Annotated in this window: 57 protein-coding genes (1 of these 57 running past the window's edge); 30 read left to right on the top strand and 27 right to left on the bottom strand. The window is 65.4% G+C overall.

Going from position 1 to position 55433, the window contains the following annotated elements; all coding sequences use genetic code 11:
- The 8 genes from ACFFWD_RS13410 to ACFFWD_RS13375 all read right to left on the bottom strand — a co-directional run.
- Positions 1 to 652, bottom strand: partial view of an aspartate aminotransferase family protein gene (locus tag ACFFWD_RS13410; protein ID WP_376965738.1) — the 5' portion only. It extends 623 nt beyond the left edge of the window; only the first 652 of its 1275 coding nucleotides appear in the window; its start codon is at positions 650 to 652; the stop codon falls past the left edge of the window.
- A 4-nt stretch (positions 653 to 656) separates the two neighbouring features.
- A complete protein-coding gene (locus ACFFWD_RS13405; protein ID WP_376965736.1) occupies positions 657 to 1721 on the bottom strand; it encodes a phosphotransferase in 1065 nt (354 codons plus the stop codon).
- Positions 1722 to 1741: 20 nt separating this feature from the next.
- Positions 1742 to 2677 carry a 2-hydroxyacid dehydrogenase gene (locus tag ACFFWD_RS13400; protein ID WP_376965734.1) on the bottom strand — a complete coding sequence of 312 codons (936 nt, stop codon included), beginning with the start codon at positions 2675 to 2677 and terminating at the stop codon, positions 1742 to 1744.
- A gap of 3 nt (positions 2678 to 2680) precedes the next feature.
- Positions 2681 to 4300 (bottom strand): ABC transporter ATP-binding protein, encoded by a 1620-nt coding sequence (locus ACFFWD_RS13395; protein WP_376965732.1) that lies wholly within the window; start codon positions 4298 to 4300, stop codon positions 2681 to 2683.
- A gap of 3 nt (positions 4301 to 4303) precedes the next feature.
- Complete coding sequence (locus tag ACFFWD_RS13390; protein ID WP_376965731.1) at positions 4304 to 5143, bottom strand: ABC transporter permease; 840 nt, start codon at positions 5141 to 5143, stop codon at positions 4304 to 4306.
- The gene (locus ACFFWD_RS13385) at positions 5140 to 6111 is read right to left on the bottom strand and encodes an ABC transporter permease (protein ID WP_376965728.1); all 972 of its coding nucleotides are present in this window, start codon (positions 6109 to 6111) and stop codon (positions 5140 to 5142) included. The genes ACFFWD_RS13390 and ACFFWD_RS13385 overlap by 4 nt, the downstream gene beginning before the upstream one ends.
- 74 nt (positions 6112 to 6185) lie before the next feature.
- Positions 6186 to 7736 carry an ABC transporter substrate-binding protein gene (locus ACFFWD_RS13380; protein WP_376965727.1) on the bottom strand — a complete coding sequence of 517 codons (1551 nt, stop codon included), beginning with the start codon at positions 7734 to 7736 and terminating at the stop codon, positions 6186 to 6188.
- A 42-nt stretch (positions 7737 to 7778) separates the two neighbouring features.
- On the bottom strand, positions 7779 to 8552 hold the full coding sequence (locus ACFFWD_RS13375; RefSeq protein ID WP_376965725.1) for a class II aldolase/adducin family protein: 774 nt from the start codon (positions 8550 to 8552) through the stop codon (positions 7779 to 7781).
- Between the two features lie 147 nt (positions 8553 to 8699).
- Here ACFFWD_RS13375 and ACFFWD_RS13370 point away from each other — a divergent pair, with 147 nt between their 5' ends.
- Complete coding sequence (locus tag ACFFWD_RS13370) at positions 8700 to 9404, top strand: GntR family transcriptional regulator (RefSeq protein ID WP_376965723.1); 705 nt, start codon at positions 8700 to 8702, stop codon at positions 9402 to 9404.
- A 57-nt stretch (positions 9405 to 9461) separates the two neighbouring features.
- Positions 9462 to 10487 (top strand): histone deacetylase family protein, encoded by a 1026-nt coding sequence (locus ACFFWD_RS13365; RefSeq protein ID WP_376965721.1) that lies wholly within the window; start codon positions 9462 to 9464, stop codon positions 10485 to 10487.
- Positions 10488 to 10527: 40 nt separating this feature from the next.
- Here the strand turns inward: ACFFWD_RS13365 and ACFFWD_RS13360 are convergent, their stop codons facing one another.
- The gene (locus ACFFWD_RS13360) at positions 10528 to 11502 is read right to left on the bottom strand and encodes a tripartite tricarboxylate transporter substrate binding protein (protein WP_376965719.1); all 975 of its coding nucleotides are present in this window, start codon (positions 11500 to 11502) and stop codon (positions 10528 to 10530) included.
- Positions 11503 to 11606: 104 nt separating this feature from the next.
- Between ACFFWD_RS13360 and ACFFWD_RS13355 the strand changes: the two genes are divergently transcribed.
- The 5 genes from ACFFWD_RS13355 (at position 11607) to ACFFWD_RS13335 (ending at position 15834) form a co-directional block, all read left to right on the top strand.
- Positions 11607 to 12329 (top strand): TetR/AcrR family transcriptional regulator, encoded by a 723-nt coding sequence (locus ACFFWD_RS13355; RefSeq protein WP_376965717.1) that lies wholly within the window; start codon positions 11607 to 11609, stop codon positions 12327 to 12329.
- Positions 12330 to 12400: 71 nt separating this feature from the next.
- Positions 12401 to 13114, top strand: a complete 714-nt coding sequence (locus ACFFWD_RS13350) for a PIG-L deacetylase family protein (RefSeq protein ID WP_376965715.1) — start codon at positions 12401 to 12403, stop codon at positions 13112 to 13114.
- Positions 13115 to 13164: 50 nt separating this feature from the next.
- Positions 13165 to 14034, top strand: coding sequence for a substrate-binding domain-containing protein (locus ACFFWD_RS13345; RefSeq protein WP_376965713.1), 870 nt, complete (start codon positions 13165 to 13167; stop codon positions 14032 to 14034).
- 5 nt (positions 14035 to 14039) lie between these two features.
- On the top strand, positions 14040 to 14957 hold the full coding sequence (locus tag ACFFWD_RS13340; RefSeq protein ID WP_376965766.1) for a DUF1932 domain-containing protein: 918 nt from the start codon (positions 14040 to 14042) through the stop codon (positions 14955 to 14957).
- Positions 14958 to 15051: 94 nt separating this feature from the next.
- A complete protein-coding gene (locus ACFFWD_RS13335) occupies positions 15052 to 15834 on the top strand; it encodes an SDR family NAD(P)-dependent oxidoreductase (RefSeq protein ID WP_376965711.1) in 783 nt (260 codons plus the stop codon).
- A 17-nt stretch (positions 15835 to 15851) separates the two neighbouring features.
- On the opposite strand, the gene ACFFWD_RS13330 is transcribed toward ACFFWD_RS13335, so the two are convergent.
- Positions 15852 to 16664: an enoyl-CoA hydratase gene (locus ACFFWD_RS13330; protein WP_376965709.1), complete on the bottom strand. Its 813-nt coding sequence runs from the start codon at positions 16662 to 16664 to the stop codon at positions 15852 to 15854.
- Between the two features lie 483 nt (positions 16665 to 17147).
- On the opposite strand from ACFFWD_RS13330, the gene ACFFWD_RS13325 reads away from it, so the two are divergent.
- Positions 17148 to 17801: a PilZ domain-containing protein gene (locus ACFFWD_RS13325; protein ID WP_376965707.1), complete on the top strand. Its 654-nt coding sequence runs from the start codon at positions 17148 to 17150 to the stop codon at positions 17799 to 17801.
- Positions 17802 to 17814: 13 nt separating this feature from the next.
- Positions 17815 to 18123, top strand: a complete 309-nt coding sequence (locus tag ACFFWD_RS13320) for a PilZ domain-containing protein (RefSeq protein ID WP_376965705.1) — start codon at positions 17815 to 17817, stop codon at positions 18121 to 18123.
- A gap of 28 nt (positions 18124 to 18151) precedes the next feature.
- Here the strand turns inward: ACFFWD_RS13320 and ACFFWD_RS13315 are convergent, their stop codons facing one another.
- On the bottom strand, positions 18152 to 18868 hold the full coding sequence (locus ACFFWD_RS13315) for a hypothetical protein (protein WP_376965703.1): 717 nt from the start codon (positions 18866 to 18868) through the stop codon (positions 18152 to 18154).
- A gap of 191 nt (positions 18869 to 19059) precedes the next feature.
- Here ACFFWD_RS13315 and ACFFWD_RS13310 point away from each other — a divergent pair, with 191 nt between their 5' ends.
- Entirely contained in the window at positions 19060 to 19680 is a 621-nt protein-coding gene (locus ACFFWD_RS13310) for a class I SAM-dependent methyltransferase (RefSeq protein ID WP_376965701.1), read from the top strand.
- Here ACFFWD_RS13310 and ACFFWD_RS13305 read toward each other — a convergent pair.
- From ACFFWD_RS13305 to ACFFWD_RS13295, 3 genes are read right to left on the bottom strand one after another with little or no spacing between them, the layout of a single operon-like run.
- Positions 19658 to 20392, bottom strand: coding sequence for an aquaporin (locus tag ACFFWD_RS13305; RefSeq protein ID WP_376965699.1), 735 nt, complete (start codon positions 20390 to 20392; stop codon positions 19658 to 19660). The genes ACFFWD_RS13310 and ACFFWD_RS13305 overlap by 23 nt on opposite strands.
- Positions 20385 to 20876, bottom strand: a complete 492-nt coding sequence (locus ACFFWD_RS13300) for a DUF3237 domain-containing protein (protein WP_376965697.1) — start codon at positions 20874 to 20876, stop codon at positions 20385 to 20387. The genes ACFFWD_RS13305 and ACFFWD_RS13300 overlap by 8 nt, the downstream gene beginning before the upstream one ends.
- 32 nt (positions 20877 to 20908) lie before the next feature.
- On the bottom strand, positions 20909 to 21379 hold the full coding sequence (locus ACFFWD_RS13295) for an ester cyclase (protein WP_376965695.1): 471 nt from the start codon (positions 21377 to 21379) through the stop codon (positions 20909 to 20911).
- Between the two features lie 107 nt (positions 21380 to 21486).
- Here ACFFWD_RS13295 and ACFFWD_RS13290 point away from each other — a divergent pair, with 107 nt between their 5' ends.
- From ACFFWD_RS13290 to ACFFWD_RS13275, 4 genes are all read left to right on the top strand, one after another.
- Positions 21487 to 22110 (top strand): TetR/AcrR family transcriptional regulator, encoded by a 624-nt coding sequence (locus tag ACFFWD_RS13290; RefSeq protein ID WP_376965693.1) that lies wholly within the window; start codon positions 21487 to 21489, stop codon positions 22108 to 22110.
- Between the two features lie 32 nt (positions 22111 to 22142).
- Complete coding sequence (locus tag ACFFWD_RS13285) at positions 22143 to 22553, top strand: DOPA 4,5-dioxygenase family protein (protein ID WP_376965691.1); 411 nt, start codon at positions 22143 to 22145, stop codon at positions 22551 to 22553.
- 161 nt (positions 22554 to 22714) lie between these two features.
- Positions 22715 to 25096 carry a putative bifunctional diguanylate cyclase/phosphodiesterase gene (locus tag ACFFWD_RS13280; RefSeq protein ID WP_376965689.1) on the top strand — a complete coding sequence of 794 codons (2382 nt, stop codon included), beginning with the start codon at positions 22715 to 22717 and terminating at the stop codon, positions 25094 to 25096.
- Between the two features lie 251 nt (positions 25097 to 25347).
- Positions 25348 to 26301, top strand: coding sequence for a DUF2778 domain-containing protein (locus ACFFWD_RS13275; protein ID WP_376965687.1), 954 nt, complete (start codon positions 25348 to 25350; stop codon positions 26299 to 26301).
- Between the two features lie 39 nt (positions 26302 to 26340).
- Here the strand turns inward: ACFFWD_RS13275 and ACFFWD_RS13270 are convergent, their stop codons facing one another.
- Entirely contained in the window at positions 26341 to 27270 is a 930-nt protein-coding gene (locus tag ACFFWD_RS13270) for an AraC-like ligand-binding domain-containing protein (protein WP_376965685.1), read from the bottom strand.
- A gap of 182 nt (positions 27271 to 27452) precedes the next feature.
- Here ACFFWD_RS13270 and ACFFWD_RS13265 point away from each other — a divergent pair, with 182 nt between their 5' ends.
- From ACFFWD_RS13265 to ACFFWD_RS13245, 5 genes are all read left to right on the top strand, one after another.
- On the top strand, positions 27453 to 28709 hold the full coding sequence (locus ACFFWD_RS13265) for an acyl-CoA dehydrogenase family protein (protein WP_376965683.1): 1257 nt from the start codon (positions 27453 to 27455) through the stop codon (positions 28707 to 28709).
- 83 nt (positions 28710 to 28792) lie between these two features.
- Positions 28793 to 32023 carry a CHAT domain-containing tetratricopeptide repeat protein gene (locus ACFFWD_RS13260; protein WP_376965681.1) on the top strand — a complete coding sequence of 1077 codons (3231 nt, stop codon included), beginning with the start codon at positions 28793 to 28795 and terminating at the stop codon, positions 32021 to 32023.
- Between the two features lie 102 nt (positions 32024 to 32125).
- Positions 32126 to 33175, top strand: coding sequence for an aromatic ring-hydroxylating dioxygenase subunit alpha (locus ACFFWD_RS13255; protein ID WP_376965679.1), 1050 nt, complete (start codon positions 32126 to 32128; stop codon positions 33173 to 33175).
- A 3-nt stretch (positions 33176 to 33178) separates the two neighbouring features.
- Entirely contained in the window at positions 33179 to 33934 is a 756-nt protein-coding gene (locus ACFFWD_RS13250) for a GntR family transcriptional regulator (RefSeq protein WP_376965677.1), read from the top strand.
- A 12-nt stretch (positions 33935 to 33946) separates the two neighbouring features.
- Positions 33947 to 34927 carry a PDR/VanB family oxidoreductase gene (locus tag ACFFWD_RS13245; protein WP_376965675.1) on the top strand — a complete coding sequence of 327 codons (981 nt, stop codon included), beginning with the start codon at positions 33947 to 33949 and terminating at the stop codon, positions 34925 to 34927.
- 4 nt (positions 34928 to 34931) lie between these two features.
- On the opposite strand, the gene ACFFWD_RS13240 is transcribed toward ACFFWD_RS13245, so the two are convergent.
- Positions 34932 to 36893, bottom strand: a complete 1962-nt coding sequence (locus tag ACFFWD_RS13240; protein WP_376965673.1) for a putative bifunctional diguanylate cyclase/phosphodiesterase — start codon at positions 36891 to 36893, stop codon at positions 34932 to 34934.
- 311 nt (positions 36894 to 37204) lie between these two features.
- Positions 37205 to 37540 carry a hypothetical protein gene (locus tag ACFFWD_RS13235; RefSeq protein WP_376965671.1) on the bottom strand — a complete coding sequence of 112 codons (336 nt, stop codon included), beginning with the start codon at positions 37538 to 37540 and terminating at the stop codon, positions 37205 to 37207.
- A 47-nt stretch (positions 37541 to 37587) separates the two neighbouring features.
- Between ACFFWD_RS13235 and ACFFWD_RS13230 the strand changes: the two genes are divergently transcribed.
- Positions 37588 to 39201 carry a GMC family oxidoreductase gene (locus ACFFWD_RS13230; RefSeq protein WP_376965669.1) on the top strand — a complete coding sequence of 538 codons (1614 nt, stop codon included), beginning with the start codon at positions 37588 to 37590 and terminating at the stop codon, positions 39199 to 39201.
- Positions 39202 to 39332: 131 nt separating this feature from the next.
- Here the strand turns inward: ACFFWD_RS13230 and hemE are convergent, their stop codons facing one another.
- A complete protein-coding gene (gene hemE, locus ACFFWD_RS13225) occupies positions 39333 to 40379 on the bottom strand; it encodes a uroporphyrinogen decarboxylase (RefSeq protein WP_376965667.1) in 1047 nt (348 codons plus the stop codon).
- A 127-nt stretch (positions 40380 to 40506) separates the two neighbouring features.
- On the opposite strand from hemE, the gene ACFFWD_RS13220 reads away from it, so the two are divergent.
- Positions 40507 to 40728 (top strand): hypothetical protein, encoded by a 222-nt coding sequence (locus tag ACFFWD_RS13220; protein WP_376965665.1) that lies wholly within the window; start codon positions 40507 to 40509, stop codon positions 40726 to 40728.
- Here the strand turns inward: ACFFWD_RS13220 and ACFFWD_RS13215 are convergent.
- From ACFFWD_RS13215 to ACFFWD_RS13205, 3 genes are read right to left on the bottom strand one after another with little or no spacing between them, the layout of a single operon-like run.
- Positions 40725 to 41033 (bottom strand): hypothetical protein, encoded by a 309-nt coding sequence (locus tag ACFFWD_RS13215; protein WP_376965663.1) that lies wholly within the window; start codon positions 41031 to 41033, stop codon positions 40725 to 40727. The genes ACFFWD_RS13220 and ACFFWD_RS13215 overlap by 4 nt on opposite strands.
- A 41-nt stretch (positions 41034 to 41074) precedes the next feature.
- Positions 41075 to 42736 carry a pilus assembly protein TadG-related protein gene (locus ACFFWD_RS13210; RefSeq protein ID WP_376965764.1) on the bottom strand — a complete coding sequence of 554 codons (1662 nt, stop codon included), beginning with the start codon at positions 42734 to 42736 and terminating at the stop codon, positions 41075 to 41077.
- A 10-nt stretch (positions 42737 to 42746) separates the two neighbouring features.
- Positions 42747 to 43160: a TadE/TadG family type IV pilus assembly protein gene (locus ACFFWD_RS13205; RefSeq protein WP_376965661.1), complete on the bottom strand. Its 414-nt coding sequence runs from the start codon at positions 43158 to 43160 to the stop codon at positions 42747 to 42749.
- 375 nt (positions 43161 to 43535) lie between these two features.
- On the opposite strand from ACFFWD_RS13205, the gene ACFFWD_RS13200 reads away from it, so the two are divergent.
- Positions 43536 to 44423: a LysR family transcriptional regulator gene (locus ACFFWD_RS13200; protein WP_376965659.1), complete on the top strand. Its 888-nt coding sequence runs from the start codon at positions 43536 to 43538 to the stop codon at positions 44421 to 44423.
- A gap of 142 nt (positions 44424 to 44565) precedes the next feature.
- On the opposite strand, the gene ACFFWD_RS13195 is transcribed toward ACFFWD_RS13200, so the two are convergent.
- Entirely contained in the window at positions 44566 to 44781 is a 216-nt protein-coding gene (locus ACFFWD_RS13195; protein ID WP_376965650.1) for a SlyX family protein, read from the bottom strand.
- Complete coding sequence (trhO, locus tag ACFFWD_RS13190; protein ID WP_376965648.1) at positions 44774 to 45526, bottom strand: oxygen-dependent tRNA uridine(34) hydroxylase TrhO; 753 nt, start codon at positions 45524 to 45526, stop codon at positions 44774 to 44776. Before trhO ends, ACFFWD_RS13195 begins: the two co-directional genes overlap by 8 nt.
- A 171-nt stretch (positions 45527 to 45697) precedes the next feature.
- Here trhO and ggt point away from each other — a divergent pair, with 171 nt between their 5' ends.
- The 4 genes from ggt (at position 45698) to ACFFWD_RS13170 (ending at position 49259) form a co-directional block, all read left to right on the top strand.
- Complete coding sequence (gene ggt, locus ACFFWD_RS13185) at positions 45698 to 47284, top strand: gamma-glutamyltransferase (RefSeq protein ID WP_376965646.1); 1587 nt, start codon at positions 45698 to 45700, stop codon at positions 47282 to 47284.
- Between the two features lie 52 nt (positions 47285 to 47336).
- On the top strand, positions 47337 to 47777 hold the full coding sequence (locus ACFFWD_RS13180) for an FKBP-type peptidyl-prolyl cis-trans isomerase (RefSeq protein WP_376965762.1): 441 nt from the start codon (positions 47337 to 47339) through the stop codon (positions 47775 to 47777).
- Positions 47778 to 47947: 170 nt separating this feature from the next.
- The gene (locus ACFFWD_RS13175) at positions 47948 to 48469 is read left to right on the top strand and encodes a cupin domain-containing protein (protein WP_376965644.1); all 522 of its coding nucleotides are present in this window, start codon (positions 47948 to 47950) and stop codon (positions 48467 to 48469) included.
- 52 nt (positions 48470 to 48521) lie between these two features.
- Positions 48522 to 49259 carry an enoyl-CoA hydratase/isomerase family protein gene (locus ACFFWD_RS13170; protein WP_376965642.1) on the top strand — a complete coding sequence of 246 codons (738 nt, stop codon included), beginning with the start codon at positions 48522 to 48524 and terminating at the stop codon, positions 49257 to 49259.
- Positions 49260 to 49385: 126 nt separating this feature from the next.
- On the opposite strand, the gene ACFFWD_RS13165 is transcribed toward ACFFWD_RS13170, so the two are convergent.
- On the bottom strand, positions 49386 to 49646 hold the full coding sequence (locus ACFFWD_RS13165) for a hypothetical protein (protein ID WP_376965640.1): 261 nt from the start codon (positions 49644 to 49646) through the stop codon (positions 49386 to 49388).
- A 10-nt stretch (positions 49647 to 49656) separates the two neighbouring features.
- Between ACFFWD_RS13165 and ACFFWD_RS13160 the strand changes: the two genes are divergently transcribed.
- The 3 genes from ACFFWD_RS13160 (at position 49657) to ACFFWD_RS13150 (ending at position 50948) form a co-directional block, all read left to right on the top strand.
- Positions 49657 to 49905 (top strand): alpha/beta fold hydrolase, encoded by a 249-nt coding sequence (locus tag ACFFWD_RS13160; RefSeq protein ID WP_376965638.1) that lies wholly within the window; start codon positions 49657 to 49659, stop codon positions 49903 to 49905.
- A 102-nt stretch (positions 49906 to 50007) separates the two neighbouring features.
- Positions 50008 to 50433 carry a VOC family protein gene (locus ACFFWD_RS13155; RefSeq protein ID WP_376965636.1) on the top strand — a complete coding sequence of 142 codons (426 nt, stop codon included), beginning with the start codon at positions 50008 to 50010 and terminating at the stop codon, positions 50431 to 50433.
- 26 nt (positions 50434 to 50459) lie between these two features.
- Positions 50460 to 50948 carry a VOC family protein gene (locus ACFFWD_RS13150; protein WP_376965634.1) on the top strand — a complete coding sequence of 163 codons (489 nt, stop codon included), beginning with the start codon at positions 50460 to 50462 and terminating at the stop codon, positions 50946 to 50948.
- Positions 50949 to 51065: 117 nt separating this feature from the next.
- Here the strand turns inward: ACFFWD_RS13150 and ACFFWD_RS13145 are convergent, their stop codons facing one another.
- Together ACFFWD_RS13145 and ACFFWD_RS13140 are read right to left on the bottom strand one after the other, a co-directional pair.
- Positions 51066 to 52217: a hypothetical protein gene (locus ACFFWD_RS13145; protein ID WP_376965632.1), complete on the bottom strand. Its 1152-nt coding sequence runs from the start codon at positions 52215 to 52217 to the stop codon at positions 51066 to 51068.
- A gap of 2 nt (positions 52218 to 52219) precedes the next feature.
- The gene (locus ACFFWD_RS13140) at positions 52220 to 52897 is read right to left on the bottom strand and encodes a FecR family protein (RefSeq protein WP_376965760.1); all 678 of its coding nucleotides are present in this window, start codon (positions 52895 to 52897) and stop codon (positions 52220 to 52222) included.
- Between the two features lie 312 nt (positions 52898 to 53209).
- On the opposite strand from ACFFWD_RS13140, the gene ACFFWD_RS13135 reads away from it, so the two are divergent.
- Positions 53210 to 54457, top strand: coding sequence for a phospholipid carrier-dependent glycosyltransferase (locus tag ACFFWD_RS13135; RefSeq protein ID WP_376965630.1), 1248 nt, complete (start codon positions 53210 to 53212; stop codon positions 54455 to 54457).
- A 52-nt stretch (positions 54458 to 54509) separates the two neighbouring features.
- Here the strand turns inward: ACFFWD_RS13135 and ACFFWD_RS13130 are convergent, their stop codons facing one another.
- Complete coding sequence (locus tag ACFFWD_RS13130) at positions 54510 to 55139, bottom strand: OmpA family protein (RefSeq protein ID WP_376965628.1); 630 nt, start codon at positions 55137 to 55139, stop codon at positions 54510 to 54512.
- Between the last annotated feature and the right edge of the window lie 294 nt (positions 55140 to 55433).

Raw genomic sequence — 55433 nt, 5'->3', positions numbered from 1 at the left:
CGGGCGGATCGGCGAACACGCCGTCGCTGGAGAAAATGGTATCGATCAGGAGCGCGGCCGGGCGAACGCCGCTCCGCTTCATGTCCTCGAACGCCGCGCGAACATGGCCAGCAAAAATCTCGCCGGTCGCATCCGCTGCGGATTGCGGCGCCGGAACGAGCCGGACATGGGCCGCGGTCGGCTCCGGCAGGCCAAGCGACGGCGACAATTCGGCGAGCGCGCCGGTGACGCCGTGATAGGCGGTCCGGGTGACGATGACGCCGGTGCCGCCGGTGCAGGTCCGCGCCACGCGCAGCGCGAGATCGTTGCCCTCGCTACCGGTGCAGGTGAACATCACATGGCCGATCTCGGCCGGGAACGTTTTGAGCAGCCGCTCCGCATAGTCGAGAATGGTCTCGTGCAGGTAGCGGGTGTGGGTGTTGAGCACCGCCGCCTGCCGCGCGATCGCCTCGACGACGCGCGGATGGCAATGCCCGACGGAGGCGACGTTGTTATAGGCGTCGAGATAGCGTTGGCCCGTAGGATCGTAGAGCCAGACGCCGTCGCCGCGCACGACCTGAACCGGCTCATCGTAGAACAGCCGATAGGCCGGGCCGAGCAGGCGATTGCGCCGCGCGATCAAATCTTGCGTCGAGGGATTCTCCACCGGCATCGCTTTACTCTCCCTGGCAGGCGCGTTCGATCTGTTGTCTGGCCTGGTCGCGCGACAATGTCGCGATCCGGGCCAGCCGCGCCGAGGCCGCCTTGTTGTTGCGCAGAATATACTCCCGGTTCTCGGGATAGCGAGCCGCCCTGAGGTTGCTGATCACGACCGTCATCACCATGCGCGTCGCGATCAGGTCGAACAGGATCGCGCGTTCGGTAGCCTCGAGCGGCGTCACCGCATGATAGGCCGCGATCAGCTCGCAGGCCGGCGCCAGCGGATCGTCGCTGTCGGCGACCTGATAGGCGCATGCGATCGCAAGGTCATTGATGCGGGCCGTGGAAGTGAGGTCGCCGAAATCGATGATGCCCGCGATGCGTTCGTGATCGGTTGGGTCGACGACGATGTTGTGCGGGTTGAGGTCGTTGTGCACGGGCTGCGCCCGAAGCTGCGACAATATCGGCCGTGCCTGGGTTTCGAAGCCGTCGAGGACGCGTTCCACGAGGTCGCGCTGGGCGGCGGGAACGGTATCGAGCAGCGGGCGCAGTTCGGCCGCGTGCTGGATGTCCCACAACAGCTTGTGGCCGGCGCCGGGATGGTGGAAATCGCGCAACGCCCGGGCAAGGCGCGCCGCCCAGTGGCCGATATCGCGCCGCAAGGCGGTCGACGGTGCCACCTGGTGCATCGGCGTTCCGGCAAGAAAGGAGAGCAGCCGCACGATGCGCTTTGAGCCGTCGTCGAACGCGACCTCGAGCTCGACCGCGCCATTCAGCGCCGGGAAAACCCGCGGGATCGGCAGCGCCGAATCCCTGGCCGCAGCATGACCCAGCGCTTCCGTCTGCAGATTGGTGACGGCGCGGTCTTCCGCGGGATTGGCGATCTTCAGCACATAGTCGCGCCCGTCGGGCGTGCGCAGCCGGAAATTCTGGTCGCGCTCGCTGTCGAGCCGGCGCACCGCAGCCGGCAGGCCATAATAGTCCTCGGCCAGCGCCTGCGCGCGCGTCTCCGGGATCGGCGAGGCGGCGCGCAGCCCGTCGAGCGGGTGCGCGGCAGCAATGGTCGGCGAGGAGTTTGGCACCTGAGTTTCCTGTCCCGCGATCAATAACCGCGCCCGCGGTCGATGGCGTGCGGCGGGCGCCGCCCGGCGCTGACAGCATCCGCCGTTGTCGCCAACGTGCTCGCGACGGCGTGGACGCTGACGTCGCTGGCGTCATGCGGCGTGATGACGATTTGCGGATGGTACCAGAACGGGTGCGCCTGCGGCAGCGGTTCGGTGGCGAATACATCCAGCGCCGCACCGGACAAATGGCCGCGCTCGAGCGCCGCGAGCAGATCGGCCTCGACCAGATGCTCGCCGCGGCCGACCTGGATCAAATAGCCGCCGCGGCGCATTCTGGCGAAAAGCTCGCCGTTGAGGATGCCGCGTGTCTCCGCCGTCAGCGGCAGCAGGTTCACCAGCACCTCGGTCTCGGCGAGCATGGCGGCGAGCCCCGCCGGCCCGTAAAAGCTGCGGCTCGATGACGAGATCGCCTTCGCCGTGCGGCTCCACGACATCACGGGGAAGCCGAGATGCACGAGGTCGGCGGCCACGCGCTGCCCGATCTCGCCATTGCCGAGGATGCCGACCGGCACGTCCTGCGCGCGCCGCTGGTCGCGGCGTTGCCAGATCCGGTCGCGCTGCTGGTCGCGGAAGGCGGCAAAGCCGCGCTGATGTCCAATCGCGTGCCAGGCGATGAATCCCGACATCATCTGCGCCTGTCCGGGATCGACCACGCGCACCACCTCGACGCCGGAGCGCAGGCTCGGGCAGGCGATGATGTTGTCGACGCCGGCCGCGATCGAGCAAACGGCTTCCAGGTTCGGATAGCGCTCGAACGCATCGTCGGGCGGATGCCAGGCCAGTGCGAGGCGGACATCCGCGGCCGGCGCGTCCGCCGCGTGGTCGACGACTTCGATGCGAGGCGCCGTGCGCGCCAGCGCTGTGCCGAAATGGCTGCGAAGGTCGAGGGTCTTGCTGACAAAGACGCAACGCATCGATCAGGCCGCCCGCGATGCGGAGATCTGGCCCGGTACCGCGGCGAGCAGCTCGCGGGTGTAGGCGTGCTCGGGCGCCGAGAACAAAGCGGCGGTCTGCTTCAGCTCGACGATCGCGCCGCGCTGCATCACCGCGATGCGGTCGCAAATCTGTGCCGCCACGCGCAGATCGTGGGTGATGAACAGCATCGACAGCCCAAGGCGCGCTTTCAGGTCTTCGAGCAGGTTAAGCACCTGCGCCTGCACCGAGACGTCGAGCGCGGAGACGGCTTCGTCCGCGACGATGATCTCCGGCTCGAGCGCAAGCGCACGGGCAATGCCGATGCGCTGGCGCTGGCCGCCGGAGAATTCGTGCGGATAACGCTCCATCGCGCTGGCATTGAGGCCGACGAGGCCGAGCAACTCGCCCGCGCGCTTGTGCGCGACCGCGGGATCGGTGCCGTGGGCGATCGGCCCGTCGGCGATGATGTTGCCGACCTTGCGGCGCGGATTGAGCGAGGCGAAGGGGTCCTGGAAGATCATCTGGATCCGGCTGCGCTCCTTGCGGAGCGCCCGGCCGGCGATGCGGGTGAAATCGGTGTCGCCGAGCCGGACCGTGCCATTGTCAGGCTCGATCAGCCGCATCACGAGCCGCGCCACCGAAGATTTGCCCGAACCGGATTCGCCGACGAGGCCGACCGTCTCGCCCTGCAGGATGTCGAAATTGACTTCCTTCGCGGCCTGGACGCGGCGCTCCGGCTGGAACCAGCCGCCGCCCGACACATAGGTCTTGTCGAGACCGACCACCTCGACCGCCTTGGCGCGGTCCGCGAGCGGCGCGCGCTGCGGCGGCTGCATCGAGGGCACAGCCGCGAGCAGCGCACGGGTGTAGGGATGCTGCGGACGCTGCAGGACGTCGTCGGCTGCGCCTTGCTCGACCACCTTGCCATGCTGAAGCACCACGACGCGGTCGGCGATATCGGCGACAACGCCGAAGTCATGGGTGATGAACATGACGGCCATGTTACGGCGGCGTTGCAGGTCGCGGATCAGCTCAAGGATCTGCGCCTGCGTGGTGACGTCGAGTGCCGTGGTCGGTTCGTCGGCGACGAGAATGGCCGGCTCCAGCGCGAGCGCCATCGCGATCATGGCGCGCTGACGCTGGCCGCCGGAGAGCTGATGCGGGTAGGCGCGCATCGAGCGTTCGGGGTCGGGCAGGCCGACCTCGCGCAGGAGCTGCAGCGCCTTCTGCTTCCGCGCCTTCGGCGTCAGCAGGTTGTGGGCCTCGAACATTTCGGCGATCTGGTCGCCGATCCGCATCAACGGATTGAGCGCGGTCATCGGCTCCTGGAACACCATGGCGATGTGGCGGCCGCGCAGCGCGAGCCAGCCGGTGTCGTCGAGGGTCAGGAGGTTCTGGCCGTCATAGACGATCTCGCCGGCCTCGCGGATGATGGTGTCGGGCAGCAGGCCCATCAGCGCGTGCGCGCACATCGATTTACCGGAGCCGGACTCGCCGACGACGCAGAGGATCTTGCCGGGCATCAGGCCGAACGAGACGCCGTCGACGGCGTAAGGGCGATCAGAACCCGGCGGCAGCGCGAGCTTGAGGTTCTTTATCGAGACGGCAGGTGCAGCGGACATGGTTTAGCGCCCTTCCTTGCTGAGGCGCGGATTGAGCGCGTCGTTGAGGCCTTCGCCGATCAGGTTCAGCGCCAGCACCGAGAGCAGGATCGCGATGCCGGGAAACAGCGTGATCCACCACGCCTGGCGGATCACGGTGCGGCCGGCGCCGACCATGTAGCCCCAGGACATCAGATTTGGATCGCCGAGGCCGAGGAAGGAGAGCGAGGATTCCAGAAGGATCGCGGTTGCGACCATCAGCGAGGCCAGCACGATCACCGGCGACAGCGCATTCGGCAAAATCTCGCGCCAGATGATCCAGCTATGGCTTTGGCCAGTGACGACGGCAGCCTGGACGTATTCGCGGGTGCGCAGCGACAGCACCTCGCCGCGCACGAGCCGCGCCACCGGCGGCCAGCTCACGATCGCGATCGCCAGCACGATCGAGACAATGGACGGCTGCAGGATCGCAACCAGCACGATCGCCAGCGCAAAGCTCGGCACGGTCTGGAAGAATTCGGTGAAGCGCATCAGCGCGTCGCCGATCCTGCCGCCGAAATATCCAGCCACGGCGCCGACGGGAATCCCGACCGCAAGCGCGGTCATGGTCGAGACGAGGCCGACCAGCAACGAGACGCGGGCGCCGTAGATGATGCCGGCCAGCACGTCGCGGCCGAGCGCATCGGTCCCGAGCGGCAGGCCCGCCACCGTGAACGGTGGAAGGAACGGTCGCTGCACCATGCGCCAGGGCGAGGTCGGAAACAGCAAGGGGCCAAAGATCGCGATCGCAATGGCGAGCAGCAGGATCACGAGGCCGATCACGCCGCCGGGGTTGCGCAGCATCGTGCGCCAGACCTTGCTCATGATGCGAACTCGATGCGCGGATCGACCGAGCGATAGATCAGGTCGGTGATCAGGTTGAAGGCGAGCACCATGGCCGAGCAGACCACGAAAACGCCGAGCAGCAGGTTGTAGTCGCGCTGCAACAGCGCCTCGTACATCAGCCGGCCGATGCCGGGCCAGGCGAACACGGTTTCGGTCAGCACGGCGCCACCGACCAGCGTGCCGGCCTGCAAGCCCGCCAGCGTCACGACCGGCAGAAGCGCGTTGCGCAGCACGTGGCGGCGCTGGATCACGGAATCGCGCAAGCCCTTGGCGCGCGCGGTCTTGACGAAATCGTGCCGCTTCACCTCGAGCATCGAAGCGCGGGTCATGCGGGCATAGGTCGCCATGAAGAACAGGCCAATCGTGGTGGCGGGCAGGATCAGGTGCGCGCCGACGTCGAGCACATGGGCGAGGCCAGTGTAGTTGGCGCCGACGGTCTCGTAACCGAAGCTCGGCAGCCAATCCATCGTGACGGAGAACAGCAGGATCGCCATCAGCGCCACCCAGAACAGCGGCGTGGCGTAGAAGACAAGCGCCAGGATCGTGATCGCGGCGTCGGCCCAGGTGCCGGCGAAGCGCGCGGCGAGCGTCCCGAACAGCACGCCGAACAACAGCGAGATCGCGAATGCGGTGCCGGTGAGCAGCAGCGTCGCCGGCAGCCGCTCGGCGATCAGCTTCGCCACCGGCATCTGCTGGCGGAACGAGAAGCCGAGGTCGAGCGTCACGATGCCCTTGACGTAGCGATAGAGCTGCACCGGCAGCGGCTGGTCGAGGCTGAACTTTTCACGCAGTTGTTCGACGAAGATCTTGTCGCTTGCGCCGGCCTCACCCGCCATCACCATCGCCGGATCGCCCGGCGCCATGCGGATCAGGAGGAAGTTGAGGACGACGATCGCGAGCAGAACGACAACGGCCTTTGCAAGTCTCTGGGCAATGAATGCGAGCATCGGTGACTTCGGTTGCGTTCGGGGAGGAACAGAAGAAGCCGCGGCGCCGTGTCAGCGCCGCGGCTTGATATCAGTCACTTGTCGAGCCAGGCGTCGCGGAAGCCGTCGTTGACGCCGATCGCCGTCGTCACGAGGTTCTTGACGTTGCAGCGCGTGATCGTCGGGAACTGGAGCTCAAGCTGCCAGGCCACCGGCACATCATCGGTCAGGATTTTCTGAGCTTTGAGGTAGATCTCCTCGCGCTTGGAATCCGGAAAGGCGGTAGCGCCGTCGGCGAACAACTGATCGATCTCGGGGTTCGAATAGCCCTCGACATTGTTGAACGGCGAGCCCTTGGCGATCTGGCTCGAGACATAGTTGCGGCCGACGCCAAGCGCGGGATCGCCATACTGATAGAGATAGGTGAAGGCGATGTCGTAATCCCAATCGGAAACCTTTTGGTTCCAGCCGGGCACGTCGGTTGCGATCATCTCGACATTGATGCCGACGTCCTGCAGGTTCTGCTTCACCGCTTCGGCCCAGCGCTGCCAGGTTTCGCCATAGGGCAGCGGCAGCAGGCGGACTTTCTCGCCGTTGTAGCCGGCCTCCTTCAACAACGCCTTGGCCTTCGCGGGATCGTAGTCGTACTTCGCCACCTTGTCGGTGTAGTACTTGATCGAGGACGCGGACGGGCCGGTTGCGACCTTACCGAGGCCGTTCCAGATCACGTCCTTCGCGAAATTGCGGTCGATCGCGTACATCAAGGCCTGGCGGAATTTCTTGTTCGATGTCGGGCCAGAGCGGTTGTTGAGCCACAGCCAGGAATGCGGGCTGAAGAACTCCCAGCCATTGCCGGTGACGCAGACGTTCTTCAGCTTCGACAGGCGCGGCACGTCGAAATTCTCGACCGAGCCGCCCGGCAGCACGTCGACCTTGCCGGTCTCGAACGCGACCGCGCGCGCCGCGGCATCCGGGATCACGTGCCAGTAGATCTCGTCGATGTTCGGCTTGCCCTTGATGTAGTAGTTCGGATTCTTGACCAAGCGAATGAACGAGCCCTTCTGCCATTCCTTGAACATGAACGGGCCGGTGCCGACAGGCGTATTGTTGGCCGGGTTGCTCTTGTAATCGGTGCCTTCATAGATGTGCTTGGGGATCATCGGCAGCGAGCCAACCTCGAAGATGCCGAGGAACGGGCCGAACGGCTGCTTCAGCGTGAACACCACGGTCGAGTCGTCCGGCGTCTCGACCTTGTCGAGCTGGGCGAGATTGCCGCGGGCGCGCGGATGGGTCTGCTTGAGGAAATCGATCGAGAAGGCGACGTCGGCCGAGGTGAAAGGCTTGCCGTCATGCCAGGAGACGCCCTTGCGCAGCTTGAACGTATAGGTCTTGCCGTCCTCGCTGACGCTCCAGCTCTCGGCGAGGCCGGGCAGCGGCTCGAGCTTCGGCGAGTAGCGCAACAGGCCCTCATAGATGTTGCCGGCGACCATCTGGGTCGGGCCGTTCTGCACCAGGCCGACCATCAGGCCCGGCGGCTCCGGCTGGATCACCGCGTTGATCACGCCGCCGGATTTCGGCTCTTCGGCAAAGGCGGCGGTGCTTAGGGCGCTCGCAACCAGCAGGCTCGACACAACTCGTTTCAACATGTCCGATCTCTCTTGTTGGGTTACCGGGCAACAGGCTGGCGACTAGTTCACGAAATCAGGATCGGTGCGCTCCAGCATGCGCAGGAAGGCGGCCCACTCGGTGTCGGGCACGCCCTTCTCCTCGATGATGTCGTACATGGTCGCGTATTGGCCGGCGGTCTTGCGCGCCACAGCGTCGGAGAGCGGTGCGACCTCGGCGCCGGCCGCCTGGATCGCGAGCTGGGCGCGGCAGGAGCGCTCCAGATTGTGCATCAGCTTGAAGGCTTCGGCGACCGAGCGGCCGCAGGTCAGCATGCCGTGATTGCGCAGCACCATCACGAACTTGTCGCCGAGATCGGCGACCAGGCGCTGACGCTCATCGAGGTCGAGCGCGATGCCTTCATAGTCGTGATAGGCGAGCCGGTCGGTGAACTGCATCGACCATTGATTGAGCGGCAGCAGTCCCTGCTTCTGGCACGACACCGCGACGCCGGCGACGGTGTGGGTGTGCAGCACGCAGGCGACGTCGGGTCGCGCGGCATGCACGGCGCTGTGGATAGTGAAGCCGGCCGGGTTGATGCCAAGCCCAAGCGGATCGTCGACCACGACGCCATCGAGATCGACGGTGACGAGGTTCGAGGCGGTCACCTCCTCGAAGCGCATCCCGTAGGGATTGATCAAAAAGCGGTCATGCCGCCCGGGTAGCCGCACCGAGATGTGGGTGTAGATGCTGTCATCAAGGCCGAGCCGGTGGATCAGCCGATAGGCCGCGGCGAGGTCGATGCGGGTTTGCTGGGTCTGGTCCTTTACGGCCTGCGGCCGCACATGCGTCGTCATTGTTGCTGCAAGTCCCTGTGAGCGGGCTGTTCTCGTGTGTTGCAATACCCGCGCCACTAAACTGTCGACAATCTGCGGAACAAGCAAGTCTAAACTGTCGACAATCCGCGATTAAATAATGTACAATGGTCAAAACGGACCCATTTGATGCGCACAATGTCCCCTCCGGTCGGCTTGCCGGCCCTTACCGAGATGGACCTGGTCGGCCAGGTCGCCCGCCGTTTGACCGAAGCGATTGTCCAGGGGCGGCTGCCGCCGGGATCGAAGGTCGTCGAAGCCGGAATCGCACGCGAACTCGGTGTCAGTCGGGCGCCGGTGCGCGAGGCGGCGCGGCTGCTCGAGCAGCAGGGCCTGCTCGTCGCCAATCCGCGGCGCGGCTTCTTCGTGCGGCAGTTCGCGGCCGACGATATCGATGAGATCTACGATCTTCGCCTGTGCGTGGAGCGGCACGCCGCGGTGCTCGCCGCGCGCAACCTCACGCCCGAGACGCGCGACATGCTGCGGCGCCAGATCGAGGTGCTGCACGAGACAGCCGATCTCGATGATCCGGCGCGGCAGGTCGAGGAGGACTACCGCTTTCATCGCCTGATCTGCGAGATCGCCGGCAACAAGCGCATGCTGCGGCTGTTCGACGATCTCGCATCGGAGCTTCGCATGGTGATCGGCCTGATCGGCCGGCTCTACGACGATCCGCACGAGATCGCACGCACCCACGAGCCGGTGCTCGCCGCGATCGAGGCCGGGCATCCCGAGCGCATCGTCGCGCATATCGACTATCACATCGGTCACGCCTGGCGCGAAGTCGGCCGCCTGGTGCGGGACATTCCGCGGTGGCCGGTGCCTGCGAAATAGACGCGCCAAACCAAAATGCGCGATCGATCCCACTCATTCAGCTGACAGGAGTCTCCCGTGAAGGCCGTCTACAGCGACAAGCACCGCAGCCACGATCCGCAATTCTTCCTGGTCCGCGGCGTGGTCAAGCGCACCACTGAACAGCCCGAGCGTGCCGATCGCCTGCTCGGTGGATTGAAGGCCGGCAAACATACGCTGATCGAGCCGACCGCGTTCGGGCAGGGACCACGCGCTCGCGTGCACAGTCCGGAATACCTGAGCTTCCTCGCCAATGCGTGGGAAGAATGGTCGGCGCTCGGCGACGCCGGGCCCGAGATGATTGCGAACGTGCACCCCGTGCGCAATGCGGCCACCTACCCGACCCACATCGTCGGCAAGCTCGGCTGGCACACCGCCGACACCGGCTGTCCGATCGGGCCCGGCACCTGGGCCGGCGCCTGCGCTGCGACCGACGTCGCGACCACGGCGGCGCAGATGGTGCTGGATGGTGAGGACGCGGTCTACGCGCTGTGCCGTCCGCCCGGCCATCACGCCTATCGCGACATCGCCGGCGGCTTCTGCTTCCTCAACAACAGCGCGATCGCCGCCGAGCATCTCAGGCAGAAGCATGAGCGCGTCGCGATCCTCGACGTCGATGTGCATCACGGCAACGGCACGCAGGGCATCTTCTATGAGCGGCCCGACGTGTTCACCGTCTCGATCCACGCCGATCCGTCGTTCTTCTATCCGTTCGTGTGGGGCTATGCGCATGAGCGCGGCGCTGGTCCCGGCCTTGGCACCAACCTCAACATCCCCTTGCCGAAGAGCACTGGCGATGACGGCTACATGCAGGCGCTCGCGACCGCGGCGAAGGCGATCCAGAGCTTCGCGCCGACCGCGCTCGTCGTCGCGCTCGGCCTCGATGCCTCCGAGCACGATCCGCTCGCGGGACTGGCGGTGACGACCGACGGCTTCCGCCGCATCGGCGAGGGGCTCGCACGGATCGGGTTGCCGACGGTGCTGGTGCAGGAGGGCGGCTACCTCTCCGATAACCTCGGCGCCAACCTAACGGCCGTGCTCGGCGGGTTCGAAGCCGCGCGGTAGCCAGTTCGGAATGAAGCTGCTTGAAACGGTCTGGTGCGCCTCACTGCGCCTTGATATCGGCTGCCTTCAGCACCGGCTCCCACTTCGTCACTTCCGCATGCATGAAGGCATCGAACTCGCCTGCCGCGGTGCCGAGGGGCGTCGCGCCGATCTTGTCGAGCGTGCTCTGCACGGTCGAATCCTGCAATGCGGCCTTCAGATCGGCCTGCAACTTTGCAATCACCTGCGGCGCCATGTGGGCCGGCCCGAGGAAGCCCCACCACACCGACACGTCGTATCCGGGCACGCCGGCTTCGGCAACGGTCGGGACATCGGGCAGCGCCTTGGAGCGCTGCGCTGAGGTTACGGCCAGCGCCCGCACCGCGCCGCCCTCGATCTGGCCGATCGCTTCGGCAAGCGGGTTGACGCTGAGGGGAATGTCGCCGGCGATCACGGCGGTCAGCGCCGGCGCGCCGCCCTTGTAGGGAACGGCGACGATCTTGACCTTCGCCATGTATTTCAGGAGTTCGCCGGCGAGATGCGCGGACGTGCCGTTGCCGGACATGCCATAGGATAGTTTGTCCGGATCGGTGCGGGCCGCAGCTAGCACATCCGCAAGCGTCTGGTACGGGCTGCTCTTCGATACCACGATCGCAAGCGGTGAGGACGCGATCTCGGTGATCGCGGTGAAATCCTTGAACGTGTCGTAAGGCAGGCTCGGATAGATGAACTGGTTGAGCGGATGACCGCTCGCGACCAGGATCAGGGTGGTGCCGTCAGGTGCGGCCTGCGCGAGCGCCTGGGAAGCGATCACGCCGCCGGCGCCGGGCCGGTTCTCGATCACCGGCTGCTGCCCCCATGTCTTCGCCAGCGCCTGGCCGAGCGTGCGCGCGAGCACGTCGACCGCGCCGCCCGCCGCATAGGGCACGAGAATATGAACCGGCTTGTTCGGGAAATTCTCGGCTAGCGCGACCGTGCCGGTCAGGATGATCGCGGCGGTCGCGATTGCGTGGCGGATTGTGTTGAAGCCCAGCATGTCAGCGCATGTCCTTCCTCGTTGGCGTGACGCACTTCGCGCCGGCTTCGCCGCAATCCCGCGCCTTGTTGACGCGACCTGATCTTTTGTACGATAGTACAAATATGCTTCGCAAGCCCGCCAAAGCCTCTTCGACACGCAAGCCCAACATGCGCGAGGCGATCCTCGCCGCGGCCGAAGAGTTGTTCTCGACCCACGGCTTCAACGCCGTGTCGGTCCGCGACATCGCGCAGGCTGCCGGCGCCAATCCCGGCAGCGTCACCTATCATTTCGAGACCAAGGACGGCCTGCTGCTCGAAATCTATCGCCGCCATTGCGGTCCGATGAATCTGCGCCGCTCCGAGCTGCTGGCGGCCGCAAAGCGGGTGCGCGATCTGCAGGACCGGCTGGAGGCGATCGTGCGTGCCTATGTGCTGCCGGCCTTCACTTCGGGTAGCGATCTCGCCGGCGGCGGCACGCGATTCACGCGGCTGCGCGCTGTGATGTCGGCCGAGGGAAACGAAGTCGCCCGGCGCATCATCGCGCAAACCTTCGATGATACGAGCCACGCCTTCATCGATGCGATCCACGAGAGCCTGCCGCATATTCCACGCACCGACATCGTCTGGCGCAGCCACTTCCTGCTCGGCGCGCTGTACTACACCCTGGTGACGCCGGAGCGCGTGTCGCGGCTGTCGCGTGGCAGCGCCGACGGCACCGACGCCGGCCACGCGATCGAAGAGCTGGTGCGCGCCACCGTTGCCTCGCTGCAGGCCGAGCCGCTCGATCAGGCGGCGCCGGCGCGTCGCAAAGCCCCCGTTCCATCCAGAAGCCAAAGCGAGCACTGACCTCGGGGCCACTGAGGCGGCCTGCACAGACGGGGCATCTGCAGCTCCAAACAAGAGGGAGCCTTCATCCCATGAAGACAGGTCTAGTCATCACCGCCCATCCCGGCGATTTCGTCTGGCGTGCCGGCGGCGCCATCGCGCTGCATGCGAAGAGGGGCTATCGCGTCAAGATCGTGTGCCTGTCCTTCGGCGAGCGCGGCGAGAGCCAGTTCGCCTGGAAGGAGGCCGGCGCGACGCTCGCTTCGGTGAAGGCCGGCCGCAAGGATGAGGCCGAGCGCGCAGCAAAGCTGCTAGGAGCCGAGATCGAGTTCTTCGATTGCGGTGATTACCCGCTGAAGCTCAACGAGGCGCATTTCGACCGGATGGTCGATATCTACCGCGAGCTCAATCCGAGCTTCGTGCTGACGCACGCGCTGGAAGACCCCTACAATTTCGACCATCCCGATGCGGCGCATTTCGCGCAGCAGACCCGCGTGGTGGCGCAGGCGATGGGCCACAAGCCCGGCGCAAGCTACAAATACGCCGCGCCGCCGGTGTTCCTGTTCGAGCCGCACCAGCCGGAGATGTGCAACTTCAAGCCGAACCTGATCCTCAAGATCGACGAGGTCTGGGAGCAGAAATACCAGGCGTTCCAGATCCTCGCCGCGCAGAAGCATCTCTGGGGCTATTACGAACGCGTCGCGCTCAACCGCGGCATCCAGGGCAGCCGCAACACCGGCGTGCCCATGACCCATGGCGAGGCCTACCAGCGCCTGTTCCCGACGGTGGAGGAGGTCCTGCAATGAAGTCTGCCGTCGGTGGTGGCCTCGGCCGTTGAATTCCGGAGTGCGCGGATATGGAAAAGCTCCGCCTTCGCACCGTGCTCGGCAATCACCCGCACGTTCGGGCGGTGAAGGCCGGCGAGCTGCGGTCGGATCTGTTCGAACTTGAATTCGTCGAGTTCGCGCCGACCAACGCCGCGTTCAAGCCGATGGTGCGAGAGCAGGCCTTCGACGTCTGCGAGATGGCTGTCGTCACCTATCTGATGGCCAAGGCGCACGGCAAGCCGCTGGTGCTGCTGCCGGCCGCGATGCTCGGCCGCTTCCAACACGGCCATGCGCTCTGTCGCGCCGACGGCGCCACGCTCGCGCCCGCCGATCTCGAAGGCAAGCGGGTCGGCATCCGCTCCTTTACGACCACGACCGGCGCGTGGATCCGCGGCATCCTCGCCAACGACCATGGCGTCGACCTCGACCGGATCGACTGGGTCACCTTCGAGGATCCGCACGTTGCTGAATATGTCGACAGGACCGAGCGTGCGCCGAAAGACAAGACCATCATCCAGATGCTGAAGGACGGCGAGCTCGACGCCGTGCTGGGCGAGACCTCCAATGATCCCGCGCTGAAGCCGCTGTTTGCCGATCCCGCCGCGGAGGCGGAGCGGTGGTACCGGAGGCATGGCGTGGTTCCCGTCAATCACTTGGTCGTGGTGACAGAGCAGCTTGCAAAATCGCGGCCCGATGTGGTGCGGGGCCTCTATGATCTCTTGAAGCGCGGCAAGATCGGCGCGGGTCCGCCCCGCTCACCGGACCTCGTTCCGTTCGGCATCGAAGCCAACCGGAAGCCGCTGGAGCTGATCATCGAATACTGCGTCCAGCAGGCGCTGATCCCACGGCGCTTTGCGGTCGACGAGCTGTTTGACGAGTTAACGCGGGATCTGACCTGATGACGATCACGAACGATCCAAGGCGATGGCAGGTTGGCCTGCTCGGCTATGGCGAGGTCGGCCGTATCCTCGCGGAAGACTTGCGCAAGCAGGGCATCGCGGTCTGCGCCTACGACATCAAGCTCGACGGCGATCAGGCGGCGCCGCTGCGCGCGCACGCAGCGGGGCGCGGGGTCGAACTGGACGCATCGCATGCCGACCTCGCGGCGCGCGCCGACTTCGTCATTTCGGCCGTCACGGCGAGTCAGGCGGTGCCGGTTGCGCAGGCCGCCGCAGCCGCGATCAGGAGGGACGCGTGGTTCCTGGATGTCAACTCGGCGTCGCCCGGCGCCAAGCAGCGCGCCGCAGCGACTATCGACAGTGCCGGCGGCCGTTATGTCGAAGGTGCCGTCATGACGTCGGTGCCGCCCTACCGGATCAAGGTGCCGCTCTTGCTCGGCGGCAAGGGCGCACGGGAGCTGGCGCCGCTGCTGACGACACTCGGCTTCGCCGCTCAAGTCGCGAGCGACGAGCTCGGCGTGTCGTCGGCGGTGAAGATGTGCCGCAGCATTATGATCAAGGGCCTGGAGGCCATGGTGATCGAGAGCTTCACGACCGCGCGCGCCTATGGCGTCGAGGATGCGGTGCTGGCGTCGCTTGCGGAAACCTTTCCCGGCATCAACTGGGAGAAGCAGGGAGCCTATTTCTTCCAGCGCGTCATCGAGCACGGCCGACGGCGGGCCGAGGAGGTGCGCGAGGTGGCCGAGACCGTGCGCGAGGCCGGGCTCGCACCGTGGTCCGCGTCAGGCACGGCCGAACGGCAGGCGTGGATTGCCGATCTTGCCGATGAAGGCATCTTCGGCGTCAAGGGAACGCCGGACTTCGCCCGCAGCGCGGATTGGCGCCTGGAGGCGGACCGGATCCTGGCGCGGATCAGGTCCTGAGGACATGCGGCTCGCGCGCGGCGAATCCGCCGCGTTTCCTGCCGCCGCGTGATGCGCTATTGCTCTTGGCACAGGTCATCGTGGAGGCATTGTCATGAAATTTTCCGGCAAGGTGGTCGTCATCACGGGAGCGGCGCGCGGCATCGGCAAGGCCTGCGCGGAGCGCTTCCTCGCCGATGGCGCCAAGGTCGTCATCTCCGATGTCGATGGCAGCGCATTGGCCAAGACCGCAGGCGAGCTTGGCCATCCGGGTCACCTGCGCACCGTCGAGGCCGACGTCAGCAAGCGGGCCGATGTCGACCGGCTGGTCGCTTCCGCCGTCAAGGAGTTCGGCCGGCTCGACGTCATGGTCAACAATGCCGGCGTCGCCCGCAACCGCGACTTCCTCGAGATCACCGAGGCCGAGTTCGACGACGTCATGGCGATCAACCTGAAGGGCGCGTTCTTCGGCGTGCAAGCGGCGGCGAAACAGATGATCGCGCAGGGCGGCGGCGGGGTCGTCGTCAACATGTCCTCGGTCAACGCGCTGCTCGCGATCCCGTCGCTTGCGACCTACGCCATGTCCAAGGGCGCGATGAAGCAGCTCACCTCGGTGGCCGCGGTCGCGCTGGCGCCGCATCGCATCCGTGTCGTCGCGGTCGGGCCGGGAACCATCCTCACCGAGATGGTGGCGACCGCGATCTTCTCCTCCGAAGACGCGCGGCGCAGCGTGCTGTCGCGGACCCCGGCAGGCCGCTGCGGCGAGCCGAGCGAGGTCGCCTCCGTGGTGGCGTTCCTCGCCAGCGATGACGCGTCCTACATCACCGGCCAGACCATCTATCCGGACGGCGGCCGGCTGATCCTGAACTACACCGTTCCGGTCAGCGAGCAGAAGTAGGCGAGGCGATCGGATCGCTAGCGTCCCTTGAACTGCGGCTTGCGCTTGTCCATGAAGGCGCGGCGGCCCTCGCGAAAGTCGTCGCTGTCCATGCAGTCGATGCCGATCTGCTTGATCGCGGCCATGTCGCGGTCGGCGGGGTCCTTCAGCACCTGGGCAATGGTGATCTTTGCGGCCTTGATCGCGAGCGGCGCGTTGCCGGAGATTGTGCGCGCGATCTCCATGGTCGCGTCCCACAATTCGGCGTCTTGCAGCACGCGATCGACCAGGCCGATCCGCAAGGCCTCGGCGGAATCGATCCGCATGCCCGTGTACATGATCAGCCGCGCCCATGACGGGCCGACCAGCGAGACGAGGTTGCGCAAGCCGTCATAGCCATAGGCAATCCCGAGCTTGGCGGCAGGGATGCCGAACTGGCCGCTTGCGCCGGAGATGCGGATGTCGGCGAGCATCGCCACCTGCATGCCGCCGCCGAGGCAGAAGCCGCGGATGCAGGCAATCGTCGGCTTCGGATAGTCGGCGAGCAGGGCGCGCTGGGCCGCGCTGCGTCGGGAATATTCTTCTGATGCTTCGGCGTTGTGCCTGGTCTTCTCGAACTGGCTGATATCGGCGCCCGACACGAACGCCTTGTCGCCGGCGCCGACCAGGATGACCACGCGGACATCGGGATCGTCGCGCAATTCCGTCAATGCCTGGCCAAAGCCCTCCCACATCTCCAGCGACATCGCGTTGCGCTTGTCCGGATTGTTGAAGGTGATGACGCCGACACCATCGATCACGTCTTGCAGGATCTTGCCGTCGGCGAGCGATTTTTGCGGGTGGTTGGGCATGCCTTGATCCAATCTGATTTCGGGAGTCGAGCAAGGAGCCATGGCGGTTCACCATCCGAGCTCCCTGACCGCTCTTGTTGCTTGATGTTCGCCGCCGGCGTGATGATCGGGAATTCTATCGGAAACCGGGCGCGAGTCATCCCGCGCGGCGCGATGGCGGGTCTGCCCGCGATGCGCTGCCATCGGCGCAATATATGCACTCTCCCCGTAGTTGTGCGGTATGAAAAATAAACCTGTGAGCAATGGTTGGACGCTAGCATCCGCGGCCCGCCTCCGTCCGGGTTCAGCTTTCGTTAGGAATTCGACGGTACAACCGTACTGCCTGCGCGCCAGATCGCACCCTGCGACGCGTGGGGGCGCGCATTGAGGCCTTCGCTGCCTGCAATCGCGTCGGTACGGACGGCCTGATCCGCCAGGCCGGCTAGGAAAGTCAGTCGACCCCGATCCCTGTGCATTCACATCGCGCCACGCGAGGGTTTTGTCGTGTCTGTGGAAAGGTTTCTCAAGCAGCGCGCGGTCAAGATCAGCGTCGACGGCAACTACACATTGCCCAACTGGTACGACCCGCAGGGGCGATTGCGCACCTTCGCCTGCCGAACCACGCGCGTCTCGCCGTTCCGGATGATCGTGGACGTTCCGGTGGTCGGCAAGATCGGGGACCGGCTGACCTCGTATTTCGAGGAGTTCGGCAAGTTCGAAGGCTGCATCACCGACACCATGAACGGCAGCTTCCTGTTCGAGCTCGAGATGACGCGCGCGATGCGCGAGCGGTTCGCCGACAAGCTGACATGGATCGAGAAAAAGCAAAAGGATCCGAGCATCCTCGAGGCGCGCAACAATCCACGCTTCATTCCAACGGCGCCGCACACCGTGCTGACGCTGGCGGACGGCTCCACGCTGAGCTGCTTCATCATCGACGTATCGCTGTCGGGGGCGGCGGTGTCTGCCGAGGTGCAGCCGCCCGTCGGCATGCCGCTTGCGATCGGCGCCTGTATCGGGCGCGTGGTCCGGTATCTTCCGAATGGATTCGCGATCAGGTTCGTCGAGAACTACCGGCAGTCCGACCTGTTGCGGCTGATTGCGCGCAAGGGGAGGGAGCCGCAGCCGGCGAATGCCGATGCCGAGGCCGTCGAATGACGGGCAGGTAACGATGACCGAGCGACGATTGACTTCGCGCATCAGGTTCGAGCACCCGATACCCGCGCAAATGATGGCGATCGACGGCACGTGGCGCCGCGAATGCACCATGGACGACGTCTCCGAGAACGGCGCGATGCTGATGGTCGGCGCCTCGATCGAAGGCCTGCATCTGAAGGAGTTCTTCCTGCTGCTCTCGTCGAAGGGGCTTGCCTACCGTCGCTGCATGCTCGCCTGGGTCAATGGCGACCAGATCGGTGTCACCTTCCTGAAGCGCGGCAAGAAGACGACAAAACAGCCGCGGCAGGAGCCGCGGCCCTAGCCCGCTTTCCGATATGCTCGTCGGGAACCTAGCCCTTGAGCCTCAGCTCGTCCGGGTCCAGCGCCGCCTGCACGCGCGCCGCGCCGTCGTCCCGTGCCGCCGACCCGTACGCTGCCGCCAGCGCGATCTCCTTGGCGCGGTTCGTGCACTCGGCCCAAAGCAGGAAGAAGACCAGCGGCGGCCTCTCGCGCGCCTGCAGCATCTGCCTGCATCGGTCCGCGGCGCCGTCGATCGCCCACCATTGGCGCGCGACCACCATGACCTTGCGGAAGCTGCGCAAGGTGCCTGAGAATTTCTGCGGATCGGCGCCCGAGATGCTTCCGCAATGGTTCAGCCAGTTCAGCGCCGCGTAGATCGCGATTCCATAATCATCGATCGCCGTGCCCGTGAAATCGATGATGGTGTCTTCATGCGGGCGCTGGCGCAGGAAGGCGTCGATCATGTCTGCCTGACGCGCCGGATCGATCAGGAGCGCCGTATCCCGCCGCGGCACCAGCGCGACATAGCGCATGGCTTCGAGCCGCGTGTGCTGCCAGATCGCACGGACGTCGCCTCGGGTATCGGTGGCCTTGCGCTTGCAGGCCGGATAGACCCACCTGCCGTTGTCGACCAGATCGAGATAGCGCGTCACCGCCTTGTCGAGGGCCTCGAGCATGGCCAAGGGTTCGGTGAGGCCGCCGAAACCGAAGTCGGCGTCCTCCGCGGCTGCAGGCTTCTTGACGCGTGTCCAGCCGAATGTGGCCATGCGGGGCGCCCCGATCTCAACCTGTCCTTACGCTAGTTGGAAAATCCGGCAAATCAACTGCCGCATTTGCGGCGGTCGGAGCGGGCCGCCGCACGGCGTCCGGTTGACGGTGGCTGGCGCCGCGACTAGGTCAAGGGCATCGCTGAATTTGCGGGCCGCTCCGCGTCCGCTGTCTGCCGGGCCATAGCACCATGACCGTCTCCGACCGCCAGTCGCATTGGCAAAACGTCTACCTGAGCAAGGGCGAGCAGGAGGTGAGCTGGCCGCAGGCCGATCCGCAACCGTCGTTGCGCCTGATCGAAAGCGTCGCGGCAGGCCCCCACGCCTCGATCATCGACATCGGCGGCGGCGCGTCGCGGCTCGTCGATGCGCTGCTGCAGCACGGCTTCGATGCCTTGACGGTGCTCGACCTGTCCGAGGCCGCGCTGCGGACCGCAAGCGAGCGGCTCGGCACCGCGGGCAACAACGTGCATTGGATCGCCGATGACGCCACGGTCTGGCAGCCGCCCGAGCCCTTTGACATCTGGCACGATCGCGCCGCGTTTCACTTCCTGGTCGAGGAACGCGACCGTGCGGCCTATCTCGATCGGCTGCGCCGCGGCGTCAAGGCGGGCGGTCACGCCATCATCGGTACCTTCGCGCTCGACGGTCCGGAGAAATGCAGCGGCCTGCCGGTGCAGCGATATGATCCGGCAACGCTCGCCCAAACGATCGGCGCAGCGTTCGAGCTGATTGCGCATGAGCAGCACCGGCACGTCACGCCCTGGGGCTCGACGCAATCGTTCCAGTTCAGCGTGCTGCGGCGGACGTGACCTGCTGACTTGCTGCGGGTACCAGCCATCGGAACAACATGATCGCGGCGGTGGCGCCCGCGGCTTCGGCGAACAGGAAGCCGGGCACGTCGAGCAGCCGGATGCCGGCAAACGTGTCGGTGAAGGCGCGCGCCAGCGTGACGGCCGGATTTGCGAAGTCGGTTGCGGTGAACCAGAACGCGCCGCCGATATAGGCTGCCACGATGCCCGAGAGCGACGATGGGCGCAGCCGCGTGCACACCCACACGATGCCGATCAGGCCGAACGTGGCGACGAATTCGCTTAAGCATTGGGAGAAGCCGCTGCGCGCGTGGGACGACAGCGCCAGCAGCGGAGCGTCGAACATCGCGTTCGCGACCGTGACACCGATCACGGCGCCGGCGAACTGCGCCGTGACATAGGCGATTGCCTCGCGCCTTCCGGTGTCGCCGCGAAACAACAGGATGAGCGTCACCAGCGGATTGAGGTGCGCGCCCGACAGCGGCGCGATCCACTCGATCAGCGCGAACAGCGTCGCGGCGGTCGACAGCGCATTGGCGAGCAGCGCAATCGCGGTGTTTCCACCCGCGAGCCGCTCGCCCAGGATGCCTGAGCCGACGACCGCCATCAGCAGGAAGCCGGTTCCGATCGCTTCGGCGACGCTGTTGCGTGCGAGCGAGGCCGTGCGGTCCGTGGCAGGTGCCGTGGCCGGCGGCGCGATCGCGTCAGACAACCTGCGCGACCTTGTAGGCGATGCCGCCTTCGACCAGATAACCCATCCCGACGCAGACGATGTCGTTGAGCCAGGCATATTGTTTGGCGCCGGTCTCGAACAGCGGATTAGTGCGGAAATAATAGCTGTTGGGGTCGACCTGGTAGCGCCGGACCGGGTCGGCGATATCGGCGCGCAGCTCGGGCGGCGTGATCCAGCGGCCGCCATACGTCATCTGCACCAGCGCACCGTCATGCGTCCTCAGGGTGAGCCGCACGTCCAGCGCCATCGCGCCGTCGGGGCGGAACAGCGCCCAGTCGCCGCCGCCGGCCAGCACCTCGCCATGCAGCTTCGGTCCCTCGAACGTGCCGCCGGCCGCGCCGAACAGGATACGCCGGCCGAGCGGGCCTTCGCCGATCTCGAGGCGGGGCTCGAGATCGATCACGATGTCGAAGAGATGCGCCGTGGTGATCGGGCCGAAGGATTTTACGCGTGGGTCTTTCATCGGTCGTGTCCTGACTGGGAGATTGGGGGCCGTCATTCCGCCGCGACAAGCGCGGTGGAGGCTTGTGGGAACAGCTTGTCGCGCACGGCGTCGGTCGAGACGCCGGATTGCGCGCAGAGCTCCGAGAGGTCGAAGACGAAGCGCTCGCCGGCGATCAGATGATCCTTGAACGTAAACCGGATCATGACGGGCAATTCGGCGCGCCGGCCGTTCGGCGTGACGCCGAACCGGTCGCCGGTCATGGTCATGCGAGCCGTACCCCAGCAGAGCAGCGCCTCGCCGTTACCGGCGTATCCGTCGAGGGTGACGTCGTAATCGGGAAATGACCCGAAGAACCGCACCAGTATCTTTTCGTTCTCGGCAAGGCCGCGCGCCTGTGTCCCGAAAGCAGGCGTCTCGAGCAGCATGTCCGGGTGAAACAGCTTCATTGCGGAGGGAATGTCCCGGCGGCTTTTGGCGGCCGCGAGCGCTTGCGCCAGCGCGAACATCTGATCTGTGGTCATGGGTTTCTCGTTCGTTCAGGGGAGCATTCGTTCATAATGTATCTAACATACATCGTGTATGATATATACTGCTCGTATCACATGCGGTCAACGTCTATGTTGCGCGCATGCGCCAGGATGAAGCCGAACGAACCGGAATCGAGCGAAGTCGCCGCGACGAGAACAGCGAAGCCACCCGTCAGGCCTTGCTGTCGGCGGGACGGGAGATTTTTGCGCGGGAGGGCTACCAGGCCGCGAGCATGGAGGCGATTTCGCGGGCGGCGCGGGTGACGCGGGGCGCGTTCTATCATCACTTCGAGGACAAGAAGGCGCTGTTCGACGCCGTCGTGGTCGCGATGCAGATCGAAGCGGCCGACACGATCCAGCAGCGCGCGAAGGCGCAACGGAAGATCTGGGATCGCCTGACGGCCGGCATCGATGCCTATCTGGACGTCTGCCTCGAGCCGGCCTACGCGCGCATCGTGATCCAGGAGGCACCGGCGATCCTCGGCGGCGAGCGTTTCCAGGAGATCGAGGAAGCGCACCCGATGGCGCTGCTCGGCGCGACACTGAACGCGCTGAAGCGCGACGGCGAGATCGCCTTTGACGACATGGGCCTGCTGACGCGTCTGCTCGACGCCATGATCTGCAAGGTGGCGATCATGCTGCCCGACGCCGACGACGCGAAGAAGTTGCGCAGGAATGCGCACAAGCTGTTCGACGGCCTGCTCGCCAACCTGCGCCAGAAGTAGAGGCGGCGGCAACGCGCGGAGGAGGTGACGACATGACGGATGCGCCACGGACGATCGGCGAGATCGCGAGCTACCACGCCCACGTCTATTACGACCCCGCAAGCAGCCGCGGCGAGGCGGAGCGCCTGCGCAACTGGATCGGCGAGCGTTTTTCCGTCACCCTCGGGCGCTGGCATGACGTCAAGGTCGGTCCGCACGATCAGGCGATGTATCAGGTCGCGTTTGCGGCCGAGCTGTTTCCGCAATTGGTGCCGTGGCTGATGCTCAATCATGGCAGCCTCAGCGTGCTGGTTCACCCCAACACCACGAACCCGCGCCGGGACCATCTTGCCGATCCGCTCTGGATCGGCACGCCGCTCGCCGTCCATGGCGACAAGCTCCCGGAGGAGGCGGAGATGGAGCACGCGCCGGCGCCGAACACGACACCGACCCTGCGTCCTTGAGATCCGCGGCGCCGGGCCCCGCAGGGCGGCACCGGAATGGCTAAATTTGTAGCCAATTCCTCTGCAACCAAGTTGCTTCAAACTCATCGCATTTTGCAACGCGGGGTTAAGCCGGCGTTCCTACGCTTTTGCCCGATATTTTTTCTCTCGGGCGCATTGCGATGTTCTTTTCGTTTCGGAGCAGGTCGCTCTGGCGGGTGGTTGGCCCGCTGATCGCGATCGTGCTGCTGCAGGCCAGTTTGGCGGCCGGCAGCCTACAGGTGATGTCCGCGGTGCGCGCCTATGTGGCGGGCGAGAGCATCTGGTCCAAGGGCCAGAAGGACGCCATCCACTATCTCCAGATCTATGTCTCGACCGGCGCGGCGGAAAGCTTGCGCAAATTCGACGCTGCGATCGCGGTGCCGCTGGCCGATCGCGCCGCGCGGATCGCGCTTGAATCGCCCGGCGACAACGACGCCGCCGCACGGGCCGGGTTTGCCAGGGCCGGCAATGACGACGCCGACATCGGCGGCCTGATCTGGCTGTTCAAATATTTCCGCGGCATGAAGCACGTGGCGGAGGCGGTGACCGCGTGGCGGAGTTCCGATGCGCTGCTCGACAGGCTCATTCAGCTCCGCAACGAGGCAGAGGGCGATATCGCGCTGCACGATCCGTCCGCGACGACGATCCGGCACTGGGTCGAGCGGATCGGTACCGTCGATGCGGCCCTGAGCACGCTGGCCGTCGACTTCTCCGATCAATTGGGGCGCGCCTCTCGTGAGGTCTCCGCGCTGCTCCTGTTCGTCAATGCCTTCATCGGGGCGTGCCTTGCCGGCATCGTGCTGTTCCATACGCGGCGGATGCTGCAACGGCGCTGGTTTGCCGAGACGGCGCTCGCGGAAGAGAAGGAGCGCGCGCAGCTCACGCTCGCCTCGATCGGCGACGCAGTGATCGTGACGACGCCGGACGACCGCGTCAGCTACATGAATCCGGCGGCGCAGCGGCTGATCGCAGCCGGGCATAACGTAGCCGATCAGCCGATCGCGTCGCTGTTCAGCATCGCGGAACAGCCGGTGCAGGGGCCGTTCGGGAGCGCTGAGGTCGACGATCAGGAGCGGGCGCGGCAGCGGCTATTGGTCCGGTCAGATCACACCACCGTGCCGGTCTCTGTGGTCGAGACCCCGATCACGCATGTCGGCCAGTGGGCCGGCCGCGTCATGATCATCCATGACATGACGGCGGAGCGGCGCCTGCTTGAAGAGCTGGCATGGGCTGCCTCCCATGACGCGCTCACCGCGCTTGCCAACCGCCGTCAGTTCGAGTTCGAGCTCCACAAGGCGATGTCCGGGCTGTCGACCGCCGGTGGCCACCTGATGCTGATCGATCTCGACCAGTTCAAGATCGTCAACGACACCTGCGGCCACATGGCCGGCGACCGCCTGCTGCGGCACGTCGCGAAGTTGCTGTCGACCGAGGTCGGCAGCAGCGGGCTGGTCGCACGCCTCGGCGGTGACGAGTTCGGCATTCTGCTGCGCGAGCGCAGCGCTGGCGGGGACGAGATGGCTTCCGACGTCGCGGAGCGGATCCGCGCCGTGGTCGAACAGTCGAACTTCATCCACGAAGGATCGAGTTTCAGGATCAGCGCGAGCATCGGCCTCGTCAAGCTGGACGACTGTGCGGGCGTGCAGGACGCGCTGCGGCTTGCCGACGTCGCCTGCTTCCTTGCCAAGGACAAGGGGCGCAACCGCGTCCAGGAGCACCGTCCGTCGGATACCGACATGACGCTGCGCGTCGCCGAGATGAGCTGGGTCAATCGCATCCGCAAGGGACTGGATGAGGACCGCTTCTGCCTCTACGAACAGGAAATTCGCCCGGTCAACAGCGCGCTGAAGGGCCAGGAGCGCCGCGAACTGTTGCTGCGCCTGCGCGACGAGAGCGGCGGCCTGGTGCCGCCCGGCAGCTTCCTGCCCGCCGCCGAACGCTATGGGTTGATGCCGCTGATCGACCGCTGGGTGGTTCGCCGCGCCTTCGAGATCATCGCCGAGCGCAAGCACAGCCTGCGCAAGATCGCGGGCTACGCGATCAATCTCTCCGGTGCGACCATCGGGGACCACGAGTTCGTCCACTTCGTCGCCGGACTGTTCACGGAATATGACGTGCCGCCGACGCTGGTCTGCTTCGAGATCACCGAGACCAGCGCGATCTCCAATCTGGATGAGGCGCAGAAGTTCATCGCGCGCCTACGCGAGATCGGCTGCAGCTTCTCGCTCGACGATTTCGGCACCGGCATGTCGTCGATTGCCTATCTGAAGCACCTGCCGGTCGACTTCATCAAGATCGACGGCTCGTTCGTGAAGGAGATCCTGAACAGCAAGGTCGATCGTGCGATGGTCGAGATGATTACCAAGACCGCGAAGATCATGCAGAAGCAGGTGGTCGCCGAGTTCGTCGAAAGCATCGCCATCCTCGACGAGCTGCGCCAGATCGGGGTGGATTACGTCCAGGGCTATGCGATCGGAAAGCCGATGCCGGTCTTGACGGTACGGGAGGAAAAGATCGCCTGACCCCCCGGCGTCCCGGAACGGGACGGTTTTCGGCCTTTTTGGCCTCAATTCCCGCCACTTTCGGGCTTTTGGCACCAAAAAAGGGCCAGCGGCCCCGTGGTCTCGAATATGCCTTACTCTAATTCCCTGATATGATGAGTAATCGGTGAATCTCCATGGGGCCCGCGAAGGCTCCAAAGCACCGACGGGGATGGATGGGTCTTCGAACGACAAAAGCTGCCGGGCAACGGTCAAGCCGCGGCATTTCCTTGGTGGGCAGCACGGCATTCGCCGTTGGTGCGCTTGCCCTGTCGTCTGGCCTCGCCGCCTGGATGGTCGGCGTCGACCCGGTCGCTTGGCTGCACGGACCGGCGCTGGCGAACACCACCGCCTCACTGACATTCGACGATCGCTTCGGCTCGCGCTCCACCCTCAGCTCGGCGTCGCTTTACTATCCGTTGCGCCGCGGCCTCCGTTCCGACCGCGGCGATTTCAAATCCGAGTTCGGTCATATCGAGGACGCGCTGTCCGGCCAGTTGCGCGAGTCCCAGACCGATCTGCCAACCCCGCCGGCCGCAGCCGCCGCGGTGGCCGCGGTGCCAATGCCGCGATCCCGTCCGACTGAAGCCAACCTGCTCGCCCGGAATGATCAGCCCCCACCGCCGCCGCCGGTGCAACAGGCCGACAACCGGAGCTTCCTGCAGAAGCTCGCCGATATGATGCCGGCGAAGCTGCAATTGGCCTCGCTCGATCCGAACGACGGGTTGCTGTCCGGCCCGAGCCCCAATCTCGGCGCGCTCGGCTATGACAGCACCACGGCGGTCTACGACATCACCGCGCGCATCGTGTACATGCCCGACGGCACCAAGTTCGAGGCGCATTCCGGCCTCGGCAGCTTGCTGGACGACCCGGCGCATGTGAAGACCCGCAACGCCGGCGCGACGCCGCCCGGCATCTACGACATGAAGCCGCGCGAAAAGCTGTTCCACGGCGTGCCCGCGCTGCGGATGACCCCGGTCGACGGCAGCGACACGTTCGGCCGCGTTGGCCTGCTCGTTCACAGCTACATGCTCGGCCCGAACGGCGACTCCAACGGCTGCATCTCGGTCAAGCACTACGATAAGTTCCTGCAGGCCTACCGCAGCGGCACGGTCAAGCGCATCGCCGTGGTGGTCAGCATCCAGGATGTCCAGTCGGCATCGACGCGCGCCGCGTCGAACTCGTAAGTCATCCCGGCGCTGCCGGCGCCTCAAGCCCGCCAACCTTCAGGATGTCTCGTCGCCTCCGGCGCGAAAAGCGCCGGGCGGTGCGCCATAGGCGCGGCGGAACGCGCGGGCAAAACTCTCGTGGCTCCTGAATCCGGCACGCAGCGCGATCTCACCGATTGGAAGATCGGCAAACCGCGCGTCGCGGAGCTGGTTGAGGCTGTGGCGGAGCCGCGCGTCGCGGACATGCGCCGCGAGAGTCGTTCCGGCATCGGCGAGCACCGCAAACAGATGGCTGCGCGAGATCTTCAGATGCCGGCAGATATATTTCGCCGAGAGCTGCGGGTTGTGAAGCTCGTCCAGAATGAACGACTGGATTTGCCGCAGCAGCACCTCGCGCGGTGAAACCGGTCCGGCCGCCGGCACGCCGATTGCGGTCGCCCGGATCAAGAGGCCTTCGAGCTGGTTCGCAGCGAGGTCGTCGACCAGCGCAAAATCGTCGGGGATGTCCCGCAGCGCGCCGAGATAGGCGGACGCGAGCCGGCCTGCGCCGCGGCCGGCGATGACGTTCGGCGGCCGGCCCGGCATCTGCTGCAGATGCCGCCGCAGCCGCGCGCCGGGAATGGAGGCGCAGATCAGGTCGCAGCCCTGCTCGAAGCGCATCGCGAAGGGTTCGTTGGTGTCGAGCAGGACGATGTCGCCGGGCCGCGCCAGCGTCTTCTGCCCATACTGCTCGACCACGGCATCGCCTGCTATCTGCAGGTTGGCGAAGAACGACCCGTCCTGGAAGCTGCCGATTCCCTTTCGCGTGCGGTGGACGGCATTCGGAACGGACTGCACGCGCGACAACGGCAGCGCGGCGCTGCCGATGCTGGTGATGGCGCCGTCGAAATCGTCAGGCGTGATCTTCTCGGGTTCGAGCGGGAGATAGGTCCGCAGCACCGCTTCGCGCCAATAGGCAAAGCGGTCGGCCGGTGCGACGTCTTGCATGTTCCAGGAAGCGCCCATGTTCGCGTGCCGGAGTTTACCTGCCAGGATGCTTGGGCGAGCTTACAATCAATTGCCGTGCCCGTCAGGCGGACATTTTGCCAAATCGGCGTGGACCCGGCGTCAATGACTTGCGTGAGCTGATGCCGCACCGTCGGTCATTCGACCCGCTGGAGGAAAGGCTCATGCCGATCGATTTCACCCTGACCGCAGAGCAACGCGAGCTGCAGATGTCCGCCCGGAGCTTCGCGCGGACGGTGCTGTCCGGCGTCGCCGAGGCAACCCGCCATCTCGCCACACCCGCGGAGCGCTTTGCGGCCACCCGGCCGTTCTATGAACAGGTGGTCAAGGCCGGCTTCCTGCGCCGGATGATTCCCGCGCCGCTCGGCGGCGAGGGCACCGGCGTGCTCGACATGGCCGTGGTCGCAGAAGAGTTTCAGGCCGTCGACGTCAACGTCTCGCTGACGCTGTTCGGTTCGCTGCTCGGTCTGATGCCGGTCATGCTTGCGGGCTCGCCGGCGCAGCAGAAGACCTTGATAGCGCCGTTCCTCGAGCGCGCCGGCACGCCGCTCGCCGCCTTCGCCTTCAGCGAGCCCGGTGGGAGCGCCAACTTTGCCTCGCCGGTGCCGGGAACGGGGCTGCGGACAGCGGCGCGGCTCGACGGCGACGAATGGGTCATCACCGGCGCCAAGCAATGGGTGTCGAGCGCGACCGGCTGGGACGGCAACGGTGCCGACGTCATCTGCGTGGTCTGCCGCACCGATCCCACTGCTGCGCCGGACAGCGCGATCTCGGTGATCGCGGTGCCGCGGTCCGCCGATGGCATCAAGGGTATCGTGCTCGAACGCGCCGCCGATCTGATGGGCCATCGTGCCCATCTGACGCCGCGCTTCCGGCTCGAGCAGGTCCGCGTACCCAGGGACAACGTGCTCGGCCGCGTCGGCGGCGGGCTCGAACTGGTGGAGATGAGCTTTGCCGGCACGGCCGCGCTGGTCGGCGTGTTCGGCGTCGCGCTGATGCGCGCCGCTTTCGACTATGCGCTGAACTTTGCTCGTACCGAACATCGCGGCGGGGCGGTGCCGATCATCGAGCATCAGGCGGTTGGCTACGCGCTGGCGGACGCCAAGATGGCGATCGAGGCGGCGCGCTATCTGAGCTGGAAGGCCTGTCACGCCATGGACAGCAACGCGCCCAGCGCGTTCGAACTCGCGCTGCACGCCAAGGTCTTCGGCTCGGAGACCGCGGTGAAGGTGATCACCGACCTGATGCGTGTGGTCGGTATCGAAAGTTACGACCACCAATCTCCGCTCGCCGGCCTGTTGCAGGATGCGATGGCCTATCCGCTGTTCGACGGCGGCAATATGGGCGTGCGCCGCCGGCAATTGCACACGCTCCTGAAGAGCCCGGCCTACGATCCGCTAACGGCATCTGGCGCGGCGTGAGCCGCGCCAGGCGGCGGGCGGCTGTTTTTCCTTCCCATCGCCGGTCACGTCTGCGCAACATGGCGGCCTCTTGCGAGGTCGCGATGATTGACGACAGCCACCGCCGTTCTCGCCGTACGATCTTCGTTGCTGCGCTGATCGGCGCCCTTGCATGCGCCTGTCAGCCGCCGGCGCAGGCGGCGAGCGCGATCGATACGCTGGCGGTGCAGATGTCGCAGGCCGGCGACAGCGGCCGCTATGAGGACGCGCTCAAGATCGCGCAGCGCCTCGAGGAGTTGGTCCGGCGCCAGCAGGGCACCGACAACATGAATTATGCGGGCGTCCTGCACAATGAGGGCGTGTTCCTCAACAATCTCGGCCGCTACAAGGAAGCCGCCGACCGGCTGAACGCGGCGCTTGCGATCAAGCTGCGCCACCATGACGCCGCCTCGATCCTGCGCACCTCGAACATCCTGATCGACTGTCTAATCATCCTGGAGCGCCGCGGCGACGCGCTCGCGGTCGCCAGGCAGGCGCTGGCGATCGGCACGTCCGCTTTCGGCCCCGACGACCCACGGCTTGCCGGCGCGATCGTCTCGATGGGGGCGATCGCCCGCGAACAGGAGAATTATCGTGAAGCGCAGGACTATTTCGAACGCGCGCTCGCGATCAGGCAGAAGACGCCGGACGTCTCGCCGCCCGACATTGCGATCGCGCTGGATGACCTCGGCGACCTCTATGGCCTCGAGGGCCGGTTCGACGACGGCGAGCGGTTGCTAAAGCAGGCGCTTGGCACGCTCGAGCAGGCCTATGGGGCGCAAGCGCCGAATGCGCCCAACTACCTGAAGATCGTAAACGACCTCGGCAATCTCTATAACGACGCCGGTCGTCTCCCTGAGGCGGAAGCGACGCTGCGCAAGGCCTATGTACTCGGTCGCGCCAGATCGGGCGAGACCGATCCGAACGTGGCCTCGATGCTCGGCAACCTCGCCAACGTCCTTAACAAGCAGTCGCGCTACGCCGAGGCCGAGGCGCTGTTCAATCAGACGTTGGTCGCGCGCGAAAAGACCTTCGGGCCGAACCATCCGGCCGTTGTCTACGCGCTGAACAACCTCGCCAACAATTACGCCGACCAGGGCCGGACGGCGGAGGCACTGGCGTTGCAGCAGCGCGTCCTCGCGATCGAGGAGAAGATCGCAGGCCCCGACAGCCCCGGTGTCGCGCGCAGCCTGATCGCGATCGCGAACAGCTACAGGGACATGGGGCGCGCCGCTGACGCCACGCCGTTGTTCGAACGCGCGCTCCGGATCTTTTCCGCGAAGTTCGGCAGCGACAGCAGCTTTGTGGCTGACACGCTCGGCGCGATCGGACGGCAGCAGCTCGATGCGGGTCAGTTCGACGCCGCCGGGCAGAGTTTTGCCCGTGCGCTTGCGATCCAGGAACGGCAGTTCGGGAGCGGGCACCCGAATATGATTCCGACTTTGCGCAACCAGGCGCTTCTGGCCCTGCAGACGCAGAACTATCCGAACGCACGCGGCTCGCTCGAGCGCGCACGCGCCATCGCCCAATCCAGGCTTGGTGCAGATCACCTGACGACATCAGCGATCCTGATCAATCTGGCCGATGTGTCGGCCGGTGAATCCAGATGGTCGGACGCGCTTGCGACCTTGCGGCAGGCTTCAGTACGCCTTGCAGGCCGCCCCAACACCGGCGAGGCGGGCCGGCTCCTCGCCGATCTCGACAGCCGCCTGATCCGCGCTGTCTGGCAGCTCGCTGACGGCCGGCCCGACGATAGCCTGAAGAGCGAGGCATTCGCCTCGGCGCAGCGGCTTCGCGAAACCGTGGCGGCTGCCGCCGTCACGCAGATGTCGGCGCGGTTTGCCGCGGGCAATGACGAGATCGCCGCAGCTGTGCGGCGGCAGCAGGATTTGAAAGCTTCGCTCGACAGTCTCGACAGGCGCATCACCGCCGAGCTTGGCGCCCCCGACGGCAAGCGAAACGATGACCTGATCGCGCGCCTGCGAGCCGAAGAGACGCGCGTCCGGACGTCGCTGGAGGAGATATCCGCGCGGATTGCGCGTGAATTTCCCGCCTATGCGGAACTGTCAAATCCGGCGCCGCTGTCGTTTGCGCAGGCGCAGGCCCTGCTCGGTCCTGACGAGGCCGCACTCCAGTTCGTTGCGATGAACGACCGAAGCTTTGTTTTCGCCGCGACCCGCGAAGCCGTCGCCGTGCACGAAATCCCGCTGCGCGCGCAGGGGCTGTCCGACCGCGTCGCGAGCCTGCGTAAGGGCCTGTTCAGCGGCGCTACCGAGGCCGTCGCGACGCCGTTCGATCTCAATGTGTCGCATGAGCTCTACACGGCGCTGTTCGCTCCGATCGCGGATTTAATCGCGGCCAAACCGAAGCTGCTGATCGTACCGGCGGGTGCGCTGACCAGCCTGCCGTTCCAGGTTCTCGTCACCCGCGCGCCGGATCCTGCTCTGACCGAGGCCGATCGGTACAAGTCCGCGGCGTGGCTGATCCGCGACAAGGCGATCGACGTGCTGCCGTCGATGAGCAGCCTCCGCGCCTTGCGGGTCTATGCAAGGCGATCCCGCGCCGGCAAGCCGTTCATCGGCTTCGGCAATCCGGTGCTGCAGCTCGACGGCGGAAAGACGAGGGGGTCGCGCGATGTCGAACCATATTCGACCTACTACACGGGGACGACGGTCGACATCGACGCGCTGCGCAAGGGCCTTGCGCCATTGCCGGAAACCGCGGGCGAGTTGCTCGCGGTGGCGCGGCAGCTCGGTGCTCCCGAGAGCGATGTGCATCTGGGCGCCGACGCGACCGTGACCAATGTGAGACGAGCGCCGCTCGACCAGTACCGCGTGATCGATTTCGCGACCCACGGCCTCGTGGCCGGGGAAGTGCGAGGCCTGAGCGAGCCGGCGCTGGTGCTGACGCTGCCGGCCCATCCGACTGCCGACGATGACGGGCTCTTGACCTCAAGCCGCGTCGCCCGGCTGACGCTGGACGCAGACTGGGCGGTGCTGTCGGCATGCAACACGGCGGCGGGTGACAGGCCGGGCGCCGAAGGATTGTCCGGGCTCGCGCGTGCCTTCTTCTACGCAGGTGTACGGGCGCTGCTGGTCTCGCATTGGCCGGTCGATTCGGAGGCAGCCGTGAAGCTCACGACCGGCACCTTTTCCGAATTGGCCAGGCATCCCGAGATCGGCCGCGCCGAGGCCTTCCGCCGGTCGATGCTGGCCTTGATCGCCGATCCCTCCGACCCCCGGAATGCCGAGCCGTCAGTGTGGGCCCCGTTTGTGCTGGTAGGCGAGGGCGGCTAGCGACATGAATGTATACTGAAATTGCCTTTTGAGGCTAAGAATCGGCTTGATCTGAGCTGTATCTAACACTAGTGTATACATAACATATACATATGGGATCTGATGCCAAAACCCTTCCCCATGAACGCCTGGTATGCAGCTGGCTGGGACACCGAGATCAAGCACGCGCTGCTGCCGCGCACGATCTGCGGCAAGCACGTCGTGATGTATCGGAAGGGCGACGGCGAGGTCGTTGCGCTGGAGGATGCCTGCTGGCATCGCCTGGTGCCGCTCTCCAAGGGACGGCTCGACGGCGACACCGTGGTCTGCGGCTATCACGGCCTGAAATACAATGCGCAGGGCCGCTGCACCTTCATGCCGTCGCAGGAGACGATCAATCCGTCAGCCTGCGTGCGCGCCTATCCCGTGGTCGAACGTCACCGCTTCGTCTGGCTTTGGATGGGCGATCCGGCGCTTGCCGATCCGGCGCTGGTGCCGGACATGCACTGGAACCACGATCCGGCCTGGGCCGGCGACGGCAAGACCATCCACGTCAAATGCGACTATCGCCTTGTGGTCGACAATCTGATGGACCTGACCCACGAGACCTTCGTGCACGGCTCCAGCATCGGCAATGACGCAGTCGCCGAGGCGCCGTTCGACGTCACCCATGGTGAGAAGACGGTAACCGTAACGCGCTGGATGCAGGGCATCGAGCCGCCGCCGTTCTGGGCCAAGCAGTTGGGCAAGCCCGGTCCCGTCGATCGCTGGCAGATCATCCGCTTCGAGGCGCCGTGCACCGTCAATATCGACGTCGGCGTGGCGCCGGCCGGCACCGGCGCGCCGGAGGGCGACCGCTCGCAGGGCGTCAACGGCTATGTGCTCAACACCATTACGCCAGAGACCGAGAAGACCTGCCATTATTTCTGGGCCTTCGTCCGCAATCACCGCATCACCGAGCAGCGGCTGACCACCGAGATTCGCGAGGGCGTCGCCGGCATCTTCCATGAGGACGAGATCATCCTCGAGGCGCAGCAGCGCGCGATGGACGAGAATCCGGACCGCGTGTTCTACAACCTCAACATAGATGCCGGTGCGATGTGGGCGCGGCGGGTGATCGACCGCATGGTGGCGAAGGAGAATCCGCCGCCGCATCTGCAGGCCGCGGAGTAGATCATGGCCGAACGCGAGGTCGACCGCGCCGTGTCGCAGACCGTGCGGGCGCAGCTCGCGCTGCGTGACCTGATCCTGTCGGGCGGCTTGCGTCCCGGCGAACGCATCTCCGAACTGCAGGCGGTCGAAACCACCGGCGTATCGCGCACGCCGGTGCGGATGGCGCTGGTGCGGCTCGAGGAGGAGGGGCTCCTGGAGGCGATCCCGTCCGGCGGCTTCATGGTCAAGGCATTTTCCGAGCGCGACATCCTCGATTCGATCGAGCTGCGCGGCACGCTGGAAGGGCTGGCCGCGCGCTTTGCCGCCGAGCGCGGCGTGTCGTCGCGCGATCTCGAACCGTTGAAGGAGTGCTTGAACGAGATCGATGGCCTGGTGCGGCAGGACCCGATCTCGGTGGAGGCGTTCTCGTCCTATGTCGCGCTGAATGCGCGCTTCCACGCGCTGCTCACCGAACTGTCGCGCAGCCCGCCGCTGATCCGGCAGATCGATCGCGCCTCGGCGCTGCCGTTCGCCTCGCCGAGCGGCTTTGTGATGGCGCAGTCGGCGTTGCCTGAGGCGCACCAGATCCTTTTGATCGCGCAGGATCATCACCGCATCGTGGTCGATGCGATCGAGAACCGCGAAGGGGCGCGGGCGGAAGCCGTCATGCGCGAGCATGCCCGCCTCGCCGCGCGCAATCTGCGGCTCGCGCTGCGCAACCGCACCCGTCTCGATCTGTTGCCGGCACTGGCGCTGATCAGGTCGGCCGCGACCGATTAGGCGGAGGCCGCGATGCGATTTGTCGAAACCTGGACCCCGGCAACCGTGGTCGCGACACGCGACCTGACGCCCGGCATCCGCGAATTCCTGCTGCGCCCGGACCATGGCGGCGGCGCCGCCTATCCGGTCGGCAGCCATATCGAGGTCGGCGTCACCGTCGACGGTCAGCCGCAGACGCGCTGCTATTCGCTGGTCGGCGAGGCCGATCCGCATGGCTACCGGATCGCCGTCCGCCGCGCGCCGGACAGCCGCGGCGGTTCGCGCTACATGTGGTCGCTGGCGTCAGGGGCGCGGATCACCATCACGCTGCCGACCTCGCTGCTCCAGATCGACTGGACGCGGCGGCATTTCTGCCTGGTCGCGGGCGGCATCGGCATCACGCCGATCGTCGGTGCCGCCCAGGCGCTCGCCCGTCGCGGTGCTGATGTCACGCTGCATTACGCGGTGCGCTCGCGCAATGACGCGGCCTATCTGGATACGCTATGGGCCCTGCTTGGCGATCGCCTGGTCGTCCATGCCGGCGATGAGGGCCGACGGCTCGATTTCCATCGGATGTTCGCAGCTTTGCCGCAACAGGTCATGACGCTGTTCTGCGGTCCGATGCGGATGCTGGATGCAGCGCGCCATGCCTGGGAGGCGGCCGGCCGGCCGATGACCGATTTGCGCTACGAGACCTTCGGGTCGAGCGGCCGGTTGCCGACGGAAGCGTTCCGGGTGCGGCTGAAGGATGAGGGCGTCGAACTGGTGATCCCGCGCGACCGCTCGTTGCTCGACGTGCTCAACGAGGCCGGCCACGAGGTGATGAGCGACTGCCGCCGCGGCGAATGCGGCGTCTGCGCCCTCGATATCGTCGATGTCGACGGCGAGATCGACCATCGCGACGTCTTCTTCAGCGACCACCAGAAACGGGACAACCGCAAGATCTGCGCCTGCGTCTCGCGGGCCCGCGGCACCGTCACGGTGGACACGCTGCACCGCGCCGACGCGCTTTAGCCAGTCAGGCCGCGTGCGTTGAGCGGGGCCTTTCAGGGTCAAGCAGGGTTACCGCCTGCTCGGCCGGGACTGGCCGGCCGATCAGGTAACCCTGGACTTCGTCGCAATTGGTCTGGCGCAGATAATCGAGCTGATCCGTCGTCTCGACGCCCTCTGCCACCACGCTGATGCGCAGGTCCTGGGCGAGGCCGATGACCGATTTCACGATCGCGGCGCAGTCCGGTTGTGTCAGCATGTCCCGGATAAAGGACTGATCGATCTTGATCCGGCTGAACGGCAGTTTGCGCAGGTAGGTCAGCGACGAGAAGCCGGTGCCGAAATCGTCGAGCGCGACCGTCACGCCGAGCTGCAGCAGCGAGTTCAGGATCGACGACGCCGGCCCATATTTCGAGATCAGCATTGACTCGGTGATCTCGATCTCGAGCCGGTCCGGTGAAACGCCGGCGTCCGCGAGCGCCTGCACGATGGTCTGCAGGATGCCGGCATTGTGGAATTGCGCCGCGGAGAAGTTCACGGCCATTCTGACGTTGCCGGGCCAGGTCGAAAGCGTCGCGCAGGCGCGGCGGATCACCCACTCGCCAATCTGGTGGATCAGTCCGGTCTCCTCGGCGATCGGAATGAACTCGCTCGGCGGAATCAATCCTCGCACGGGATGCCGCCAGCGCAGCAGCGCCTCGAAGCCGGTGATCCGGTTCTCGTCGATGTCGAGGAACGGCTGGTAGACGAGGAACAGCTCATCGCGTTCGATGGCAAGCTCCAGGTCGCGTTGCAGCGCGCGGCGGTGCCGGGCCGACCTGTCGTCGCTGGCCTCGAAGAAGCAGATGGTGCCCGGGCCGGCCTTCTTGGCGCGATAAAGCGCGATGTCGACGTGCTTGAGCAGGTCATGCGACGTGGTGCCGTCGCGCGGCGCCAGCACGATCCCGACGCTCGTAGCACCGGCGACTTCGCAGCCGTCGATCAGGAACGGATCGGCAAAGGCCCCAACGAAGCGCTCGGCGATCTCGAATGCGTCTTCCGCCCGGGCGAGGTTGGCCATGATCAGCCCGAACTCGTCGCCGCCGATGCGGGCGACATGTTCGGCCGCGCGCGTGCAACGCTGCAGCCGCGCGGCGACCTGAACCAGGAATTCGTCGCCGGCCGGGTGGCCGAACCGATCGTTGATGTCCTTGAAGCGATCGAGGTCGAGCAGAAGCACCGCGAACTCCTCGCCGGAATGCGTCAGCCGCTTCAGGGCGTCGGCGAGGGATTCGTTGAACGCGAAGCGGTTCGGCAGATGCGTCAGCGGATCCTGCCGGACGGACTTTTCAGCCTCAAGCTGCGCGATGACGCGCCGCGTGAACGCGAAGGCGTTGACGAACACGGCGCGCAACAGCACCGCGCCGTAGACGACGACCAGGATTGCCACCAGCAGGTAGACGAAATCGCCGTTGCGGCCGAGACAAATTGCGGTGCCGAGGAAGATCGGGGTGGTGAACGCGATCGCCGCCACCGGGATCGTGGCGAACGCCAATGCGCCGCCGGCGAGCATGCCCGCGCACAGACAGGTGATGACCAGCTGCGCGCCGCTTGAGGCATTGTTGAAGAAGGCCACCGGGACGACGCCCCAGGCGCTCCCGAGCAGGAGCGCGTTGCGCACCAGGCGGTACATGGTGTTGCGCGAAACGAACTGGGGTTTTGTGATCCGCCGCGCCGAGTGAGCCTGAAATCCGAACGCGAGCGCGGCCGAAACCACCGCGGTTGCCCATACCAGCGCGGTGATCCGATCGGGCGAATGCCATAGCGCGGCGGCAAGCACGATGGCGTTGCAGGCATTGGCCACCATGATGCCGGCCGAATAGCCGAGCACGAGCGACATCTGCTCGGCGCGGATCTGTCCGGCAAGGGACTCATCAACCTGCGGTCCGCCAAAGGCTGCGAGATCACCGGCAAAGAGCTGCTTGAAATAGGAACTCAAGTACATTCGCATTCGACCCTGCACGGTTGGCCCAACCGCTGGCCTTGGCGGTGGAAAACTCTCTGCAAACCTTTGACAATGTATGAATTATTTAAGCGACATGTCCGTCGGGACATCACACATCCAATTCCACGCGGCAGCATCGCTAACAAATCGATACAAAGGCGCGACAGTCATTTCGAAGGATCGAGATGCGGATGGCTGTTCCGCACGATTTGTGTCGTTCCAACCACTGGTTGCGGACGTGCGGATCACGCGGGCTTGAAGGCCGGTCACGTTTTCGCGATGAATTTGCGCGGTCGGCCTGATGAGTTCGGCGGTGGTCAAACCAGGAGGACCGACGCGCTGCTCGACAGCTGCATGTCCGCGCCGTCGTCGTGAGCGCCGGGGAGTTCGGCAAGAATCATCGGCGAGCTCGATCCCGCCGCTGCCACCGAATGCATCGTCATCGCGACGCAGGGGAGAGCATCCATCGCGACGGCGTTCTGACGGTCGTCGAGCGCGACCATCTGTTCGAAGACGGATGCGACAAAACGCCGTCGCGAGTCATCGTCAGGCCCGGCCGCTACGTCTTTGCGGTCGCCGCGAACGTCGATCAGCTCAATATGCTTGTCAGGCAACTGCTCCAGAACCTGAGCGCAGGGCGCCAGCCTTTTCAAGACTGCGCTTTGTCTATACCACCGGGAGAAAGTCTCGGGGGAAACCAGTGAACAACAATAATGACGTCGCCGAATATGATTACGTCGTGGTGGGGGCTGGCTCGGCCGGCTGCGTGCTCGCCAACCGGCTGAGCGCCGACGGCAAGCATTCGGTGCTGCTGCTCGAGGCCGGGCCGAAGGACACCAACATCTGGATCCATGTCCCGCTCGGCTACGGCAAGCTGTTCAAGGAAAGATCGGTCAACTGGATGTACCAGACCGAGCCCGAGCCCGGGCTGAATGGCCGCCAGGTGTTCCAGCCGCGCGGCAAGGTGCTCGGCGGCTCGAGCTCGATCAACGGCCTGCTCTACGTGCGCGGACAGCACGAGGATTACGATCGCTGGCGCCAGCGCGGCAATGCCGGCTGGGGCTATGACGACGTGCTGCCCTATTTCAGGAAGGCCGAGAACCAGCAGCGCGGCGCCGACAAATATCACGGCAGCGACGGTCCGCTGCCGGTGTCGGACTGGCGACATCATGATCCGCTGTCGGAAGCCTTTGTCGTCGCAGCCGCCGAGGTCGGCATCCCGACCAACCCGGATTTCAACGGCGCGACCCAGGAGGGCGCGGGCTTCTTCCAGACCACGACGCAGCGCGGCCGGCGCGCCAGCACGGCACGCGCCTATCTGCGGCCGGCAATGGCGCGCGGCAATCTGCGCGTCGAAACCTCGGCGCTGGCGCAGCGGATCCTGTTCGAGGGCCGGAAGGCAAAAACGGTCGAGTACAAGCAAGAGGGGCGGTTGCGCAAGGCAAAGGCGCGCAGGGAGATCCTGGTGTCGAGCGGCGCGTACAACTCTCCGCAATTGCTGCAGCTCTCGGGCGTCGGCCCGGGCGATCTCCTCAAGCAGCACGACATCGAGGTGGTGCTCGATGCGCCCGGCGTCGGCAGTGACCTGCAGGACCACATGCAGGTGCGCATCGTGACGCGCTCCGCGCAGGCGGTCACGCTCAATGACGTCGTCAACAACCCCGTTCGACGCGTTATGGCGGGCCTGCGCTACGCCGCGCTGCGCAAGGGGCCGCTGACGATCGCCGCCGGCACGTCTGGCGCGTTCTTCAAGACCAGCCCGCGGCTGGCCTCGCCCGATATCCAGATCCATTTCCTGCCGTTCTCGACCGACAAGATGGGCGAGAAGCTGCATCCGTTCTCGGGCTTCACCGCGTCGGTCTGTCAGTTGCGCCCCGAGAGTCGCGGCTCGCTGAAGATCAAGAGCGCGGATGCCTCCGTGCCCCCGGAAATCCGCATCAACTATCTCGCGACCGAAACCGACCGCCGCGCCTTCATCGACGGCATCCGCATCCTGCGCAAGATCCTGGCGGCGCCGGCTTTGAAGCCTTACGCGGTCGCCGAGGTCGATCCCGGCGCCAAGGTCGTCAGCGACGAGGATCTGCTCGAGTTCTGCCGCCGCACCGGCAGCACGGTCTACCACCCGACCTCGACCTGCCGCATGGGCAACGACGCGCTCGCGGTCGTCGATCAGCGGCTCAAGGTCCGCGGCATCGAGGGCCTGCGCGTGGTCGACGCCTCGATCATGCCGGACCTGATGTCGGGCAATACCAACGCGCCGACCATCATGATCGCCGAGAAGGCGTCGGACATGATCCTGGAGGACGCGCGGTAGGACGTTGCGCGGGGGTGACCGGTGATAGGTTGCTGTGCCGTAGCCCGGATGGAGCGCAGCGAAATCCGGGGGGCGTCCTTCCCAGCACGAGAGCCCCGGATTGCGCTCCGCTCCATCCGGGCTACGCAGCCTCAGCCCTTATACTCTCGCACCCGCTTCACCATCTGCTCGACATGGGCGATCGGCGTTTCCGGCTGGATGCCGTGGCCGAGGTTGAAGATCAGCCGGCCCTTGCCGAAATTCTCCAGCACGTCGTCGACCGAGCGATCGAGCGTGGCGCCGCCGGCGATCAGCGCCAGCGGATCGAGGTTGCCCTGCACCGCGACGCGGGTCTGCACGCGCTCGCGGATCATCGAGGGTTCGGTCGCCCAGTCGATCGAGACGGCATCGACCCCGGTTCGCTCCACATAGGCCGGCAGCATGCCGCCGGCGCCGCGGGGAAAGCCGATGATCTTCGCATCCGGCACCTGCCTGCGCACGCCGGCGACGATGCGCTCGGTGGGCTCGATCGACCAGCGCGCGAATTCCCGCGGCGGCAATACGCCGGCCCACGTGTCGAAGATCTGCAAGGCGTCGGCGCCGGCACTGAGCTGGCCGATGAGGTACTCGATCGAATTCTCAACCAGCACGTCGATGATTTTGGCGAATTCATCCGGATGGCGATAGGCAAGCATGCGCGCCGGCGCCTGATCCGGCGTGCCCTGGCCCGCGACCATGTAGGTCGCGACCGTCCACGGGGCGCCGCAAAATCCGATCAGCGCGACGTCGGGCGCAAGCTCGCGCCGCACCCGGCGCAGTGCCTCGTACACCGGTTCGAGCTTGCCGAAATCGGCGCGCGGGGCGAGGGTTGCGATCTGTTCGGGTGTCGCCAACGGATCGAGCCGCGGACCCTCGCCGGCCTCGAAGCGCACCGCGCGGCCGAGCGCGTGCGGGATTACGAGGATGTCGGAGAAGATGATCGCCGCATCGAACTTGAAACGGCGGATCGGCTGCAGCGTGACTTCGGCGGCATAATCAGGCGTGAAGCAGAGATCGAGGAAGCTGCCGGCCTTCGCGCGCAGCTCGCGATATTCCGGCAAATAGCGGCCGGCCTGACGCATCATCCAGAGCGGCGGTACGCTTTGCCGGCGGCCGGATAGCACTTCAATGAACGGCTTCGTCGCGGAATCCTGGGGCACGCAAAAAGTTCCTGATCGCAGCGGATATTCGGAGCCCCCTGATACACGGCGCGTCGGGCCGGGCCAAGGCAGATGTGGAACACCGCCTTCGTCCGGGACGTTATTCCGCCGAGTATGGAGGGATCACATGGCCGAGAAATTCGATCCTGCCGCGCATGACAAGCATGCCCAGGATTCCCGTGAGGCCCTGGTCGCCGACCGGGAAGCTCATGCCAGATTGCAGGCCGGTCTGGAGGGCAGCTTTCCGGCTTCCGACCCGGTCAGCGTGACGCAGCCCGCTCCGACCAGGCATGATCGCGATCGGAACAATTCGTCGCTGTGGGACAAGGTGAAGGCGATATTCCGCTAGTCGCCGTACTGCATCCGGTCGCACTGTATCCGGTCGAGGTCAAACGTCACGCCGATCCGGCGGTCGATGCGCCAAACCACAAAGCAGTGCCTCCGGAATGGTTCGGTCTCGATCGCGAGATCGAACGCGAACGGGATTTCCACGTCGCTTTCGACGACCAGCCCGGCGCCGCTGGTCGAGATGTTGAGCACAACGCATCCGAGGCTGACCCATCCGAGGCGGGCGTCGCGAAAGGAGATCGCCCCGGTCTTCATCAGGATAGTGCGTTGACTATCCGTCTTGTACCTCTTCAGGATCGTATCCACGTTCCCGCCCTCTGCCGCCGAGCTCCGCCTGCGCGTGGCCCCTAGTTCACGAGGACCGCGCCGTCGCAGCGAATACCCATCACCCAGACGTCGGCTTGTCCGATTCCGACACCGAGCGTCGCAAGCACGGATGCCAGCACCTGATCGACCGAGCTGGTCGCGCCGCTCAGGATGCCGGCCACCGTCGAGCCGAGGCCTGGAATCGGAAGCGCGAGCGGGCCGAGATTGACGTTGAGCGAGAGATCGCCGAGCAGGCTCGAGGTCAGCGACGAGGTGAAATTGGTCGTCGTCACCGTCTTCTTGACCACCGATTGAATGTCGACATAGCTGAAATCGACGTTGGTGGGCGTGGTGTTGCCCATGCCGGCATGCGCGCGGCCTGTCACCGTGATACCGGGGAGAGTGACCAGCGTTGCCGCCGGCGGGTTCGGCTTGCTCGTGAAGTTGGTCATGTCGGCTGTGGTGACAGCGCCGATCCAGGCGTCGACGATGCCCGGTGTCACCCCCAGAGTAACGGTGGACGTGCTGACGTTCGGATGGCCGCAGGAGACCGCGTTGAGCGTCGCGGTCCCCGAGGCAACCTCGACATAGACGGGCAGGTTGACGGTGGAGACGCTGCCGCTGCCGAGCACCTGAATCGTGACGAGCACGCGGGTCTGTGCGGTGTGGACGCTTGCACCCTGGGTGCCGAGCTCGACCCAGCTCGAGCCGACCGGGCGTTCGCCCACGGTCGCAAGCACCGACACATTGGCGATGCCGGGCAGGCCGAGATTGACCGAGGTCGCGATCTGATGCGTGCCATTGGCAAGCTGCGCCGTCGCGTTAAGCAGATCGAAGATCGATACGCCGGCGCTGAGCTTCGGCTTTTGCCCGACGGTGAGGTTGGCGAAGGGGCCGACGTCGATCAGCGAACCGGGCGTGACCTTGGTCGTGGTGCCGGTCAGGGCCTGGGAGATCGTGGACAGCGCCGTCGTCGCGGAGTTCGCGCCGTTGGTGACCTGCTGCGTCGTCAGCGCGGCGGCGACGAGGTCGGCGACCTTGATGTTGCTGGTCAGCAGGCTGTTGTAGGTGACGCCGGTCATGTTGACCCGCGTCGCAAGCGTCGACAGGAAATCAAGGGCGTCGATCCGCGCGTTGATCAGTGCCTGATAATCCATCGCCGACAGCGACAGCGTCGTGCCCAGCATGCTGCCGAGCATTGCGTTGATCAGCCCGCCATTGATCGCAAGCAGCCGCGACCCGATCGCGAAAGACGCCATCGCGGTCGACGACGCCGTGGCTGACGTCTTGATGGTGTAGGCGCTCGAGCCGGTCAGATAGCGCGCGAAGTAGAGCGGGGTCTGGGTGTTCAGCGTGACGCGGGCGGCATTGGCGGTGCCGGTCGCCGGGGTCACGAAGCGGGCCTGTGGCGTGATCGTGCTGTCGGCCGTGTATGTTCCCAGCTCGACCTTGACCAGCGCGTTGGCCGGATATTTGTTCTGGGTCACGGTTGCGGTTGCGGCGTTGACCGCGTTGGTCAGGTTGCTCGCGGCGATGATCGCGGAGAGGTCGGCGGTGCTCTGCGCCTTCCGCCGGTCGGCAAAGATCGAGCCGACATCCACCGCGAGTCCCGCGCATCCGATGACGAGCGTCATCAGCCCCGCGCTGATGATCGCAAAGTTTCCCCGTCGGTCGGCGCCGAAGCGCCGCAGCAGCGTCGCCATCGCGGCCATCTCAGAACCCTCCGTACTGGATCGCGGCCGAGCGGACGATCGTGCTCGACGGGGCGGGAACGAACGGCAAGTGGTAGATGAACATGCCCGACGCGTCGTAGTTCACGGTCACGACGTAGACGTTTGCATTGCCTGCCGACGGCGCGGCGCTGACCGACAGGTTGTTGGGAACGATCAGCGGATAGGTCGAGGCGTTTGCGGTGACGTAGCTCGTGGCCAGGCTGCTGCGTTCGCTATCGGTCATGCCTGCGATGGAGGACCGCGCCGCCTCGGCGGCGAGCTGCTGGACGCCATGGATCATCGCCAGATAGGAGCCGAAGACGACGATGCCGAAAATGATGGCGAGAAACAGCGGCAGCATGATTGCGAATTCGACGGCCGATGCGCCGTTGCGACAGCGAAAAAATCTGGTCATTGCATACCTCGTAACGCGAGCAAGTAGCCGACGTTGCGAGGCTTTGATTAAGGAAAACTATGAAAATGCTTCCGCGAATCAACGCGGGTGATCGGCGCGAATAGGCACACCACGCTTTATGGGGTGGGAGCCGACTTATGGAGCGATCAAAATTTTGGATGCGACCTCCGCAAAAGTCCGGGGTTCATAGCTGACAGGTGTGTCAACTTCGGTCGCCCGATACCTCAGCAAACCGAGAAATGCACGCAATGATACACATGGCGCATGATCGCCCAAAATTGAAACTAAACCATTGTGCAACCAAATGTTAGTATAGCTAGATGTCATCTGTTGGAGATCGCAATTGCGTCCCGTGCTGAGATTGGAGGGCTCGCGATGCACAGACCGCGTCAATATTTGAATATCCCTACTGAGATCGTTCGTACTGTCGTTGCCATTGCCGAAACGGGAAGTTTGTCGAAGGCGGGAGAGCGCCTGGGTCTTAGCCAGCCGGCGATCAGTTCGCAGGTGAAGCGGTTGCAAAGCCTGGTTGGCGGGGCGCTCTTCATCCGGACCGCCAACGGGACGACGACCACCGAGCTCGGCAAGGTCGCAGTGCAGCAGGCCAGGCGCATCCTGGAAGCCAACGATCAGCTGCTTCGGCTCGGCGGCAACAACGAGGGACCGCAGCCGCTGCGGCTGGGCATCAGCACGTTGCTCGCCGACGATTTCATGAAGCGCCAGAACGCCGAGACGTTGGCCGACGTCTTCATTCACGCCGATTTGTCCACGACCGTCATCAGGGGAGTGATCGACGGCTACATCGATATCGCCTTGGTCTACAGCAATCCGCTGGTCGATGTCGAAGGCGAGGTCACGGTCGCCAACGAGGCCGAGGAACGTTCAGTGTGGGTGCGAGCCCGGGATTTCGTATTGCGGCCGGGCGCGCCGATTCCGATCCTCGCATGGCCCGGCGACGACTGGATGATCCGAACCCTCACCAAGCACAACATCTCGTACAAGATCGTGTTCAGGAGCCCGAACCACCAGTTGCGGCTGGAGGCGGCGCGGGCGGGCTTTGGTTTGACCGTCATTCCCGAGCGAATGATCCCGCCCTTCCTCGTTCCGGCGAAGGATTACTACCTTCCCGATCTGCCGGCCCACAAACGCTTGCTGTGCGCGCGGCCGGGCCTGGAAGGTGCCCGCGCGACGGCGCAGCTGCAACGCATGTCGAGCCAGTTCTTCAACGGCGCGAAGGCGGTGCGCCAGGTCGGCGCCGGCTAGAGCAATTTCGGTTCTGATTGAATCAGAACCGAAGCTCTAGATTCTTGTTTTGACGCGTTTTCTTCACGCGAACCGGCATCCACTTCGGTCGAAAACGCTCTCGTTCGACCCGTTCCGCGCGCTCCGGCGCGACTATGGGCGCTCAATAGTGTGGCGGCCGCTCGTTGGCTGGGCCCGGCGCCTGACGCTCGGCTTCCTGCAGACGGTCGCGCAATTCGGCGATCTGGCGCGTCAGCGCGTCGATCTGCTTCCACTGCGCCGTGATGGTCTGGTTCAGCGTCTCGATGGCGTCGTCCTGGTAGGTCAGCCGGACCTCGAGCGCATCGATGCGTTTGCTTAAGGCGGCGACGTCAGTCATGGCTTGCGTCCTCGCTCGGGCGTTCGCGCAGGCCATGGCCGAGCGCGACGCGCTCGTCGAACACGAAGCATTCGCCACGCCAGCGGCTCGCCTGCTCCGGCATCTCCTCGAGATATCTGAGGATGCCGCCCTTGAGGTGATAGACCTCGGCAAAGCCGCGGCCGAGCAGGTACGCGCTCGCTTTCTCGCAACGGATGCCGCCGGTGCAGAACATCGCGATCTTCCGGTGCTGCGCCGGATCGAGATGGTGTGCCGTAAATTCCTTGAACTCGCCGAAACTCCGGATACCGGGATCGACCGCGCCCTCGAACGTGCCCATGGCGACCTCGAACGCGTTGCGGGTGTCGAGCACGAGCGTGTCGGCGGAGGCGATCAGCGCATTCCAGTCGGCGGCGTCGACATAGGTGCCGACCCGTTGCGTCGGATCGACCGTGGCATCGCCGAGCGTGACGATCTCCTTCTTCAGCCGCACCTTCAGCCGCCGGAACGGCATCAGCGCGGCTTCGGAGAACTTCAGCTCGAGATTGCCGAGCCGGCCGCCGAACAGCGGACCTTCTTGCAGCTCCGCAATGAAGGCATCGATGCCCTCGGCGGTGCCGGCGATCGTGCCGTTTATGCCCTCATGCGCCAAAAGCACGCTGCCCCTGAGGCCGAGGCCGGCGCATAGCGCGCGCAGCGGTTCGCGCAGCGCGCGGAAGTCCGGCAGCGCGGCGAACTGGTAGAAGGCGGCGACCTTGAGGGGCATGGCCGGGGGTTTATCAGGCCGTCAGGGCGGGCGAAACCCCGCAAAGCCATGCGAAATCGTGATCTTTCCTCTGGCATGCCAGGCATTGCCCAGCCGGGGATGAATGTGCGATGTACGTCGCGCCCACCCGGACCAGCGCCAGAAAACCCCCGATCAAGCGAGCACTCAGCTATGAGGAATTTCCATTTCGCCGGCCGTTCCACTGTCCACGCCCAGAACGCGATGGTGGCGACATCGCATCCTGCGGCTGCGCTCGCCGCCATCGAGGTGATGCGCGAGGGCGGTACGGCGGCGGACGCGGCCGTTGCCGCCTGTGCGCTGCTCGGCGTCATCGAGCCGCAATCGACCGGCATCGGCGGCGACTGCTTCGCGCTGGTTCAGCCGAAAGGCGAGGGCAAGATCGTCGCCTATAACGGGTCCGGCCGCGCCCCGATGGCGGCCAATGTCGATTGGTATCTCGAGCGCAAGATCCATTCGGTGCCGCTGACCTCGGCGCACGCCGTCAGCATTCCCGGCGCGATCGATGCCTGGGACGTGATCCTGAAGAACCACGGCAAGTTCGGCTTCGACCGGCTCCTGCAGCCCGCGATCAAGGCCGCTGAAGAGGGCTACGTCGTCGCCCCGCGCGTCGCCTTCGACTGGAAGAACCAGTTCGAGAAGCTGAAGAACGGCACCAACACCGAGCGCTATCTGCTGCCGCAGGGCAAGCCGGCGGTCGCCGGCGACGTGATCCGCCAGCCCGAACTCGGCAAGACGCTGCGCGCGATCGCGCAAAAGGGCCGCGACGCGTTCTACACCGGCGAGATTGCCGCCGACATGGTGGACACGCTGCGCCGCATCGGCGGCCTGCACACGCTGGAGGATTTCGCCGCGCATTCGACCGAGACGACTGCGCCGATCGGCACCGTCTACAAGGGCTACGACGTCTGGCAGTGCCCGCCGAACGGCCCGGGCATCACCATGCTGGTCATGCTCAACATCCTGTCGCGCTTCGATCTGACGCAGTTCAAGCCACTCAGCATCGAGCGTTTCCACCTCGAGGCGGAAGCCGCGCGCATCGCCTACATGATGCGCGAGCAGCATATCGGCGATCCCCGCCACGTTCATGTCGACGTCGCCGGCATCCTCGCGAAGGAGTTTGCCGACGAGTACATCAAGAACATCCGGATGGACCGGCTGCTCGAGCTGCCCAACGTCGCCCCGCCGATGAATCCGTCGACCGTCTACATCACCGTGGTCGACAAGGACCGCAACGTCTGCTCCTTCATCAACTCGATCGCGCATTCCTTCGGCGCGGCGATCGTGTCCGACAAGACCGGCATTCTGCTGCAGAACCGCGCCGGCGGCTTCCGCATCCAGCCCGGCCACCCGAACTGCATCGCGCCGGGCAAGCGTCCGCTGCACACCATCATCCCGGCGCTTGCCACCAGGAATGGCCGCGCCGTGATGCCCTACGGCGTGATGGGCGGGCAGTACCAGCCGGTCGGCCAGACCCACGTTTTGACCAACATCCTCGACTATGGCTGCGACCTGCAGGAGGCGATCGACATGCCGCGCGGCCTGCACTACGAGGGTGTCTACCAGCTGGAGGACAGCGTGCCGGCCGAGATCGTCGAAGGGTTGAAGAAGATCGGCCACAAGACCACCAGCGTGGTCGGCCCGCTCGGCGGCGGTCAGGCGATCTGGATCGACTGGGACAAGGGCACGCTGACCGGCGGCTCGGACCCGCGCAAGGACGGCTGCGCGCTCGGCTATTGATCGCCGGGCCGTCAATCAAGGAAAGGTACCACAGATGCGATCTTCCCGACGGATGATCATCAAGACTGCGTTCGCCGGACTTGCGGCGGCGATATCCACGCCTGTTGTCAGCCAGATGGCAACGGCCCAAACGGCAGGAAAGCCCATGACCACATCTTCAGGCCTCCAGATCATCGACAGCAAGGTCGGCACCGGCGCCTCGCCGAAGTCCGGCCAGACCTGCGTCATGCACTACACCGGCTGGCTCTACGAGAACGGCCAGAAGGGCAAGAAATTCGACTCCTCCGTCGACCGCAACGAGCCGTTCGAGTTTCCGATCGGCCAGGGCCGTGTGATCAAAGGCTGGGACGAGGGCGTCGCCAGCATGAAGGTCGGCGGCAAGCGCACGCTGATCATCCCGCCCAATCTCGGCTACGGCGCGCGCGGCGCCGGCGGCGTGATCCCGCCGAATGCGACGCTGATGTTCGACGTCGAATTGCTGGCGGTGAAGTAACACCGGCAAAATTGTCGCAACGAAAGAAGACCGGCCTCGCGGCCGGTCTTTCCATTTCCGCCCGGAGCTAACGCGCCCTGGGCATGGCGACGTTCCGTTTTTCCTCTCGCTTGCGCGCGCACTTTTCGCTAGCGTTCCACGCACGAAACTCTTCCTCGAAAGCAAGAACGATGAGCGGTTCCCACGATCACACCCATTCCCACCCTCACGATCACCATCATGACGACGAGCGCTGGAAGCACGACGGTGTCCGCGTGATTCCCGGCAATCAGCTCGACCCGAACGTGCCGTCGACGGCGGGCATGGACCGCAAGGCCGCGATTAATTTCGCCCGCGTTGGCGCGCAGAAATTGTGGGCGGGCACCGTCAGCATCAAGCCGGACGCCAAGACCGGCGCGCATCATCACGGCCATCTTGAAAGCATCATCTATGTCGTGAAGGGCAAGGCGCGGATGCGCTGGGGCGAGAAGCTGCAGTTCACAGCCGAGGCCGGTCCGGGCGATTTCATCTTCGTGCCGCCCTATGTGCCGCATCAGGAGATCAACGCCAGCCGTGACGAGGTGCTGGAATGCGTGCTGGTGCGCTCCGACGGCGAGGCGGTCGCGATCAACCTCGACATCGAGCCGGTGGAGAAGCCGGAGACCGTGCTGTGGGTCGATCCGGTGCACCGGCATCCCGACGAGAAAAAGTGACAGATAGCGGGCTCGCCGCTGTCGCGGGGGCCTTCATGCCGAGGAGGTCCCCATGTCCCTGGTCCGCTACGAAAGCGCCGGCCATATCGCGACCATCACGATGGATCGTCTCTCGTCGCACAATGCGCTCAACAACGCGCTGTGCGACGAACTGCGTGAGGCCTGGCTGCGCTTCCGCGACAGCGACGATCGGGTAGCGGTGCTGGCCTCGGCGGAGGAGAAGTATTTTTGCGTCGGGGCCGACGTCAGGGATTTTCCCGCCAACATGTGGCAGGCGGTGCCGGGCCTCGGCGTCGAGCTCGACAAGCCGGTGATCGCGGCGACGTCAGGCTGGGTCGTAGGCGGCGGCTTTGTCCTGGTGCAGATGGCGGATATCTGCGTCGCCTCGGAGACCACGCGCTTCGTCTATCCCGAGGCCAAGATCGGCACCACCGGGGGTGGCGTTACGTCGGTTCTGGCGCGGATGCCGCACAAGATCGCGATGGAATTCCTCCTGATCGGCGAGGAGCTGTCGGTCGAGCGCGCCTACCAGATCGGCTTCGTGAACCGGATAACGCCGCAGGGGCAGCACATCGCGGTGGCACAGGAGATGGCCGCGAAAATCGCCGGCAATGCGCCGCTGGTCGTGCAAGCGCTGAAGAAGCTCGCCCGCGACGCCATGCCGAAGGGCCCGCTGGAGACGGTCGCCGAGGTGCGCCGGATGCTCGACGCCATCAAGGACAGTGAAGATCTCAAGGAAGGCGCGAGGGCGTTCAGCGAGAAGCGCAAGCCGAACTTTACGGGGAAGTGACGGAGTCATTCCGAGGCTCGCGAAGCGAGAACTAAGGTGCGCAATTGCGCACCTGAGAATCTCGCGCCACAATGTCGGGATTCCGGGTCCACGCGCGGCGGCGTGTCCCGGAATGACGTGCCGTACTTAAGCGAACACCCGGTGATCGATCGACTTGCTCGGCACGACATAGCCATACCGCGTATTCGACGGCTCTTGCCCCGCCTTCTCATACGCCGCCTTCATCATCGCGAAGCGATCGCCCTTCAATTCGAGCATCGTGCGCTTCGGCTGGATGTCGTAGAGCCTCGCATTGTTGCCGCCGAAGATCGCGCTCTTCACCGGGCCGTCGGCGAGGCCGAGCGGCGCATAGCCGAACTTCTTCTGCGACCAGATCCCGACCGGCACCTATCTCGACATGACCGCCAATTTGCCGGTGGTGCATCCGGAGAAGGTGCTGGCGCCGGTGCTGCTGGTGCGCGGCGAATATGACGGCATCGCCACCGTTGCCGACCTCGAGGAATTCTACAACCGGCTGCCGAATGGCGACCGCCAGTTCATCATCCTGCCCGGCACCGCGCATTCCGTGGCGCTCGCGATCAACCGCCAGCTGTTCTGGCACGTGACGCGGGTGTTTTTGACCATGCCGACGCCGATCGCGACCTGACGCCCCTGCGGCAGGACACCGCAATAAAAAAAGCTGCGGCGATGTCGGGAATCCCTCATGAGGTTCGTCCTTGGGACGCAACCCCATGAAAAGGAGCCTCCAATGGCCAAACTAATCTTCGTCAACCTGCCGGTCAGCGATCTTGCTCGTTCCACCGCCTTCTACGAGGCGATCGGCGCAACCCGGAATCCGCAGTTTTCCGACGACACCGCCTCCTGCATGGTGATCTCGGACACCATCTACACCATGCTGCTGACCCACGACAAATTCCGGCAGTTCACGCCGAAGAAGATCGTCGACGCCAGGACTTCGAGCGAGGTGCTGATCTGCCTCTCCGCCGACAGCCGCGCCGCCGTCGACGAGACCGTGAACAAGGCCAAGGCCGCCGGCGGCACCATCGATCCCGGGCCGCAGCAGGACTACGGCTTCATGTATGGCCGCAGCTTCGAGGATCCGGACGGTCACATCTGGGAAGTGATGTGGATGGATGTCGAGGCCGCGATGAAGGCGCAGACCGCCACCGCCTGATCGCGATCCCCGGAAGGAGCGAACGTATGTCCAAAGTGTCCCCCTGCCTGTGGTTCGACGGCGAGGCCGAGGAGGCTGCGAACTTCTACGTCTCGCTGCTTCCGGATTCCCGTATCGAAGCCGTCCAAGCCAATATCATCGACGGACCGGCGGGCAAAGCCGGCACGGTGCTGTTCGTCGACTTCACGCTCGCCGGTCAGCGCTTCATGGCGCTGAACGGCGGCATGAGGATGGAGTATACCCACGCGGTGTCGTTCAAGATCGACTGTGCCGACCAGGCGGAGGTCGATCGGCTCTGGGACGCGCTGCTCGCGGATGGCGGCGCAGCCGAACACTGCGGCTGGCTGCGCGACCGCTTCGGCGTGTCCTGGCAGATCGTGCCGACCGCGCTCTGGACGTATGTCTATGGAGCCGACCGCGGTGGCGCCGCGCGCGCAATGCAGGCGATGCTCGCGATGGTCAAGCTCGACATCGAAGGCCTCCGCAAGGCCTATGAGGGCAAGTCGGCGGCGTAGAGCGAGCAGGCATTCGTAGATGCGTAGGGTGGGCAAAGCGAAGCGTGCCCACCATTATGAGCGGAGCGTTCGTTGGTGGGCACGGCGCAAGTGCGCCTTTGCCCACTCTACGATCCCTCAATAATTGATCCGCAAGCCCACGCCGCCGTGGATGGTGTTGCCGACCGGCTGCGGGCCGGCGGTGCCGTTGAGGAAGAGGTCGGCGACCCAGCCCTTGGTGATGCGGAAGCCGAGCCGGCCGCCATATTCGAACCAGCCCTGGTTGCCGATCGTGGGCACGATGGTGCCCTCGCCGGTGACGGTGGCGACGATGCCGGAATGGTTGGCGAACGACTGCACCCAGCCGCCATTGATGTTGGCCTCGACGCTCGAGCCGAACAGATGCGTCCACTGGCCGCCGATCTTCACCAGGTTGGTGCGGTCGGTGCCGTCGGCGATGGTGGCGTTGAACGGATTGAACGCGACGCTGGTCGGATCGCTGTAGCCCTTGACGCGCTGCCAGAGCTGCCAGACCTCGACCGAGGCCGCGACCTCGTCGCGCGGCGACAGCCGCGTGATCCAGCCCGCGCGTCCGTAGACGCCGTAGTTCTCGCTTGACGTCTGGCCGGTGACCGACACGGCGCCGAGGCTCGTCGTATAGCTCCTGACATAGCGCACCTTCCCGAACGGCGAGAGGATGGCGCCGATGTCGAAGAACGGCCGCGACGAGCCCCAGTCGACGAAATCGTAGCGCAGCGCGAAGGCGCCGATTGGCGCGCTGGTGACGTTGTAGCCGCCCTCGCTATATTGCGTGTAGGCGATGCCGGCGAGCAGCGACAGGTTCGGCGTGATGTTCTTGCGGCCATGGATGCCGGCGGAGAACGAACCGGCCGAGCCGAAGGCGCTGACGCAGTCGTTGCAATTAACCTGCTCGTTGACGCCGAGCAGCACCGACCCGAGCACGCGGTTGGTGATCATCTGGTTGAAGCGCTGGTTGGCGAGGTCGTTGATCGAGCTGCCGCTCGACGGCGCGCCGGTGATCGGCGTCGGCGAAGGCGTGGGGCTCGGCGTTGGCGAAGGCGAGGGTGACGGCGACGGGGTCGGCGAGTAGCTCGGCGACGGGCTCGGAGAGCCCGATGGCGACGGGTTGGGATACGGACACTCGCCGTCACACGCGCTGGAGCTCGGCGATTGCGCCGCCGCAGCCGACAGGCGCGGTCCGACGAGTAGCAACGCCAATGCCGCGGTCAGCGCCGCGGACAGGATCAGCCTATGGGTGCGCCGTGCCATGGTCAGCGCCCGCACAGCATGCCGGTGGGATCGTCATCGACCGGCGGCGTCACCGGTGACGCGTCGGCATATTGGGTGACCGAGCAGAGTCCCGCCGTCTTGCTGCAGATCGCGGCAAAGGTCCAGGGCGAGTTGTTGGTCTTCTGGATCGTGGTGCGGCCGCCCGTCGAGGTGATGATCGCGGTGTCGCCGGGCTGCGTCAGCTCGATGCACTCGGACCTCGTGGTGCAGACCGTGGAGGCGCCTTCCTGCAGCACCACGGTGGTCTTGCTCCGCTGCGACAGGATATCGAGAATGGTGCCGCGCACGCCGATGGTCGCGAGCGGGGTCGTGATCTTGTAGGCGGCCTTGTCCGAATGGCCGGTGACGAAGCGGAACGCGCCCGACGTCAGGCGGATCGCGACGTCGCGATAATGATGATCGTCGTCGAACACGGTGCGGTCGAGCTTGAGGGTCGCGCTCGGCCCGAGCGAAAGATTGGTGCTGTCGATCATCACCAGCCGTGCCGCGCTGTCGAGACCGGTGCGCACGACCTCGTCGCGCAGCAGCGCATCGCCGACATTGATCCGCGTTGTCGATGCGGCGACGCGGAGCACTTCGTTCTTGACGACGGCGGCCTCGCCGACGCGGGTCTGCGCCTGAACGGGATGTGCCGTCAGCGCGATCGCAAGGCCGAGCATGAGGATTGAGAGAAAGGCGTGACGCGAATACATTTCAAAACCGATCGACTAGTCCCTGCATCGTACCGGATCGCGCCCGCATCGGATATTGCAAATTTACCACAAGCAGCGCCGAGTTGGCTCGACGGTTAGTGTCGATGGATGCGCGTTGCGTTCAACGCGATGGACATGAATGTCGATTGCGCTCACAGTCAACGAACTCGCTTCGACCTCACACTTCGCTCACACTCGCGCACGTCACATCACCCTCGATCCGTGAACATCGTGTCCAAATCACCTTCTGTTCTGCGTCATTCGGTCTCGCGCACGACGATGGTTGCGGTGGCAATCTTCATCATTGCGCACTGTGTGTTGCTGCTCGGTATCACCGCGCCCGAAAAATTCTATTTCGACGAGGTGCACTACGTGCCGGCGGCGCGGCAGATGCTGGCACCTGACACGGCAGAGCCGATGCTCAACCCGATGCATCCGCCGCTCGCCAAGGAGATCATTGCGCTCTCGATCAAATGGTTCGGAGACGGCCCGCTGGGATGGCGCTATCCCGCGACGTTGTTCGGCGCATTGGCGCTGGTCGGGGTCTATCTCTGCGGGCTCGCGCTGTTCGCGGACGAGCGGCGGGCGATCGCCTCCGTGCTGCTCGCCTTCTTCAATCAGATGCTGTTCGTGCAGTCGCGGATCGCGATGCTGGATATTTTCGCGATCGCCTTCAGCCTGTTCGCGATCGCTGCCTTCATTCGTGGCTACAGGCAAACCCGGCCGCAAGCATGGTTCGCGCTGGCGGGGCTTGCGGCCGGCCTTGCATCGGCGTGCAAGTGGAGCGGGCTGTTCGTGCTCGCGACCGCGATCGTGATCGTCGCCGCGATCCGGTTGATGCAGGGCTGGCGCACGCGCTTTGCCGACGGCGACGCGGAGGATTGGTACCGGCCCGACATGTGGCCGGATGTCCGCCTTCATCAATTCGTCGCCTGTTTCGTGCTGATTCCGGCGCTCGCCTATCTCGCGACCTTCGTGCCGTTGCACGGCCTGTCGCCGACCGCCATCCTGGAGGCGCAGCGCCGCATCTTCGCCGACAACACCACGACCGCGATCGCCGGCCACACTTACATGAGCTCGTGGCCGTCCTGGCCGTTGCTGGCGCGGCCGGTCTGGTATCTGTTCGACAAGATCGCCGACGACCGGATCGCGGCGGTCGTCTTCCTCGGCAATCCGCTGATCCTGTGGTCGGCGCTGATCGCGCTTGCGATCGCGCTGCGCGACTGGATCATCGCGCGCAAGGCCGATGCGTTTCTGGTGCTGGCGTTCTATTTCGGCCCGTACCTCGCCTGGGCGCTGCTGCCGCGCACGCTCGGCTTCATCTATTACTATCTGCCGGCGGCGACCACGGCGAGCTTTGCGCTGGTCTATGCGCTGACGCGCCAGGGCGCGCCGCGCTGGCTGCTGTGGGCTTTCGTCGCGATCGGCGGCGCAGGCTTCATCGCGATGCTGCCGATCTCGGCGGCGTTCATCGGGACGTCGATGGCGACGTTCAATCGGCTGATGCTGTTTCAGAGCTGGATTTGAACACGCAAGCGCCGCCTGCCGGAGTGCGGCAGGCGGCGCGATGGTGCGCGGATCACTGCGACGCGGTCTTGGCTTCCATGTTGACGACCTGGACGCGGCGGTTGGCCGGGTCCAGCGGCGCGTTCGGGTCCTTCGGCTTGGTCTTGCCGTAGCCGACGGTCAGGAGGTTGGAGCCGTTCAGGCCATACTTCTCGACCAGGTATTTCTTGATCGTATCGGCGCGGCGCTCGGACAGATCCTGGTTGTAGGCCTCGCCGCCGACTGCGTCGGTGTGACCGGCGACCAGGAACGTCGAGCCCTTCAGGCTGGCGTCGGACAGCGCCTTGCCGAGCTCCTGCACGGCCTGGGTGGAGCCCTTGGCAATCTCGGCCGAGTTGTAGTCGAAGTGGATTTCCAGATCGATCTTCGGCTTGGTGGCGGCGATCTCGGCGATCTCCTCGCGTTCGATACGCGACAGCGAGCGGGCCTGCCGGTTGCGTACGCTGTTCAGGACGGTCGTCTCCTTGGCGGAGGCGGCCGGATCGGCCTGCGCGCCGCCGGACATGCTCCGGGTGACCCTGGGCTTCAGCGCGTTCAGGATCTGGTCGGCGGAAACCGTGGTCTCGCCAGCCAGTGCAAGGCCCGCGGTCATCGACAGCGCGGCGCCGATCGTCAGAATGGACACTGAATAGTAGCGGGTCATGGTCGTGGTCCTCGAACCGTTGGACGCCAGCCACCTGGCTTGCTGACGTTTTGATGCGGCGACCATAGAGCCGGTTCAAATCCGCGAATGTGATATAGGTCACGTTCGAGGAGGCGTCGCCGTGCTGTCCTGTTCCGCCCGGTGGAACACCGGCCTTCCGACGCGCGGTATTGCCGGCCGCATTGCGGTCGCGCCGTCGCCGGCCTCGCGACAAACAATCGGCATGATGCGCGCCTAGGCCGGATCGACATTCACCGGAGCCAGACCATGGCGGCGGCGAGGTGGACGAATCCG

The sequence above is a fragment of the Bradyrhizobium erythrophlei genome (genome assembly GCF_042430365.1).
Classification (GTDB): domain Bacteria; phylum Pseudomonadota; class Alphaproteobacteria; order Rhizobiales; family Xanthobacteraceae; genus Bradyrhizobium; species Bradyrhizobium erythrophlei.
Note: the sequence above shows the minus strand (reverse complement) of the source record. Positions and strands in the feature narration are given on the sequence as shown.

Bases quoted from the DNA above. Each gene is read 5' to 3' on its own strand.
- ACFFWD_RS13400 (WP_376965734.1), bottom strand. From the start codon at position 2,677: ATGCGTTGCGTCTTTGTCAGCAAGACCCTCGACCTTCGCAGCCATTTC.
- ACFFWD_RS13385 (WP_376965728.1), bottom strand. From the start codon at position 6,111: ATGCTCGCATTCATTGCCCAGAGACTTGCAAAGGCCGTTGTCGTTCTG.
- ACFFWD_RS13350 (WP_376965715.1), top strand. From the start codon at position 12,401: ATGAAGACAGGTCTAGTCATCACCGCCCATCCCGGCGATTTCGTCTGG.
- ACFFWD_RS13285 (WP_376965691.1), top strand. From the start codon at position 22,143: ATGACGGATGCGCCACGGACGATCGGCGAGATCGCGAGCTACCACGCC.
- ACFFWD_RS13375 (WP_376965725.1), bottom strand. From the start codon at position 8,552: ATGACGACGCATGTGCGGCCGCAGGCCGTAAAGGACCAGACCCAGCAA.
- ACFFWD_RS13150 (WP_376965634.1), top strand. From the start codon at position 50,460: ATGTCCAAAGTGTCCCCCTGCCTGTGGTTCGACGGCGAGGCCGAGGAG.
- ACFFWD_RS13360 (WP_376965719.1), bottom strand. From the start codon at position 11,502: ATGCTGGGCTTCAACACAATCCGCCACGCAATCGCGACCGCCGCGATC.
- ACFFWD_RS13345 (WP_376965713.1), top strand. From the start codon at position 13,165: ATGGAAAAGCTCCGCCTTCGCACCGTGCTCGGCAATCACCCGCACGTT.
- ACFFWD_RS13240 (WP_376965673.1), bottom strand. From the start codon at position 36,893: ATGCGAATGTACTTGAGTTCCTATTTCAAGCAGCTCTTTGCCGGTGAT.
- ACFFWD_RS13170 (WP_376965642.1), top strand. From the start codon at position 48,522: ATGTCCCTGGTCCGCTACGAAAGCGCCGGCCATATCGCGACCATCACG.
- ACFFWD_RS13395 (WP_376965732.1), bottom strand. From the start codon at position 4,300: ATGTCCGCTGCACCTGCCGTCTCGATAAAGAACCTCAAGCTCGCGCTG.
- ACFFWD_RS13295 (WP_376965695.1), bottom strand. From the start codon at position 21,379: ATGACCACAGATCAGATGTTCGCGCTGGCGCAAGCGCTCGCGGCCGCC.
- ACFFWD_RS13135 (WP_376965630.1), top strand. From the start codon at position 53,210: ATGGTTGCGGTGGCAATCTTCATCATTGCGCACTGTGTGTTGCTGCTC.
- ACFFWD_RS13335 (WP_376965711.1), top strand. From the start codon at position 15,052: ATGAAATTTTCCGGCAAGGTGGTCGTCATCACGGGAGCGGCGCGCGGC.
- ACFFWD_RS13130 (WP_376965628.1), bottom strand. From the start codon at position 55,139: ATGACCCGCTACTATTCAGTGTCCATTCTGACGATCGGCGCCGCGCTG.
- ACFFWD_RS13195 (WP_376965650.1), bottom strand. From the start codon at position 44,781: ATGACTGACGTCGCCGCCTTAAGCAAACGCATCGATGCGCTCGAGGTC.
- ACFFWD_RS13355 (WP_376965717.1), top strand. From the start codon at position 11,607: ATGCTTCGCAAGCCCGCCAAAGCCTCTTCGACACGCAAGCCCAACATG.
- ACFFWD_RS13270 (WP_376965685.1), bottom strand. From the start codon at position 27,270: ATGCAAGACGTCGCACCGGCCGACCGCTTTGCCTATTGGCGCGAAGCG.
- ACFFWD_RS13145 (WP_376965632.1), bottom strand. From the start codon at position 52,217: ATGGCACGGCGCACCCATAGGCTGATCCTGTCCGCGGCGCTGACCGCG.
- ACFFWD_RS13300 (WP_376965697.1), bottom strand. From the start codon at position 20,876: ATGAAAGACCCACGCGTAAAATCCTTCGGCCCGATCACCACGGCGCAT.
- ACFFWD_RS13315 (WP_376965703.1), bottom strand. From the start codon at position 18,868: ATGGCCACATTCGGCTGGACACGCGTCAAGAAGCCTGCAGCCGCGGAG.
- ACFFWD_RS13370 (WP_376965723.1), top strand. From the start codon at position 8,700: ATGCGCACAATGTCCCCTCCGGTCGGCTTGCCGGCCCTTACCGAGATG.
- ACFFWD_RS13140 (WP_376965760.1), bottom strand. From the start codon at position 52,897: ATGCTCGGCCTTGCGATCGCGCTGACGGCACATCCCGTTCAGGCGCAG.
- ACFFWD_RS13205 (WP_376965661.1), bottom strand. From the start codon at position 43,160: ATGACCAGATTTTTTCGCTGTCGCAACGGCGCATCGGCCGTCGAATTC.
- ACFFWD_RS13255 (WP_376965679.1), top strand. From the start codon at position 32,126: ATGCCAAAACCCTTCCCCATGAACGCCTGGTATGCAGCTGGCTGGGAC.
- ACFFWD_RS13250 (WP_376965677.1), top strand. From the start codon at position 33,179: ATGGCCGAACGCGAGGTCGACCGCGCCGTGTCGCAGACCGTGCGGGCG.
- ACFFWD_RS13245 (WP_376965675.1), top strand. From the start codon at position 33,947: ATGCGATTTGTCGAAACCTGGACCCCGGCAACCGTGGTCGCGACACGC.
- ACFFWD_RS13330 (WP_376965709.1), bottom strand. From the start codon at position 16,664: ATGCCCAACCACCCGCAAAAATCGCTCGCCGACGGCAAGATCCTGCAA.
- ACFFWD_RS13265 (WP_376965683.1), top strand. From the start codon at position 27,453: ATGCCGATCGATTTCACCCTGACCGCAGAGCAACGCGAGCTGCAGATG.
- trhO (WP_376965648.1), bottom strand. From the start codon at position 45,526: ATGCCCCTCAAGGTCGCCGCCTTCTACCAGTTCGCCGCGCTGCCGGAC.
- ACFFWD_RS13220 (WP_376965665.1), top strand. From the start codon at position 40,507: ATGGCCGAGAAATTCGATCCTGCCGCGCATGACAAGCATGCCCAGGAT.
- ggt (WP_376965646.1), top strand. From the start codon at position 45,698: ATGAGGAATTTCCATTTCGCCGGCCGTTCCACTGTCCACGCCCAGAAC.
- ACFFWD_RS13210 (WP_376965764.1), bottom strand. From the start codon at position 42,736: ATGGCGACGCTGCTGCGGCGCTTCGGCGCCGACCGACGGGGAAACTTT.
- ACFFWD_RS13390 (WP_376965731.1), bottom strand. From the start codon at position 5,143: ATGAGCAAGGTCTGGCGCACGATGCTGCGCAACCCCGGCGGCGTGATC.
- ACFFWD_RS13310 (WP_376965701.1), top strand. From the start codon at position 19,060: ATGACCGTCTCCGACCGCCAGTCGCATTGGCAAAACGTCTACCTGAGC.
- ACFFWD_RS13320 (WP_376965705.1), top strand. From the start codon at position 17,815: ATGACCGAGCGACGATTGACTTCGCGCATCAGGTTCGAGCACCCGATA.
- ACFFWD_RS13160 (WP_376965638.1), top strand. From the start codon at position 49,657: ATGACCGCCAATTTGCCGGTGGTGCATCCGGAGAAGGTGCTGGCGCCG.
- ACFFWD_RS13175 (WP_376965644.1), top strand. From the start codon at position 47,948: ATGAGCGGTTCCCACGATCACACCCATTCCCACCCTCACGATCACCAT.
- ACFFWD_RS13155 (WP_376965636.1), top strand. From the start codon at position 50,008: ATGGCCAAACTAATCTTCGTCAACCTGCCGGTCAGCGATCTTGCTCGT.
- ACFFWD_RS13380 (WP_376965727.1), bottom strand. From the start codon at position 7,736: ATGTTGAAACGAGTTGTGTCGAGCCTGCTGGTTGCGAGCGCCCTAAGC.
- ACFFWD_RS13200 (WP_376965659.1), top strand. From the start codon at position 43,536: ATGCACAGACCGCGTCAATATTTGAATATCCCTACTGAGATCGTTCGT.
- ACFFWD_RS13280 (WP_376965689.1), top strand. From the start codon at position 22,715: ATGTTCTTTTCGTTTCGGAGCAGGTCGCTCTGGCGGGTGGTTGGCCCG.
- ACFFWD_RS13260 (WP_376965681.1), top strand. From the start codon at position 28,793: ATGATTGACGACAGCCACCGCCGTTCTCGCCGTACGATCTTCGTTGCT.
- ACFFWD_RS13180 (WP_376965762.1), top strand. From the start codon at position 47,337: ATGATCATCAAGACTGCGTTCGCCGGACTTGCGGCGGCGATATCCACG.
- ACFFWD_RS13290 (WP_376965693.1), top strand. From the start codon at position 21,487: ATGCGCCAGGATGAAGCCGAACGAACCGGAATCGAGCGAAGTCGCCGC.